Below are 53,439 nucleotides of genomic sequence, written 5' to 3'. Positions count from 1 at the left end.
CGTCGTTCCGGGGCAGATGCGCGCCAGGACGGCGAGGGGCTTTGCGCGATGGCATCACGATCCGAGGGACAGCTGGCCGGGACCGGCAGGCGATGAGCGTGGATCTGCGCGACATCGGCGTGACGCTGGCGGGGCGTCCCGTGCTGCATGGCGTTTCGGCCCATCTGGCCGAGGCGCGGGTGGGCATCGTCGGGCGCAACGGGTCGGGCAAGACGACGCTGGCGCGGGTGATCGCGGGGCTGATCGCGCCCGATTCCGGGACTGCCCGGATCGGCGGCATCGACATGGCGTGCGACCGCCGCGCGGCTCTCGAAAGTGTTGGAATTATTTTCCAGAATCCCGATCACCAGATCATCTTCCCGACTGTCCTGGAAGAAATCGCCTTCGGCCTGACCCAGCAGGGCCGCCGCCCCCGCGATGCCGAGGCCGCGGCCCAGGCCATGCTGGACCGTTTCGGCAAGGCGCATTGGGCGGGCGCGGCGACGCACAGCCTGTCGCAGGGGCAGAAACAGCTTCTGTGCCTGATGGCGGTGCTGGCGATGCGGCCGGGGGTGATGGTGATGGACGAGCCGTTTTCGGGCCTCGACATTCCGACGCGGATGCAGCTGATGCGCTATCTGGACGGGATCGCGGCGCAGGTGCTGATGGTGACGCATGATCCGGGCCAGCTTCGCGGCTTCGACCGGATCCTGTGGCTGGACCAGGGGCGGCTGGTCGCGGACGGCCCGACCGGCGAGGTGCTGCCGCGCTTTGAAGCGCAGATGCTGGATTGGGGGCGTCTCGATGATCTCGCTGACATCGCCCGTTGAGACCTGGGCGCATCGCCTGCCTGCCGGGGCCAAGCTGCTGATCCTGTCGGCGCTGACCGTGGCGCTGTTTCTGGCCGACCGGCCCTGGGTGCTGGCCCTGGCCCTGCTGGCCATCGCGGCGCTGTATCTGTCGGCGGGCGCCGTCTTCCTGGGGCAGGGGCTGCGCCATCTGCGGCTGCTGTGGCCGTTCCTGCTGCTGATCGCGATCTGGCACGGGCTGACCGGGCAGGTGCAGGCGGGCTTGATCATCGCCCTGCGCCTGCTGGCGGCGCTGGCGCTGGCGAATTTCGTGACCATGACCACGCGGCTGACCGACATGATCGCGGTGCTGACCTGGCTGCTGGCGCCGCTGCGCCGGATCGGGCTGCCCGCCCGCGCGGTGACGCTTGCCATCGCCATGGTCCTGCGCTTCACCCCGATGCTGGTGGAGAACGGCCAGAGGCTGTCGATGTCCTGGCGGGCGCGGTCGCACAGGCGGCCGAACTGGCGGATTGTCATGCCGATGGCCGCCTTGGCGCTGGACGACGCCGATCATGTCGCCGAAGCTCTGCGCGCACGGGGCGGGATTCTGCCCGATACCGGATCACGGAGGGACTGAGAGATGGAACGCAACATGACCCGGATCGCGCTGTTCGCCGCGCTGATCGCCGCCCTGGGGCTGATCCCCAGCCTGACGCTGGGCTTCGGCGTGCCGATCAGCGCGCAGAGCATGGGCGTGATGCTGGCGGGCGCGATCCTGGGGGCGCGGCGGGGCGCGCTGGCGGTGCTGCTGCTGATGGCGCTGGTGGCGCTGGGCCTGCCGCTGCTGGCGGGCGGGCGCGGCGGGCTGGGGGCCTTCGTCGCGCCGACCTCGGGCTTTTTCATCGGCTGGCCGGTCGCGGCCTTCGTCACCGGGCTGATCGTCGAACGCTGGCGCGGCGCGCCCCTGGCGGTGACGGCGGCGACGGCCTCGGTCATCGGCGGGATCGTGGTGCTCTACGGCTTCGGCATCGTCGGCATGTCGATGACGCTGCACAAGACCCTGGCTGAATGCGCGGTTCTGGTGACGGCCTTCCTTCCGGGCGACCTGATCAAGGCGGTGCTGACCGGGCTGATCACGCAGGCCCTGGCGCGGTCGCGCCCCGACAGCCTGCTGTCGCGCCACTGAGGGGAAGCCGGATTTTCGGTGGCAGATCAGACACGTCTTTGACCTGTCACAGGGCCGGTCTATGCTTGGCGCCGATTGACCAACGCCCCGGCGGGGCGACCTTATCGGGGGACGATACATGACCACATTTCATCGCCGCGGGCTTTTGAAGGGCGCCGCGGCAACTGCGGGCCTGTCGCTGGCGGCGCCGCTGATCGCGCGGCCGGGCTTTGCCCAGGGCTCGGGCACGCTGAACATCTTTGCCTGGGCGGGCTATCTGAACGACGAGATCCTGGCTGCCTTTGAAAAAGCCACCGGGATCAAGCCGAACTATACGCCCTATGGCACCAATGACGAACTGCTGAACCAGCTGCGCGCCAACAATGGCGCAGGCTTCGACCTGATCTGGCCGACCGTGGACCGGGTGCCGAACTATGTCGAATTCGGCCTGGTCCAGCCGCTGGACGAAGCGAAGATCGAGGTGGCGAAGGTGCTGCCCTCGGCCTGGGAGAACTCGACCAGCCTGGGCGCGGTGGTCGATGGCAAGCGCTATCAGGTGCCGACCGACTGGGGGACCGAGGCCGTGGCCTTCGACCGTGACCAGATGCCGCTGGAATACGGCAAGGCTTCCTATGGCGACCTCTGGGGCGAAGGGGCGGAAGGCAAGGCCACGGTGCGCGCCCATTCCGCGCTGGCGGGCCTGGGCCTGTGGCTGGAATCCGAGGGCAAGCTGCCCCGGCCGCTGCTGGACGCCTTCAAGACGCCCGAGGCGCAGGTCGAGATCTTCGACGTGATCCTGGCCGAGGCGATCGCCCGCAAGGGCAACATCATCCAGTTCTGGAACAATGAAAACGAGGCCCAGGGCGCCTTCCGCGTCAACGGCGCGGCCATCGGCCAGACCTGGGATTCGACCGCCGCCGCCCTGTCCAAGGAGGGCCTGCCGGTGGGCTTCATCGCGCCCAGGGAAGGCGCGCTGGCCTGGATGGAGGGGCTGTCGATCCCCAAGGGCGCGGCGAACCTGGACGCCGCCTATGCCTTCATCAACTGGTTCCTGACGCCGGAAGCCGGGGCGATGTATAGCAACGCGACCTCGATCAACTCGACCGCCGTGGGATCGGCCGACCTGCTGTCGGATCAGGCCAAGGCCTTCTTCGCCGCCGCCTATCCGGGCGACGCGCTGGAGAAGCTGTGGTGGTGGCCGATCCAGGAAAACTGGTATGTGACCAAGCGCAACGAATACCAGGACCGCTTCCTGTCGGCCTGACGACCAACCGGGGCAGGGGGCCGGCCCCTGTCCCTGACCAGCGGGGGACGGATGTCGCATTCGGTAGAGCTTGACGGGATCGGGATGCGCTTCGGCACGACGCAGGCGGTCAGCGGGGTGTCCTTCACGGTCCAGCCGGGCGAGTTCTTTTCCATCCTCGGGCCGTCGGGCTGCGGCAAGACCACCATCCTGCGGATGATCGCCGGGTTCATCGAGCCGACCGAGGGGCGGGTGCTGATCGGCGGCAAGGATATGCGCGGGCTTGGCCCGAACCAGCGGCCGACGGCGATGATCTTCCAGTCGCTGGCGCTGTTCCCGCTGATGCCGGTCTGGGAAAACATCGCCTTCGGGCTTGAAGCGCGGGGCCTGGGCCGCACTGAGCGCCGCAAGCGGGCCGACGATCTGCTGCGCCTGATCGCGCTGGAGGGTTACGGCGATCGGATGCCCGGCGAATTGTCCGGCGGTCAGCGCCAGCGCGTCGCCATCGCGCGCGCGCTTGCGGTCGAGCCGGGCGTGCTGCTGCTGGACGAGCCCTTGTCGGCGCTGGATCTGAAGCTGCGCCAGCACATGCGGGCGGAATTGCGCAGCTTGCAGAAGCGCACCGGCGTCACCTTCATCTATATCACCCACGACCAGTCCGAGGCGCTGGCCATGTCCGACCGCGTGGCGGTGATGTCGGCGGGCCTGCTGCAACAGGTCGCCACGCCGCGCCAGCTTTACGACCACCCGGCCACGCCCTTCGTGGCCCGCTTCGTGGGCGAGACGAACGCCATCGCGGGCCGGGTCAGCGCCGTGGGCGACGGGGTGGTGCGGGTGGATACCGCGTTGGGTCCGCTGCACGGGCGGGCCGATCCGCCGCTGGCCATCGGCCAGGCCGCCACGCTGTATGTCCGCCCCGAGGCGCTGGTGCCCGGCGTCGGCGCCAATACCCTGCGCGCCCGTGTCGGCCGCATGGATTTCGAAGGGGCCTTCGCCCTGATCCACGGCCAGTTTGCCGACGGCGCGGCGCTGACGGCGGCGGTGCCCTCCACCCGTCTGGCCGACGCGCCCGCGCCGGGGACGGATGCCAGCTTTTCCTTTGCGCCGGAACATGCGGTGGTGCTGGCCGATGCGTGATCTTTACGCGCGCTTTGGCGGTGGCTTGGCGACGATCTTTCTGTCGCTGGTGCTGGTCTGGCTTGCGGCGATGGTGCTGGCGCCGAACCTGATGATGATCGACTATGCGCTGCGCCCGAACCTGCCGCCGGCGCAGATCGGCGGGCCGCAGGACGTGTGGTCGCTGGACAATTTCCTGTATCTGGCGAAGGAGGGCGTGCATCGCGCGATCTTCCTCAAGACCATCTGGGCCAGCGCGCTTGTCGCGGCGCTGACGCTGGCCGTCTGCTATCCGGTGGCCTTCTGGATGGCGCAGCGCGCGACGCCCGGCCAGCTTTCCATCGCGCTGATGCTGGTCATCATCCCCTTCTTCATCAACGAGGTGCTGCGCACGCTGGCCTGGTTCATCCTGCTGGCCTATCGCGGGCCGCTGAACGCGGTCTTGCAGGGGATCGGGTTGATCAACGCGCCGATCCGCTGGCAGGGCGATGGCGGCGTGCTGGCGGGGATGGTCTATGCCTATATCCTGTTCATGCTGCTGCCGATCTATAACGCCATCGAATCCCTGGACAAAGCGCAGCTTGAGGCCGCGCGCGACCTGGGATCGCCCACCTGGCGGACGCATTGGCGGATCGTCATCCCGCACGCCAAGGCGGGCATCGCCACGGGCTGCGTCTTCACCTTCATGCTGGCCGCCGGATCCTATGTCGCGCCCGCGCTGCTGGGCAGCCCCGGCAGCCGCTGGTTCACCGAGATCATCTATAACTGGTTCTTCGAGGGCGGCGACTGGAACCGGGGCGCGGCCTATGCGCTGACGCTGCTGGTTCTGTGCCTGGCGGTGGTGCTGGTCACGCTGCGCGTCTTCCGCGTGAACCTGACGGATGTGGCGAAATGACCGCCGACCGGATCTTTCGCGGGCTGTTCGTGCTGTATCTGCTGGCTTTCCTGGCCTATCTGTTCATGCCGCTGATCATCATGGGGGCCGCCGCGTTCAACACCAGCCGCTTTCCGACGGTGATCCCCTGGCAGGGCACGACGCTGGACTGGTTTGCGGCGATGTGGGCGGATGCGGCGATGTGGCGGGCGCTGTGGACCTCGGGCCTCGTGGCGATCTGCGTGGTGCTGGTGGCGCTGCCGGTCGGCACCGCCGCCGCGCTGGTGCTGACCACGCTGCACGCGCGGGCGCGCAGCTTCGCCTATGCGGTGATGGTCTCGCCGCTGCTGACGCCGGGGGTGGTGATCGGGATTTCCACGCTGATCCTGTGGCGGCAGGTGGGGGTTGGCGGAGGCACCCTGCTGATCGTGGTGGCGCAGACCACCTTCATCATCTGCTATGTGATGCTGATGGTGATGGCCCGGCTGCAACGCTTCGACCGCACGCAGGAGGAAGCGGCCCTGGGCCTGGGCGCGTCGCGGCTGATGGTGTTCCGCCGGGTGCTGCTGCCCTTCCTGCGGCCCGCGCTGCTGGCATCCGGGGGGCTGGCGGTGCTGCAATCGGTGGAAAACTACAACACCACGCTGTTCGTGCGCGGCTTTGAAACGCCGCTGACCGTGTTCATCGCCACCAAGGTCCGCACCGGCCTGACGCCTGCCGTCAACGCCCTGGCCCTGGTGATCATCGCCGTCACGATCATCGGCGCGGTGGCATACGAAATTGCCCGGCGCAGGCAACTCAGCGCGCGTCCGCGTTCCTGATCGGGCTGCCCGACATCTGCGCCACCGCCTCCCGCAACCGCTTTGCCAGCGGCGACAGCGGGCGGCGCTTCAGATCCAGCAGGAAATAGGGCGATACCCGGATCGGCTGCGGCGTCGGGATGATCGTGAACCCGGCCCCGACCGGCGGACGGATCAGCAGTTCGGCGACCTCTTGCGAGACCGGGGTGATCGCGTTCGACTGCGCCAGATAGGCGATGGTCAGCAGAAGCGACGGGCTGTTGACGATGTTGTCGGGTTCCGACAGCCCGACGCCCGCGAAGGCGGCCAGCGTCGCCTCGCGGATCGGCGCGCCGCGCTGCTGCATGATCCATTCCTGGCCCACCAGTTCGGTCAGCGTCACCAGCCGGGCGCGGGCCAGCGGATGGTCGGCCCGCGCCATCAGCGCGACCTTCTCGTCCGACATCGGCAGGATGTTGAAGGCATCGCTGTCGAATTCCGGCAGGATCCGGCCCAGCACGAAATCCATCTCTCCGGCAGCCAGCTGCATCAGCAGATCGCGCGAGGGCATCACGTCCACGGTGATGTCCGCCTGCGGGCTTTCCTGCTTGATCTGCCGCATCGCGCTGACCAGATAGCTGACCGCCGGCCCGGTGACCGCCCCCACCCGCACCGATCCGGCATAGCCGCCGCGCAGCGCGCGCACGTCGGCCTCGATGCTGGCCATCTCGCGCAGGATCACGCGGGCGCGGCGCAGGACGGCGGTGCCGATCTCGGTCGGCTCCATCCCCTTGGGCTGGCGGATGAACAGGGCGGCACCGACATGGCGCTCCGCCTCGGCCAGCATCCGGGACGCGGCGGGCTGGGTCATCGCCAGCGCCTCGGCCGCCATCTGCAACTGACCGTGCAGCGCGATCTCGTGAATCAGCCGCAGTTGCGGGGGCTTCAGGGCACGGATGGACATATCATTTCCGATATGAAGATTGCCGATTTTCTCATTTTACCGGCATGATGAACCTTTGCTACACCTTTCTCATCCATTCGGAGGAGGCGTGGCCCGAGGCGCCGCGCAAGGGGAGGTTACAGATGACGTTCAGAACCGCTGCGGTCGCGCTGGCGATCGGGGTCTCGTGGCTGGCGACCGGCGCCATGGCCGAAACCATCGGCATCGCGATGCCGACGAAATCGTCCGCCCGCTGGATCGACGACGGCAACAACATGGTCAAGCAGTTGCAGGAAGCCGGCTACGACACCGACCTGCAATATGCCGAGGATGACATTCCGAACCAGCTGGCCCAGGTGGAAAACATGATCACCAAGGGCGTGAACGTGCTGGTGATCGCGGCCATCGACGGCACCACGCTGTCGAACGCGCTGGAAAACGCCGCCGCCGCCGACATCAAGGTGATTGCCTATGACCGCCTGATCCGCGGGTCGGAACATGTGGACTATTACGCAACCTTCGACAACTTCAAGGTCGGCGTCCAGCAGGCGACCACGCTGGTCGACGGGCTGAAAGAACGTTTCCCCGACGTGAAGCCCTGGAACGTCGAACTGTTCGGCGGCAGCCCCGACGACAACAACGCCTTCTTCTTCTATGACGGCGCGATGTCGGTCCTGCAGCCGCTGATCGACGACGGGTCCATCGTGATCGGGTCGGGCCAGACCGGCATGGAAAAGGTCGGCACCCTGCGTTGGGATCCGGCCGTGGCGCAGTCGCGGATGGATAACCTTCTGTCCTCGAACTATGGCGACAAGCAGGTGCATGGGGTGCTGTCGCCCTATGACGGACTGTCCATCGGCATCCTGTCGTCGCTGAAAGGCGTGGGCTACGGGTCGGGCGACATGCAGATGCCGATCGTCACCGGCCAGGACGCCGAGGTTCAGTCGGTGAAATCCATCGAGGCGGACGAACAGTATTCGACCATCTTCAAGGACACCCGCGAACTGGCGAAAGTCACCGTCGGCATGGTGGACGCCGTGCTGAAAGGGACCGAGCCGCAGATCAACGACACCGAAACCTATGACAACGGCGTCAAGGTCGTGCCGTCCTATCTGCTGGAGCCGGTGCCGGTGACCAAGTCGAACTGGAAAGAGGTTCTGGTCGATTCCGGTTACTATACCGAAGACCAGTTGAAGTGATGCCTGCGCGGCCCCGGCGCGTGCCGGGGCCGCGTTTCGAAGGGGGGAAAAACGCGATGACGGCCATCCTGGAGATGCGGGGCATCACCAAGACGTTTCCCGGCGTCAAGGCGCTGAACGATGTGAACCTGTCCGTGCGCGAAGGCGAAATCCACGCCATCTGCGGCGAGAACGGCGCCGGCAAGTCGACGCTGATGAAGGTGCTGTCGGGCGTCTATCCCCATGGCAGCTATGACGGCGAGATCCTCTATGACGGCAAGCCCGCGCGGTTCCGCGACATCCGCGACAGCGAACATGCGGGCATCGTCATCATCCACCAGGAACTGGCGCTCGTGCCGCTGCTGTCGGTGGCCGAGAACCTGTTTCTGGGCAACGAGGTCGCGACGGGCGGGATCATCAACTGGCCGCTGGCCTATCAGAAGACCGAGGCGCTGTTGAAGAAGGTCGGCCTGACCGAGGCGCCGACCACCCGCGTCGAAAAGCTGGGCGTCGGCAAGCAGCAGCTGGTGGAAATCGCCAAGGCGCTTGCCAAGAACGTGCGCCTGCTGATCCTGGACGAACCGACCGCCGCGTTGCAGGAAAACGACAGCCAGAAGCTGCTGGACCTGATGCTGGAACTGAAAAGCCAGGGCGTCACGCAGATCATCATCAGCCACAAGCTGAACGAGATCCGCCGCGTCGCCGACCGCGTGACGGTGATCCGCGACGGGTCCACCGTGTCCACCTTGGACCGCAGCGAGATCACCGAGGACCGGATCATCCGCGACATGGTCGGCCGCGACATGGCCCACCGCTACCCCGACCGCATCCCGCAGATCGGCGAGGTGCTGATGGAGGTGAAGAACTGGTCGGTCATGCATCCCGAACAGCCCCGCCAGGTGATCCGCGACGTGTCGATGTCCGTGCGCAAGGGCGAAATCGTCGGCATCGCGGGCCTGATGGGGTCGGGGCGCACCGAATTCGCCATGAGCCTGTTCGGCCGCAGCTATGGCCGAGACATCACCGGAGAGGTGACGCTGGCGGGCGCGAAGCCCGACTTGTCAACCGTCACCAGGGCCATCGACGCGGGGCTGGCCTATGTGACCGAGGACCGCAAGGTTCTGGGCCTGATCCTGGACGAGCCGATCCTGCGCAACATCTCGCTGGCGAACCTGCAAGGCATCGCCAAGGGCACGGTCCTGTCGCGGGGGCGCGAACAGCAGGTAGCGGAACGATACCGCAAGGCCATGAACATCCGCACCCCCACGGTCTTTCAGCGGGCCGTGAACCTGTCGGGCGGCAACCAGCAGAAGGTGGTGCTGTCCAAATGGCTGTTCACCGATCCCAAGGTGCTGATCCTGGACGAACCCACGCGCGGCATCGACGTGGGCGCCAAGTTCGAGATCTACAACATCATGAACGAGCTGGCCGGGCAGGGGCACGGAGTCGTCATGATCAGCTCGGAAATGCCCGAACTGCTGGGCATGTGCGACCGCATCTATGTCATGAACGAGGGCCGGATCGCCGGTGAACTGACCCGCGAACAGGCCAGCCAGGAACGGATCATGGCCCTGATCCTGCAAGACGGAATGAAGGGGGAGGCCGCATGAGCACGGCTGACGCGAACAAGCCCGCCGCCACGGGCATCGGCGCCCATCTGGGCAGCCACCTGCGCGAGAACGGCATGATGCTGGCCCTGGTCGCCATCGTGCTGTTCTTCTTCGTCATCGTGCGCGCCGTCCAGGGCGTCGATTTCCTGTCGGCGCAGAACATCACCAACCTGTTCCTGCAAAACAGCTATGTCATCATCATGGCGCTTGGGATGCTGCTGGTGATCGTCGCCGGGCATATCGACCTGTCGGTGGGATCCGTCGCGGCCTTCACCGGGGCGGTGGCGTCGATGCTGCTGGTCAGGATGGACCTGCCGGTGCTGCTGGTGATCCCGATGGTGCTGGTCGTCGGCGGACTGATCGGCGCCGCGCAGGGATACTGGATCGCCTATTGGAAGATCCCGTCCTTCATCGTGACGCTGGCGGGGATGCTGGTCTTTCGCGGGCTGACGCTGTGGCTGCTGGGCGGCCAGAACATCGGCCCGTTCGAGCGGTCCTTCCAGTCACTGTCCACGGGCTTCATCCCCGACCTATTCGGCCCCGACAAGCCCAACTTCACCGCGCTGATCCTGGTCGCCGTGGCCGCCATCGCCATCGTCTGGGCGGGCGTCCGCGGCCGGGCGAGGGAGGCCGAATTCGGCATCGCCCCGGAACCCGCGGGCTTCTTCTGGGCGCGCAATGCCGTGGTCGTCATCGCGCTGCTGTTCGTGGGCTGGAAGCTGGCCAGCTTCCGGGGGCTGCCGAACGTGCTGCTGATCATGTCGGTGCTGATCGTGCTCTATGCCTTCTTCACCGAATCGACGACCACGGGGCGGCGCATCTATGCGCTTGGCGGCAACGCCAAGGCGGCGAAGCTGTCGGGCATCCGAACCGAACGGCTGGTATTCCTGACCTTCGTGAACATGGGCGTGCTGGCGTCCCTGGCCGGGATGATCGTCACCGCCCGGCTGAACAGCGCCACGCCCAAGGCGGGCGTCGGGTTCGAACTGGACGTGATCGCGGCGGTCTTCATTGGCGGCGCCTCGATGGCCGGGGGATCGGGGCGCATCATCGGCGTCGTGGTCGGCGCGCTGATCATGGGCGTGATGAACAACGGCATGTCGATCATGGGGATCGGCATCGACTATCAGCAGGTGATCAAGGGGCTGGTGCTTCTGGCCGCCGTGATCTTCGACGTTTACAACAAGACCAAGCAAGGCTGACCCATGTTTCTGTCGCAACTGAAAAGCCCCGGCGTGGACCGGGCTGTCGCCGCACGGACCGACGATGGCGCTTGGATCGTGCCCGGCGCGCGGACCACCCGCGATCTGGCGCAGGCCGCCATCGCCGCAGGGCATGGGCTGAAAGCCGAGGTTTCGGCGCGCGGGCAGGGCGAAGCGGTGGATCTCGCCGCCGCCCTGGCGGATGGCCGGGTGCTGTTGCCGCTGGATCACGACGATCCGGCGCATCTGCACCTGACCGGCACCGGGCTGACCCATCTGGGCAGCGCCTCGACGCGCAATTCCATGCACGCCAAGTCCGATGCCGAGACGCTGACCGACAGCATGAAGATGTTCCGCATGGGGCTGGAGGGCGGCAAGCCGCAGGGGGGCGCGGCGGGGGTGCAGCCCGAATGGTTCTACAAGGGCAACGGCGTCAACGCGGTGGCGCCCGGCGCGCCGCTGGTGTCCCCCGGCTTTGCGCTGGATGCGGGCGAGGAACCCGAGATCGCGGGCCTCTATCTGATCGGCCAGGACGGCACGCCCTTCCGGCTGGGCTTTGCCCTGGCGAACGAGTTTTCCGACCATGTGACCGAACGCGGCAATTACCTGTGGCTGGCCCATTCCAAGCTGCGTCCGGCAAGCTATGGCCCCGAGATGCTGGTCGGCGATCTGCCCCAGCATGTCGAGGGCACCAGCCGGATCCTGCGCGGCGGCGCGGTGATCTGGGAAAAGCCCTTCCTGTCGGGCGAGGCGAACATGAGCCACAGCCTTGCGAACTTGGAACATCACCATTTCAAATACGCGCTGTTCCGCCAGCCGGGCGACGTGCATGTGCATTTCTTCGGCACCGCCACGCTGTCCTTCGCCGATGGCGTCAAGGCGCAGGCGGGCGATGTCTTCCAGATCGAATCCCCGGCCCTGGGTTTGCCCTTGTCGAACCCGCTGGACCAGCAGCCGGACGGCGGCATCCCCGTTGCCGTCGCCACACTCTGAGGCTATCATGACCTTCGCACCCGCCCCTTGGCCCCGCCAGCTTCGTTCCCAGCATTGGTACGGGGGCACCTCGCGCGATACGATCTATCATCGCGGCTGGATGAAGAATCAGGGCTATCCGCACGACCTGTTCGACGGACGCCCGGTGATCGGCATCCTGAACACCTGGTCGGACCTGACGCCCTGCAACGGCCATCTGCGCGAACTGGCCGAAAAGGTGAAGGCGGGCGTGTGGGAGGCCGGCGGCTTCCCGGTCGAGGTGCCGGTGTTTTCGGCATCGGAAAACACCTTCCGCCCCACCGCGATGATGTTCCGCAACCTCGCCGCGCTTGCGATCGAGGAAACGATGCGCGGCCAGCCGATCGACGGGGCGGTCCTGCTGGTCGGTTGCGACAAGACCACGCCGTCGCTGCTGATGGCGGCGGCCTCGACCGACATTCCGTCCATCGTGGTGACGGGGGGGCCGATGCTGAACGGCTATTTCCGGGGCGAGCGGGTCGGGTCGGGCACCCATCTGTGGAGGTTCAGCGAGGCCGTGAAGGCCGGCGAGATGACGCAGGAGGAGTTTCTGGAGGCCGAGGCCAGCATGTCCCGGTCCACCGGCACCTGCAACACCATGGGCACGGCCTCGACCATGGCGTCCATGGCCGAGGCGCTTGGCATGGCGCTGTCTGGCAATGCCGCGATCCCGGCGGTGGATTCGCGCCGCCGGGTGATGGCGCAGCTTTCGGGGCGGCGGATCGTGCAGATGGTCAAGGACGACCTCAAGCCCAGCGACATCCTGACCAGGCAGGCGTTCGAGAACGCCATCCGCACCAACGGCGCCGTCGGCGGATCCACCAATGCGGTGATCCACCTGCTGGCCATCGCGGGCCGGGTCGGCGTCGATCTGACGCTGGACGACTGGGACCGCTGCGGGCGCGACGTGCAGACCATCGTCAACCTGATGCCCTCGGGGCAATACCTGATGGAGGAGTTCTTCTATGCGGGCGGGCTGCCGGTGGTCCTGAAGCGGCTGGGCGAGGCCGGGCAGTTGCACAAGGACGCGCTGACCGTCAGCGGCATGACGATCTGGGACGAGGTTCGCGACGTGGTGAACTGGAACGAGGACGTGATCCTGCCCGCTGACCGGCCGCTGACCGAACAGGGCGGCATCGCCGTGCTGCGCGGCAACCTGGCGCCCAGGGGGGCGGTGCTGAAGCCCTCGGCCGCCAGCCCGCATCTGCTGGTCCATCGCGGCCGCGCGGTCGTGTTTCAGGATATCGACGACTACAAGGCCCGGATCGAGGACGAGGATCTCGACATCGACGAAACCTGCGTCATGGTGATGAAGAACTGCGGTCCCAAGGGCTATCCGGGCATGGCCGAGGTGGGCAATATGGGCCTGCCGCCCAAGGTGCTGCGCAAGGGCATCACCGACATGGTGCGGATCTCCGACGCGCGCATGTCGGGCACCGCCTATGGCACGGTGGTGCTGCATACCAGTCCCGAGGCGGCGGCGGGCGGCCCGCTGGCGGTGGTGCGCGACGGCGACATGATCGACCTGGACGTGCCGAACCGGCGGTTGCATCTGGACATTCCAGACGCCGAACTGGCCGCGCGGCTGGCCGAATGGCGGCCGCTGCCCGACCAGCCCGCCAGCGGCTATGCCTGGCTGCATCAGGCCCATGTCGAGGGGGCCGATACCGGCGCGGATCTGGATTTCCTCAAGGGTTGCCGGGGCAATCCGGTCGGAAAGGACAGCCACTGATGAAGATCGCGCTTGCGGGCATCGGCAAGATCGCCCTGGACCAGCATGTGCCCGCGCTGAACGCCAGCCCCGACTGGGATCTGGCCGCGACCGTCAGCCGCCACGGCACGGTGGACGGGGTCGAGGCCTTCACCGAGATCAGCGCCATGCTGGACGCGCGCCCCGACATCGGCACGGTCAGCCTGTGCCTGCCCCCCGTGCCGCGCTTTGCCGTGGCGGAGGCGGTGCTGCGCGCGGGCCGTCACCTGATGCTGGAAAAGCCCCCCGGCACCACCCTGGCCGAGGTTCATGCCCTGTGCGATCTGGCCGAACGGCAGGGGGTCACGATCTATGCCACTTGGCATTCGCGCATGGCGATGGGGGTGGCCGCCGCGCGCGACTGGCTGGCGGGCAGGACGATCCATGAAGGCCGCATCACCTGGCGCGAGGACGTGCGCAAATGGCATCCCGGCCAGGAGTGGATCTTCGAGGCGGGCGGCATGGGGGTCTTCGATCCCGGCATCAACGCCCTGTCGATCCTGACCGAGATCCTGCCCCAGCCCGTGCGCCTGCTGTCGGCCGATCTGGATTTCCCAGCGAACCGGCAGGCCCCCATCGCCGCGCGGCTGCAATTCAGCCAGCGGATCGAGGCGGATTTCGATTTCCGCCAGGAAGGCCCGCAGACCTGGGACATGGAGTTCCAGACCGACGGCGGCGCGCTGGCGCTGCGGATGGGCGGCAACCGGCTGGAGATCGACGGTCGGCATGTGCAGGGCGCCGATGACATCATGGGCGAATATCCCGCGCTTTATGCACGCATGGCAAGGCTGATTGCCGCGGGAATGCGCGAAACGGACCTTGCGCCCATGGTTCTTGTGGCCGATGCCTTCACCCTCGGGCGGCGGAACACCGTCGCGGATTTCCATTTCTGAGGATACGAGCTATGACCTTCACCCCCCAGGGCAAACATCTGATCGCAGGCGAATGGCTGACCGGAGAGGGGACGTTCCGATCCGCCCCCGCCCATGGCGCGCCCCATGACTTCAGCAGCGGAACCGTCGATCTGGTGAACCGCGCGGCCGAAGCCGCCGAGGAAGCCTTCGCCGATTATGCCGCCACCAGCCGCGACGCCCGCGCCCTGTTCCTCGACGCCATCGCCGACCAGATCGAGGCCCGCGCCGAGGCGATCACCGCCATCGGCACCGCCGAGACCGGCCTGCCCGAGGCGCGGCTGAACGGCGAGCGCGGCCGCACCACCGGCCAGTTGCGGCTGTTCGCCGATCATATCCGCAAGGGCGATTACCTGGACCGCCGCCACGATCCGGCGCTGCCCGACCGCCAGCCCGCCCCGCGCCCCGACCTGCGGCTGATGCAGCGGCCCATCGGCCCGGTGGCGGTCTTCGGCGCCTCGAACTTTCCCTTGGCCTTTTCCACGGCGGGCGGCGACACCGCCGCGGCGCTGGCCGCCGGTTGCCCGGTCGTGGTCAAGGGTCATCCCGCCCATCCTGGCACCGGAGAGATCGTCGCCGAGGCGATCCACGCGGCCATCCAGGCCACCGGAATGCCCGCCGGGGTCTTCAGCTTCATCCACGGCGACAGCCATGCGGTCGGCGCGGCCCTGGTCCAGCATCCGCTGATCAAGGCGGTGGGCTTCACCGGCAGCCTGCGCGGCGGCCGGGCGCTGTTCGACCTCTGCGCCGCCCGGCCCGAGCCGATTCCCTTCTTCGGCGAATTGGGCAGCATCAACCCCGGCTTCGTCTTGTCCCAGGCGCTGGCCGCGCGCGGCGCCAAGATCGCCGAAGGCTGGGCGGGCAGCCTGACCATGGGCGCGGGCCAGTTCTGCACCAATCCCGGCCTGATCGTGATGCCCAAGGGCGTGCTGGCCGATGCCTTCGCCACCGCGGCGGGCGATGCGCTGGCCAGGACCGCCCCCCAGGCGATGCTGACCGACGGCATCGCCGAGGCCTATCGCGCGGGCGCCAGCCGTGCCGCCGGGGTGGCGACGCCGGTCTTCGAAGGCGCCAGCGAAGGCCGCAACGCCCTGCCCGCCCTCTACAAGACCACGGCCGAGGAATTCCTGCGCGACCATACCCTGGCCGAGGAGGTGTTCGGCCCGCTGGGCGTGATCGTCACCGTCACGGGCGCGGACCAGATGCTGGAGGTGGCCCAGGCGCTTGAAGGTCAGTTGACCGCCACGCTGCACCTGGACGACGGCGACATGGATGTGGCGCGCCGCCTGATGCCGGTGCTGGAACGCAAGGCGGGCCGGATCCTGGCGAATGGCTGGCCCACCGGGGTCGAGGTCGCGGATGCCATGGTCCATGGCGGGCCTTACCCCGCGTCCACCAATTTCGGCGCGACCAGCGTGGGGACCATGGCGATCCGCCGTTTCCTGCGCCCGGTCAGCTATCAGAATATCCCCGAGGCGCTGTTGCCCGAGGATCTGCGGGGCGTCTGACGTCCCGCACCATCGCCCGGCATGAGGGCCGGGCGATTTCACGCAACGGGAGGATTACCATGACCATCAAGACCCTGCTGGGGACCGCAGCACTTCTGGCGGTCACCGCCACCGGCGCCCTGGCCGAAGGCGAGACCGTGGGCTTTTCGCAGATCGGTTCCGAATCCGGCTGGCGGGCGGCGGAAACCACGCTGACCCGGCAACAGGCCGAGGAACGCGGCATCCAGCTGCAATTCTCGGACGCGCAGCAGAAGCAGGAAAACCAGATCGCCGCGATCCGGTCCTTTGTCGCGCAGGGCGTGGACGCGATCCTGCTGGCCCCGGTCGTCGCCACCGGCTGGGATTCGGTCTTGCAGGAAGCCAAGGAGGCTGAAATCCCGGTCGTCCTGCTGGACCGGCAGGTGGACAGTTCCGACGACCTGTATCTGACCGCCGTGGGGTCAAACCTGGTCCATGAGGGCGAGGTCGCGGGCGAATGGCTGGTGAAAGAGGTCGGCGACCGCGAATGCCGGATCGTCGAGTTGCAGGGCACCACCGGATCCAGCCCCGCCATCGACCGCAAGACCGGCTTTGAAAACGCCATCAAGGACCATCCGAACCTGACCATCGTGCGCAGCCAGACCGGCGATTTCACCCGCGCTCTGGGCAAGGAGGTGATGGAGAGCTTCATCCAGGCCGAGAACGGCGGCAAGGACATCTGCGCGCTTTACGCCCATAACGACGACATGGCCGTGGGCGCGATCCAGGCCATCAAGGAGGCCGGGCTGAAACCGGGCACGGATATCCTGGTCGTCTCCATCGACGGGGTGCCGGATCTGTTCCAGGCGATGGCGGCGGGCGAGGCGAATGCCACGGTCGAACTGACGCCCAACATGGCGGGGCCAGCCTTCGACGCCCTTGCGGCCTATTGGAAGGACGGCACCACGCCGCCGAAATTCATCCAGACCGAATCGAAGCTGTTCACCCAAGCCGACGATCCGGCGGGCGAATACGAACGCCGCAAGGGTCTGGGCTATTGATCGCCTTGCCGGGCCGCCTGTCGCGGCCCGGCATCCACGATGAAGGGGGCAGTCATGCTGCTGACCATCCGGTCGCTGACCAAGACATTTCCGGGCACGCTCGCGCTGGACGGCGTCGATTTCGACCTGCGCGCGGGCGAGGTCCATGCCCTGCTGGGCGAAAACGGCGCGGGCAAGTCGACGCTGATCAAATGCCTGACCGGCGCCTATCGCCGCGACGGCGGCGCCATGACGCTGGAGGGCGCGCCCATCGACCCGCGATCGACGGTCGAGGCTCAGGATCTGGGCATCGGCACGGTCTATCAAGAGGTCAACCTGCTGCCGAACCTGACTGTGGCGCAGAACCTGATGTTCGGGCGCGAACCGCGCCGATGGGGCCTGATCCAGACCCGCGCGATGCGGGCGCAGGCCCGCGCGATGCTGGCCGAATACGGGCTGTCGCTGGACGTGGACCGCGACCTTGGCGCCTATTCGGTGGCCATCCAGCAGATCGTCGCCATCGCCCGCGCGGTCGCCCTGTCGGGCAAGGTGCTGATTCTGGACGAACCGACCGCCAGCCTTGACGCGGCCGAGGTGCGGATGGTCTTCGACGTGGTGCGCGGCCTTCGCGAACGCGGCCTGGGCATCGTGTTCGTGTCGCATTTCCTGGATCAGGTGTTCGACCTGACCGACCGGGTGACCGTCCTGCGCAACGGCCGCAGGATCGTGACCGAGGACACCGCCAGCCTGAACCGGGTGCGCCTGATCGAACACATGCTGGGGCGGGAACTGGAAGCCGCGACCAGCCATCAGGCCCGGTCGCGCGGTCCCCGCCCGCCGATGCTGGAGTTTCGCGGCATCGGCCGCCGCGGCGCGGTCGAACCCTTCGATCTGGCGGTGGGGCAGGGCGAGGTCGTGGGCCTGGCGGGGCTGCTGGGATCGGGCCGGACGGAAAGCGCCGAACTGCTGTTCGGGCTGAAGAACGCCCATTCCGGCGCGGCGCGCGACCAGACGGGGCCGCTGGATCTGCGCAGCCCGCGTTCGGCCATCGCGGCGGGCTTCGGCTTCGTCCCCGAGGAGCGCAAGACCGACGGCATCGTCGCCGACCTGTCGGTGCGCGAGAACATCATCCTGGGCCTGCAAGCCCGGCGCGGCTGGGCGCGGCCCATCCCGCGCGCCGAGCAGAACCGGCTGGCCGACGACTATATCGCGCGGCTGGACATCCGCACCTCGGGCCGGGAAAAGCGCATCGGCGAACTGTCGGGCGGCAACCAGCAGAAGGTGGTGCTGGCCCGCTGGCTGGCGATGAACCCGCGCTTCCTGATCCTGGACGAACCGACGCGCGGCATCGACGTGGGCGCGCACGCCGAAATCGTCCGGCTGATCCATGAGCTTGTGGAACAGGGCATGTCGCTGCTGGTCATCAGCAGCGAAATCGAAGAGCTGATCGCCGTGTCCGACCGGGTGATCGTGCTGCGCGACCGCCGCCATGTCGCGGAACTGACCGGAGACCAGATCGCGCCGAACCGCATCATGGGCGCCATCGCCGCCACCGAGAGGGCCGCGTGATGCAGATGCTGAAACGCCTTGCCCCGCAACTGATCGCGCTGGCCGCCCTGGTCGCGGTGGTGACGGTCTTTTATCCGGCCTTTCTCAATATCCAGATGAACGACGGGCGGCTGGTCGGGCCGGTGATCGATGTGCTGAAACGCTCTGCCCCCGTTGCGCTTCTGGCGGTGGGCATGACGCTGGTGATCGCCACGCGCGGCATCGACCTGTCGGTGGGCACGATCATGGCGATCTGCGGCGCGGTCGCGGCATCCGCCGTGGCGGCGGGCTGGGGCCTGCCCGCCGGGCTGATCCTCGCCCTGGGCGCGGGCGCAATGGCGGGGCTGTGGAACGGCACGCTTGTCGCGATTGTCGGCATCCAGCCCTTCGTCGCCACGCTGATCCTGATGACCATGGGGCGCGGCATCGCGCAACTGATCACCGAGGGGCGGATCCTCACCTTCACCGATCCCGGTTTCGCATGGATCGGGTCGGGCGCGGTTCTGGGCCTGCCGGTGCCCACCTGGATCTGGATCGCCACCGCCATCGCCACGGCGGTCCTGATGCGCCGCACCTCGCTTGGCCTGCTGGTCGAGGCGATCGGCATCAACCGCCGCGCCAGCGCGCTTGCCGGGGTCAACGCCACGGTGCTGCTGATCGCGGTCTATGTGGCGTCCGGGCTGTGCGCGGCCCTGGCCGGGCTGATCGTCACCGCCGACATTCGCGGCGCGGATGCCAACAATGCCGGGCTGTGGCTGGAGCTTGACGCGATCCTGGCGGTGGTGATCGGCGGCAATTCCCTGCTGGGCGGGCGGTTCTCGATCGCCGCCTCGGTGATCGGCGCGCTGATCATCACCACGATCAGCATCGGCATCCGGCTGATCGGCTTTCCCTCGGAATACAACCTCATCATCAAGGCCGGGCTGGTGCTGGTGATCCTGGTGCTGCAATCGCCGCGCATCAGCGCCGAATGGCGGCTGTGGCGCGACAGCCACCGCGCCGGGCGCGAGGCCGCGCTTCGGAGGCAGGCATGAACACCCGCGCGCTTCCCCTGTATGTGACCATCGGCATCTTCCTGCTGGCCTATGCGGTATTCTGGCTGCAATTCCCGAACATCCTGTCCACCCGAGTCATTGGCAACCTGCTGACCGACAACGCCTATCTGGGCATCGTCGCGGTCGGCATGACGCTGGTGATCCTGTCGGGCGGCATCGACCTGTCGGTGGGATCGGTGATCGCCTTTTCCGGGGTCTTCATCGCCGTGCTGCTGCGCGACACCTCGCTGCACCCGCTGGCGGTCTTCGCGCTGCTGCTGGCGCTGACCACGGCCTTCGGGGCGGGCATGGGCTTTCTGATCGACCGGCTGGCCATGCCCGCCTTCATCGTCACGCTGGCGGGGATGTTCCTGGCGCGCGGCGCGGCCTATATCCTGTCGATCGATTCCGTGCCGATCCAGCATCCGTTCTATGACTGGCTGCAATCGCTCTATTGGCTGATGCCGGGCAAGGGGCGGCTGCGGCTGATCGGCATGGTGATGGTCGCCACCTTCGTCCTGGGCATGATCGTCGCGCACAAGACCCGCTTCGGCGCATCCGTCTATGCCCTGGGCGGGGGCGAGGCCGCGGCGCGGCTGATGGGCGTGCGGCAGGGGCGCACCACGGTGCTGGTCTATGCCTTTTCCGGCGCGATGGCCGGGCTGTCGGGGATCGTCTTCTCGATCTATACCGGGTCGGGCTATTCGCTGGCGACGGTGGGGACGGAACTGACGGCCATCGCCGCCGTGGTGATCGGCGGCACGCTGCTGACCGGGGGGGCGGGCTATATGGTCGGCACCTTCGTCGGCGTCCTGACCATGGGGCTGATCCAGACCTATATCGTCTTCGACGGCAGCCTGTCCTCCTGGTGGACCAAGATCGTCATCGGGATCCTTCTGCTGGCCTTCATCCTGCTGCAAAAGGGCCTGCTGAAACTGTCGCAGATGCGGCTTGCGAAAGGGGTATCATGATCCACGACCACCGCCATTGCGAACTGGGCGAGGGGGCGCTGTGGCATCCCGAGCGCCGGCAGTTCTTCTGGTTCGACATCCTCGGCCACCGGCTGCTGTCGCAGGACGACAGCGGCCCGCTGGAATGGCGGTTCGACCGCATGGCCTCGGCCGCGGGCTGGATCGACCGGGACCGGCTGCTGGTCGCCACCGAGACCGGGCTGGCGGTCCTGTCGCTGGCCGATGGCGCGCTGACGGATGTGGCTGCGGTCGAGGCCGACAACGCCGTCACCCGGTCCAACGATGGCCGTGCCGACCGGCGGGGCGGGTTCTGGTTCGGCACCATGGGCAAGAAGGCGCAGCCGGGCGCGGGCGCGATCTATCGCTATTACCGGGGCGAGGTCCGCAAGCTGGTGGACGGCATCACCATCCCCAACGCGATCTGCTTTTCGCCCGATGGCGCGGGGGCGCATTATGCGGACACGCATCGCGGCATCATCTGGCGGCAGTCGCTGGACGGCGATGGCTGGCCGGTGGGCGAGCCTCGGGTCTATCTGGACCTGACGGTGCAGGGCTGGTCGCCCGATGGCGCGGTGATCGACGCGGATGGCGGGTTCTGCTGCGCGATCTGGGGGCAGGGGGCGGTGATGCGCTTCGATGCGGAGGGCAACCGCACCCATCACCTGCCGGTCGGCGGGCGGCATTCCTCCTGCCCGGCCTTCGGGGGGCCGGATCTGACGCATCTGCTGGTCACGACCGCGCGCCAGGGAATCACCGATCCCGACCCGGCCCAAGGCAAGACCTATCGCCTGGAACCGGGCCTGACCGGCCTGGCCGAACCGGGTGTGATCCTGTGACCTGGACCCTGCCCGACGGACGCCGCGTGGATCGGCTGACGCTGACCGGCGGCGGGCTGACCGCGCAACTGCTGACCCTGGGCGCGACCGTGCAGGACTTGCGGATGGAGGGCGTTGACCATCCGCTGGTGCTGGGCTGTCCCGTCCCGGCGGATTACCTGGGCGACGGCCTCTATCTGGGCGCCATCGTCGGGCGCTTTGCGAATCGTATCGGCGGGGCGTGCTTCACGCTGGACGGGCGGGAATACCGCACCGATCCGAATTTCCGCGGCCGCCACACGCTGCATGGCGGATCGCGCGGGACGAATTGGCACATCTGGACGGTCGCGGACGCGCGAGAGGACCGCGCCACCCTGACGCTGACCCTGCCGGACGGGGAGATGGGCTTTCCCGGCGCCATGGCCATTCGCGCGGACATCGCCTTGGGCGATGGCGCGCTGATCGTCGATCTGTCGGCCACCACGGATGCGCCGACGCCCTGCAACCTGGCGCATCACGGCTATTTCACCCTGGACGACAGCGGCGATGTGCGAAGCCACCGGCTGCGCATTGCGGCGGATCGCTTTCTGCCGGTGGACGGCGATCTGATCCCGCTGCCGGGCACGGCGCCGGTTCAGGGCACGCGTTTCGATTTCCGGCAAGGCCGCGCCATCGCGCCGGGGGAATACGACCATAATTTCTGCCTGTCGGACGGGCCTGTCCCCCCTCGGATCGTCGGGGAACTGACGGGACAGACGGGGCTGCGGATGCGGATCGAGACGGACCAGCCGGGGTTGCAGGTCTATGACGGCGCGCATTTCGACGGGTTGCCGGGACTTGACGGGCGGCGCTATGGCCGCTTTGCCGGGGTGGCGCTGGAGACGCAGGGCTGGCCCGATGCGCCGAACCGCCCCGATTTCCCAGACGCGATCCTGCGGCCCGGCCAGACCTATCGCCACCACACGGCCTACAGGTTCAGCCGATGACCGCGCTGATCGGCATCGACTGGGGCACGACCTCGTTCCGCGCCTGGCGCATGGGCGCGGCGGGCGAGGTGCTGGAAACCGCCAGCGACGGCCCCGGCATCCTGGCCGCAAGCGCCGTGCCCGGAGGGTTCCGCCAGGCCCTGCAAGACCGGATCGGCGGCTGGCTGGACGGCGCGCCGGTGATCGCCTCGGGCATGATCACCAGCCGCAACGGCTGGGTCGAGACGCCTTACCTGCCGCTGCCGCTGGACGCCGCCGCGCTGGCGGACAGCCTGACGCTGCATGACGGCATCCATTTCGTGACCGGCGCGGTCAGCGATCCCGACGGCCCCGCGCCCGACGTGATGCGCGGCGAAGAGACCGAGATCATCGGCCATCTGGCGGGCGGGGGCGCGGACGGGCTGTTCGTCCTGCCCGGCACCCACAGCAAATGGGCGCGGGCCGAGGGCGGGCGGATCGCCGCCTTCCGCACGGTCATGACCGGCGAAGTCTTTGCCGCCCTGCGGGACCATTCGATCCTGGGCCGGTTGATCCAGCCGGGGCCGGGCCGCGAGGACGCCTTCCGCCGTGGGGTCGAGGCCGGGCGGCGGGACGGGGCGCTGCTGGGGCGCATCTTCAGCGCCCGGACACTGGCGCTGATGGACCGGCTGGCGCCGGACCATATCGCGGACTATCTGTCCGGCCTGCTGATCGGGGACGAGGTCGCCCAGGGCGCGCGGGACGCAAGCGGCCCCGTCACGATCATCGGGCGCGGCGATCTGGCGGCGCGCTATCGCATGGCCCTCGACATGATGGGCATCGCCGCCGTTATCGCGCCGCCGGGCATGGCGCGGCGGGGGCTTTGGGAAATCGCCCGGATCAAGGGGCTTTCATGACCGATTTCGACACCGCCTTCGCCGCCAATCCGCTGATCGCGATCCTGCGCGGGCTGCGCCCGGACGAGGCCGCCGCGACCGCCGCCGCGCTGACCGGCGCGGGCTTCACGATCCTGGAGGTGCCGCTGAATTCGCCCGACCCGCTGGACAGCATCGCCCGGATGGCCGCCGCCGCCCCCGGTACGATCGTCGGCGCGGGCACGGTGCTGCGGCCCGAACAGGTCGTCGCGGTGTCCGATGCCGGGGGCCGGATCATCATCGCCCCGAACTTCGACCCCCGCGTCGCCTCCGAGGCCGGGCGGCTGGGCCTCGCCTATTGCCCCGGCGTCGGCACCGTCAGCGAGGCCTTCGCCGCGCTGGAGGCCGGGGCCGCCGCCCTGAAGCTGTTCCCGGCCGAGATGATCCCCCCCGCCGCCGTCAAGGCGATGCGCGCCGTTTTGCCGCGCGATGCCCGGCTGCTGCCCGTGGGCGGCATCGACCCGACGGCGATGGCGGGCTATCGCAAGGCGGGCGCGGACGGCTTCGGGCTGGGATCGGCGCTGTATCGGCCCGGCCAGGACGCGTCCGTCACCGGCGACCGGGCCCGCGACTTCATGGCGGCCTGGCAGGCCCTGCCCATGACATAAGTTAAGCCGTCCGGCCCTGGGGGAACATTGCCGAAAGGGGCGCGTTTTGGCCGATGCGCCGGTGGGAGGCGTATCACATTCCGGGAGGATCAGATGAAAGCCACATTCACTTGGGTGGCCAGCGGCGCATTCCTGGCGTTGACGGCGGTTTCCGCGCAGGCCGACTGTGCCGCCGAACTGGCGCGCCTGACCGAGGGCGGCACGGCGACCGAAGGGATCTCGAAGGACGGATCGCTTGCGCCGCTGGAAGGGGCGTCGGAGGCGGCGGACGCGGATGCCGCCGCCACCGAGGCCGTCGATACGGCGGAGGCCGCGGGCATGAACAGCGCGGCGCCGACGGACGGCGCTTCGGCTGAGGGGGCCTCGACTGACGGGGTGTCGGCTGAGGGGACGGCATCCCCCGATACCGCTGCGGCCGAGGGCGGAGAGGGGATCGCCAAGGACGGGACGCATGTGCCCTTGGAGGGCGCGTCGGGTCAGCAGGCGGGGGTCGCCATGTCGGGCGCCGATGCCCAGGCCCAGCAGGAGGGCCAGCCCACCGCCGCCGAACAGGCCGACGGCGGCGCCATGGACCATTCCGGTCGCGACGCCCATCTCCAGGCCGCGCGCGACGCGCTGGCCGCCGGGAACGAGGATGCCTGCATGGAAGCCGTGAAGGCCGCCCAGTCGTCCTGAAGCCTGCTTGGCCGGGGGGCCTGCGTCCCCGGCCGCCTGCCGCGTCGCCGCCGGGTCATGCGAAAAGACTGGAATGCCGCGCCGCTTTCTGATGAGAGAGGCGCCATCACAGCCTGGCCCCGGATGGACGACGCGATGAGCATACATCTTTACCCCAACGACCTGCCCGACGACCTGATCCTTGGCCCGGTCGTCGCCATCGACACGGAAACGATGGGGCTGGATCCCCGGCGCGACCGGCTGTGCCTGGTGCAGCTGTCGTCGGGCGATGGCGATGCGCATCTGGTCCAGATCGAACGCGGCCAGACCGAGGCGCCGAACCTGTGCCGGATGCTGACCGATCCCAAGGTAATGAAGCTGTTCCATTTCGGCCGCTTTGACATCGCCGCGCTGGAAAACGCCTTCGGCGTGGTGACGGCGCCGGTCTGGTGCACCAAGATCGCCTCCAAGCTGGTGCGCACCTATACCGACCGGCACGGGCTGAAATACCTGCTGAACGAACTGGTCGGCGTGGACGTGTCCAAGCAGCAGCAGACCAGCGACTGGGGCGCCCCCGACCTGACCGACGCGCAGCTGGAATATGCGGCATCGGACGTTCTGCACCTGCACAAGCTGAAAGAGTCGCTGGAGGACCGGCTGCGGCGCGAGAACCGCATGGGGCTGGCCCAGGCCTGCTTCGATTTCCTGCCCGCCCGCGCCCATCTGGACTTGCTGGGCTGGGGGGATGAAAACGACATCTTCCGGCATTAGGTGAGGCAAGCCGGGGGCGCCAAGCCGGGGGCGCTTCGCCCCCCGGACCCCCCGAGGATATTCAGGTGAAGAAGAAGGCTGCGGTTTGAGCGATTATCTGGAAACGGCGCGGCGCGTCATCCTGACCGAGGCGCGGGGGCTGGCCCTTCTGGCCGAGGGGCTGAACGGCGATTTCGCCCGCGCGGTGGATCTGATCCTGGGGGCGCGGGGGCGGGTGATCGTGTCGGGCATGGGCAAGTCGGGCCATGTCGGGCGCAAGATCGCGGCCACCTTCGCCTCGACCGGGACGCCCGCGCAGTTTGTCCACCCGGCCGAGGCCAGCCATGGCGACCTGGGCATGGTCACAGAGGCCGACGTGGCCCTGGTCCTGTCCAACAGCGGCGAGACGCCGGAACTGGCCGACCTGATCGCGCATACAAGGCGGTTCGGGATTCCGCTGATCGGCGTCGCCTCGCGGCCCGAATCGACGCTGCTGCGCCAGGCGGACGTGGCGCTTGTCCTGCCCGCCGCGCCGGAAGCCTGCGGCAGCGGCATCGTGCCCACCACCTCGACCACCATGACGCTGGCGCTTGGCGATGCCCTGGCCGTCGCGCTGATGGAACACCGGCAGTTCACGCCCGAGCATTTCCGCACCTTCCATCCCGGCGGCAAGCTGGGGGCAAAGCTGGCCAAGGTGGGCGACCTGATGCACCGCGACATGCCGCTGGTGCCCGAGGATGCGCCGATGACGGATGCGCTGCTGGTCATCAGCCAGAAGGGTTTTGGCGTGACGGGCGTGACCGACCGGGCCGGGCATCTGGTGGGCATCATCACCGACGGCGACCTGCGGCGGCACATGCAGGGCCTGCTGGATCGCCGCGCGGCCGAGGTGATGACCCCCGGACCCCGCGTGATCGCGCCCGACGCCCTGGCCGAAGCCGCGCTGGCGCAGATGCAGGAGCGCAAGATCACCTGCCTGTTCGCCGTGGCCGAGGGGATGCCGCAGGGCATCCTGCATATCCACGACTGCCTGCGGGCCGGGATCGTCTAGGGCGATGAACCGCACCCGGATCGTCCGCTGGCTGCGTGTCCTGCTGCCCCTGGCGGCGCTGGCGATGCTGTCGGTGCTGTTCCTGTTCTCTCGCACCGGCGACGGGGAATCGCAGATCCCCTATGCCGATGTCGACGCCCAGTCGATGGCCCGCGACCCGCGCCTGGTGGCCCCCGAATATGCGGGCGTGACGGCGGACGGGGCGCAACTGGTCCTGCGCGCGACCGAGGCCGCGCCTGCCGGGGGCGGCGGCAAGGCCCGCGACCTGCACCTGGACTGGCAGCGCCCCGACGGGCTGCGGGCTGACCTGACCGCGCCCCAGGCGGGTCTGGACGGCGGCGCGATCCGCCTGGGCGGGGGGGTCAGGATGACCACATCCTCGGGCTGGACGGTCGATGCGCTCAGCGTCGAGGCCGCGACCGACCGGTCCCGGATCGCCGCCCAGGACGGCGTGCAGGCCCAGGCGCCCTTCGGCAGCCTGTCGGCCCGGCGGATGGAGCTTGCGCCGGACGCCGCGGGGCGCGCTTCGATCTTGAATTTCTCGGGCGATGTCCGTCTGATATACCAGCCCTGACCCAAAGGACCGAACCGATGCTTCGCCCCCTGCTGACAGCCCTGATCCTTGCCGCAACCCCGGCTGTCGCGCAGAACGTCGCCTTCGGGGGGATGCGCGCCGACGTCAAGGCCCCGGTCGAGGTGGCGGCGGACACCCTGTCCGTGAACCAGGCCGACGGCAGCGCGGTCTTTACCGGCAACGTGGTGATCGGCCAGGGCGAGATGCGGCTGTCCGCCGACAGCGTGACGGTGATCTATGCCGAGGGCGGGCAAGACCGCATCCGGTCGCTGGACGCCAAAGGCAACGTGACGCTGGTGTCGGGCCAGGACGCGGCCGAAGCGCAGGCCGCGACCTATGATGTGGAATCGGGCAATGTCACGCTGACCGGCGACGTGGTGCTGACGCAGGGGCAGAACGTGCTGACCGGCGAGACGATGCAGGTGAACCTGGAATCGGGCACCGCACAGGTCCAGGGCCGGGTGCGGTCGGTCCTGCAACCGGGCGGCAACTGATGCGGGGCGCGGCGGCGCGTTCGGGCGACGGGCTGCGGGTCCGGGGGCTGCGCAAGTCCTATCGCAACCGCCCGGTGATCCGCGACGTGTCGGTCGATCTGGCGCGCGGCGAGGTCGTGGCCCTGCTGGGTCCGAACGGGTCGGGCAAGACCACCTGCTTTTACTGCATCGCCGGGCTTGTGCCGCCCGATGCCGGGCAGGTGCTGATCGACGGGCAGGACGCCACGCGCCTGCCGATGTTCCGGCGCGCGCGGATCGGCATCGGCTATCTGCCGCAGGAAATGTCGATCTTTCGCGGCTTGACGGTCGAGCAGAACATCATGGCCGTGCTGGAGGTCGTCCACGAGGATCCCCGCCACCGCCGCGACCGGCTTGAGGAGTTGCTGGGCGATTTCTCGATCGAGCATCTGCGCGCCGCCCCCGCCCTGGCCCTGTCGGGGGGCGAACGCCGCCGGGCCGAGATCGCGCGCTGCCTGGCCTCGGATCCCAGCTTCCTGCTGCTGGACGAACCCTTCGCGGGCGTCGATCCCATTGCCGTGGGCGAGATTCGCGGGTTGGTCCACGACCTGAAATCGCGCGGCATCGGCGTGCTGATCACCGACCACAACGTGCGCGAGACGCTGGGCATCGTCGACCGGGCCTATATCCTGCATGACGGCATCGTGCTGATGTCGGGCAGCACCGACCAGATCGTCGCCGATCCCAAGGTGCGCGAGGTCTATCTGGGCGAAGGCTTCCGCATGGCCTGATGGTCGTGGGTTGGCGGCGCGCGAAATCGCCTGACACGGATCTGCGCCCCGTTGACAGAACCGGTTTGCTGTCACCAAATTGATTCACGGGGGCGCGGACCAAGACCGCACCTCGCCAACCCCGTTTCCGCCGCGCGCCGGCTGCTTTGAACGGGCCGGCGCATGGAAGACGGGCAACCGAGAGGAAAGACGATGCGCTATACCATCAGCGGAAAACAGATCGATATCGGCGATGCGCTTTCGACGCATGTGAAGACGCAAGTGGGCGAAACGGTCGGCAAATATTCGCAGCGCCCCACGGATGCGACGGTCACCTTTTCCAAGGATGCCCATCAGTTCCTGTGCGACGCCGTGGTGCATCTGTCCACCGGACTGAACGTGACCGCCCGCGGCGCCGCGACCGAGATCTATGCCGCCTTCGAGGCCTGCCGCGAAAAGATGGACAAGCAGCTTCGCCGTTACAAGCGCCGCCTGAAGGATCACCACAAGGACAGGTCCGAACCGGTTGAATTCGGCCAGGCAGGCATGTATGTGCTGGCCGCCGACGAGGATGAATGGGAAGCGCAGGACAGCGGCCTGCAACCGATCATCATCGCCGAGATGGAAACCCGCGTGCCCACATTGTCGGTGGGCGATGCGGTGATGCAGATGGAACTGTCGGGCACCCCGCTTCTGGTGTTCCGCAATGAAAAGCACGGGGGCGTCAATGTGGTCCACCGCCGCGACGACGGCAATGTGGGCTGGATCGACCCGCGCGGCAATGGCTGAGGCCGCCGCGCGGAACGCCTGACAAACGAGAGTTGACGCGCCCCCGGCATTCTGCGCGGGGGCGCTTGAGCCTTTGGGAAAGACGCCAGCCATGCAGTTGACCGAAATCCTCAAGCCCGGAGCCGTGCGGTCCCTGGGGCAGGTAACGTCCAAAAAGCGCCTGTTTCAGGAGCTTGCGGATCTGGCCCATGCCGAATACGGCCTGAACGCGACCGAGGTTCTGGACGCGTTGCAGGAACGCGAAAGCCTGGGGCCGACCGGCGTCGGCCAAGGCGTGGCCTTGCCCCATGCGCGGCTGCATGGGCTGCACACGGTGGTGGGCCTGTTCGTGCGGCTGGAAAAGCCCCTCGATTTCGACGCGGTGGACCGCCAGCCCGTCGATCTGGTCTTCGGCCTGCTGGCGCCGGAATCCAGCGGCGTCGATCACCTCAAGGCCCTGGCGCTTGTGTCCCGCACCCTGCGCGACACCGACCTGCGCGCCAAGCTGCGCGCCAATGACGACCCGGTGGCGCTGCACGCGGTTCTGGCCGCCCAGGGCGTCAAGGCCGCCTGAGGGTTTGATCCGGGGCGATTCGGTCCTATAGTGACGCTCTCTCTGCCCCAGAGGAGGCCGGATATGAGCAAGCATATTATCGACCAACCCCGAGAGAACAGCGGCGCGCGCCTGCGCGAATTCGCCCGATACGAACGCGAATCGGGCACCCATCCCGCCATCGAAATCCTGCATACCCGTCCGCAGATGCGGGCCGAGGACAACCGCCAGGCGGCCGAATTCCTGCGCATCGAACGCGAACAGATGCGATGACCGCGATGGGCCGCCCTTCGGGGCGGCCTTTTCCTAATGCGCGGCGGGGATGGTGCGCCGGGCAGCATGAAGGTCAGGATCGGCACCGGGCTGCGGGCCGCGCCGATGATGATGCTGAAGATGCGCAGCGTCATCCCCGCCGCGATTCCCGCGGGGCAGAAAGGCTCGCTGCAACAGATCCTCTCGATGCGGCTGGGCCACGACCCAGATCGGCATCGCCGCCCAGAACGGATTTTGCAGCCCAAGCGCCACGGCCAGCGTCAGGGCGGCGGCTGCCGCAGCGAAAAGCTGCAAGAGATCCAGGATGCCTGGGGGTTCATCTGATCGCCCGGTTGTCGTCCGCCGCTTCATGCACCCTTGCCGCGGACGAGGCAAGAAAGCGAAGGGCCGCCCCTGCGGACGGCCCGGATCCGAGGGATGCGCTTGCACGCACCCTGCGCGCGGGCTGTTACGCCCTGACCAGCTTTTCGTAATCCTCGCTGATCTTCCGCGTGGTCTGCCCGACCTGGAAATGCCAGTCGCCGATCTGGCCGACCGGGGTCACCTCGGCGGCGGTCCCGGTCAGGAAGCATTCCTGGAAATCCTCCAGCTCCTCGGGGCGGATGCGGCGTTCGTGGACCACGGTGCCGTTGTCCTTCAGCATCTGGATGATGGTCTGGCGGGTGATGCCGTTCAGGAAGCGGTCGGCCTGGGGGGTATGGACCTCACCGTCCTTGATGAAAAAGATATTGGCGCCGGTCGCCTCGGCGACATAGCCTTCCCAGTCCATGAACAGCGCGTCGGAACAGCCCTTGGCCTCGGCCGCGTGCTTCGACATCGTGCAGATCATGTAAAGACCGGCGGCCTTGGCGGCGGTCGGGATGGTTTCCGGCGACGGGCGCTTCCATTTCGCCACGTCCAGCTTCGCGCCCTGCCATTTCGCGTCGCCGTAATAGCTGCCCCATTCCCAGCAGGCCACGGCCATGCGGACCTTGTTGCGCGCCGCCGACACGCCCATGTCGGGGCCCGAACCGCGCCACATCACCGCGCGGACATAGGCGTTGGTGAAGCCGTTGGCCTTCAGCACGGATTCCTTCGCGGCGTCGATCTCCTCGGCGGAGTAGGGCGACTGCATGTCCAGCAGGCGGGCCGATTCGATCAGCCGCAGCGAATGGTCGTGGCCCTTGAAGATCGTGCCGTCATAGCACCGCTCGCCCTCGAAGACCGAGCTTGCGTAATGCAGCGCGTGGGTCAGGATATGCACCTTCGCGTCGCGCCAGTCGACCAGTTCGCCATCCATCCAGATCTTGCCGTCGCGATCGTCATAGGCCGCCGTCATCATTCTCTCCAATCCCGCCGGGCTTTTCAATTCTTGCGCGGGTCCGCCCGGAACCGGCCCTTTTGTTGCGCGAAGCCCTTGACGCCTAGCAATCGAATCGTGGAAAGTCAACAACACTGCCCTATCACCGGGGCAACCGGGAAAAGGAGTGGCGATGGCCGAGACGATGCGCGTTCATACCCTGATGGGCGAGGATCTGCTGTTCCTGACCGACGACAAGCTGCGTCGCGGGATCGAGGCGATGTTCTTCGCCTATCGCGCCTTCACCGCCGACCCGGACCTGATACTGGCAGGGCTGGATTACGGCCGCGCCCATCACCGGGCGCTGCATTTCATCCATCGCGATCCGGGGCTGACGGTGACATCGCTGCTGGACGTGCTGGGCGTGACCAAGCAGTCGCTGAACCGCGTGCTGCGCGCGCTGATCGACGACGGGCTGGTGGAAAGCCGCATCGGCCGCCGTGACCGGCGCGAACGGCTGCTGTTCCTGACCGACAAGGGCGCGGCCCTGGAACGCCGCCTGTCCGAGGCGCAGCGGGCGCGGATGCGCCAGGCCTATCGCGCGGCCGGGCCGCAGGCGGTGGCGGGCTTTCGTCAGGTGCTGGAGGCGATGATGGACCCCGAGACGCGGGCGCAGTATCAGTCGATGAAGGATCTGCCCGAATAAGGCCCGCGACATGAGCCAGTCTGACGCCCATCTGCTGATCGTCGACGACGACGAACGCATCCGTGCGCTGCTGGGCCGGTTCCTGCGCAAAAGCGGCTTTCTGGTCACGCTGGCCCGCGACGCCGCCCAGGCCCGCCGGTTGCTGGCCGGGCTGGACTTCGACCTGATCGTGATGGACGTGATGATGCCGGGCGAAGACGGCTTTGCCCTGACCCGGTCCTTGCGCGAAAGGCTGACCACGCCGATCCTGCTGCTGACCGCCCGCGGCGAGACCGAGGACCGCATCACCGGGCTTGAGGTCGGCGCGGACGATTACCTGCCCAAGCCCTTCGAGCCGCGCGAACTGCTGCTGCGTATCAACGCGATCCTGCGCCGCATTCCCGCCCCCGAGGTTCACCAGCCCAAGTTCCTGACCCTGGGGGCGCTGCGCTATGACATCGACAAGGGCGAATTGTGGCAGGGCGAAAGCCATCTGCGCCTGACCGGCACCGAACAGGCGCTGCTGCGCCGCCTGGCCGCCAGCCGGGGCGAACCGGTCAGCCGCGCCGACCTGATCGACGATCTGGGCCGGGGCGGCGGGGACGAGGGCGACAATTCCGAACGCGCCATCGACGTGCAGATCACCCGGCTGCGGCGCAAGATCGAACCCGATCCCAGGGAACCGCGATTCCTGCAAACCGTGCGCGGCACGGGTTACATGCTGGTGGTGGACTGACGGTGGACCGGCCGACCTATCACGGGATCGAACTTGATGCCGCCACGGCGCTGGCGCTGCTGGAATGGCAGGCCGAGATGGGCGTGGACGAACCCATGCTGGACGCCCCGGTGGACCGCTTCGACCTGGCGGCCCCCCCCGCGCCGCCGCAGATCCCGCTGGCCCCCCCGGCGGCCCCCGCCCTGTCGCTGACCCCCGTCGATGACGGCCTGCCCGCCCGCCTGGCCCAGGCCGAGGCCCTGGCGGCGTCGGCGGCCACGCTGGACGCCCTGGCCGCCGCGCAGGAAGGTTTCGACGGGATCGAGTTGAAGAAAGGCGCGCGGAACTTCTGTTTCGCCGACGGCAATCCCAAGGCCCGCGTCCTGATCCTGGGCGAGGCGCCGGGCGACGAGGAGGACCGCCAGGGCCGCCCCTTCGTCGGCCGCGCGGGGCAGTTGCTGGACCGGATGTTCGACGCCATCGGCCTGTCGCGCCGGGCGGTGGATGCGGAAAAGGCGCTCTACATCACCAATGTCCTGACCTGGCGTCCCCCCGGCAACCGCGACCCCCGCCCCGACGAGATCGCCGTCAGCCTGCCCTTCGTCCGCCGCCATATCGACCTGGTGGCCCCCGACCTGATCGTGCTGATGGGCAATATCGCCTGCGACGCGGCCATCGGGCGGCGCGGCATCCTGCGGCTGCGCGGGAACTGGGTGCAGGCCTATGGCCGCCCGGCGCTGCCGATGACCCATCCCGCCTATCTGCTGCGCAACCCCCCGGCCAAGCGGGAAGCCTGGGCCGATCTGCTGTCGCTGGCCGCGCGGCTGGAGGGGGCGGACAGACCCTGACGGCCGCCGGGGGCTATCCGGCGCAGCCCCGCATCTCGACCGCGCCCTGGTCGTCGACCAGGGTAAAGACCAGCCGGTCGCGGGGCAGGTCGAAGGGGGCGGCCTGGGGCGGGACGAAATCGGCCGTCAGCGTCGTGACGCCACCATCCGTCCGCAACTCGGCGCCCGAGGTCCAGACTTCGGCATCGGCCAGTTCCATCGCCGCCAGGGCGACGGGGCGGGGCAGGGTGGCGGTGACGCGCATCCCGTCGGCGATCGGCTGCACCGCGCAATCGGGGCTGCCGGGGGTCGTGCGGGGCACCCGGTCCATCGCGGCAAGGATCGCGGGATCCGGCCCGGCCCCCGGCGCGCCCGCCGTCAGGGTGACATGGGCCGGGACGCAGATGTTCTTGCACAGCCCGAAATCGACCGTCACCGCCAGTTCGACCCCGCCGCCGGGGGCTGCCGGGGTCGCGGTAAAGGGCAGCACCAGCCGGTCGTGATAGCCAAGCGCCGTCCCGTCGTCGGACGGAATCGCCTGCGGGGCGGGCCAGTGCAGCGTCACGCGGTCCAGGTTGCCCGATTCGGACCAGTCGAAGACCGGGGGCAGGCCGCTGTCGCCGGGATTGCGCCAATAGGTCTTCCAGCCGGGTTCCAGCCGGAACTCTATGGCGGCGATGCGGCTTCCATCCGACCGGGTCCAGCCCGGCAGGATGCGAATGCCGGCCAGGCCGGGGGTGGGGGCTTCGGCGGCCAGGGGCAGCGCCGTGAGACACAGGCAGGGTAGAAGGGTCAGGGCGGAACGGATCATGGCCCAAGCGATAGCGGCAGGCGGGGCGCGGATGAAGTCACAATTGCGCGCAGGGCTTGCAACACCGGACGCCAACGCCGATCTAGGACGGAAAGGAGAACAGATGAGCAGTCCCCACAGTCACGACAGCAGCTCTGCCGGCCTTCCGTCCGGCGCGGCGGACCCGTCCAACCTGACCGGCAAGATCCTGATCGCGATGCCCGGCATGGCCGATCCGCGTTTCGAACGCTCGGTCGTGCTGGTCTGCGCCCATACCGACCAGGGCGCGATGGGCCTGGTCCTGAACCGGCCGCTGCCGGAAATCGACTTTGGCGACCTGCTGGAACAGCTTGGCATCGAGACCGACGCCGCCGCCCGGCGGATCGAGGTCCGTTTCGGCGGTCCGGTCGAACCGGGGCGCGGCTTCGTGCTGCACAACGTCCCCGAACATGGCGACGACCCGGAAGGGCGGCTGCGCATCGGCCGGACGCTGGCCATGACCACCACGCGCGACATCCTGGAGGATCTGGCCAGCGGCCATGGCCCGGCCTCGGCGGTGCTGGCGCTTGGCTATGCCGGATGGGGTCCGGGACAGCTGGAAGACGAGATGCTGCAAAACGGCTGGCTGACCGGCGACGGGGCCGAGGATCTGATCTTCAGCACCGCCCATTCCGACAAATGGCAGACCGCACTGCGCGCCCAGGGCATCGACCCGTCGCTGCTGTCGGCGGCGGCGGGCCGGGCCTGAGCCGCCAGCCGCTATCCCGCGGCGGTCTGTCGCGGCAGCACCCAGTTCGGGCGCGGGAAGTGGCAGGTATAGCCGTTCGGGAAGCGTTCCAGGTAATCCTGATGTTCGGGTTCGGCTTCCCAGAAATCGCCGACCGGCTCGACCTCGGTCACGACCTTGCCGGGCCACAGACCCGAGGCATCCACGTCGGCGATGGTTTCCAGGGCGACCCGCTTCTGATCCTCATCCGCGTAATAGATCGCTGACCGATAGCTGGGGCCGATGTCGTTGCCCTGCCGGTTGGGGGTGGTCGGATCGTGGATCTGGAAGAACACCTCCAGCAGCTTGCGATAGGTGACGATGCCGGGATCGAAGACGATCTCGATCCCCTCGGCATGGGTGCCGTGATTGCGATAGGTGGCGTTCGGGATGTCGCCGCCGGTATAGCCGACGCGCGTCGCGATGACGCCGGGCAGGCGCCGGATCAGATCCTGCATCCCCCAGAAGCAGCCGCCCGCAAGAACCGCGCGTTCGCTCATCGGCCCGCCTCCTCGACCTGGGGCAGCCAGGCGCCGTAGCCCTCGGCCTCCATCCGGTCCTTCGGCACGAAGCGCAGCGACGCCGAGTTGATGCAGTAACGCAGGCCCCCCGCATCGGGCGGACCGTCGGGGAAGACATGGCCCAGATGGCTGTCGCCATGCTTCGACCGGACCTCGACCCGGACCATGCCATGCGAGCTGTCGCGGTGTTCGGTCACGTTTCCGTCGATCGGCTTGGTGAAGGCGGGCCAGCCGCAGCCGGAATTGTATTTGGCCGACGACGCGAACAGCGGCTCGCCCGAGACCACATCCACATAGATGCCGGGTTCGAAATGGTGGTCGTATTCGCCGGTAAAGGGCCTCTCGGTGCCGTTTTCCTGGGTGACGCGACGCTGTTCGGGCGTCAGCCGGGCAATGGCTTCGGCGGTTTTCTGATAGGCCATGCTTGTCCTCCGCTGGTCCTGTTCCGCCCCAATATGGGGCGCCGGGCGCGGATCGCAAAGGTCAGCCGCAGATCGCGGCCCTTGCGGCGGCATATTCGGCGGCCAGCCGGTCGATCCGCGCGGCGGCGGGCACGATGTCGCGCACCGCGCCGATGCCCTGGCCGGATCCCCAGATCTGGCTCCAGGCCTTGGCCCTGGACGCATTGCCGCCGAAATTCATCGCGGACGCGTCCGCTGTTTCCAGCTTGTCCGGGTCCAGCCCCGCCGCCCGGATCGACGGCGCAAGGTAATTCCCCGACACCCCCGTGAACAGCGACGATGTGACGATATCCATCGCCCCGCTTTCGGTGATCATCCGCTTGTAGTCGGCGGGCGCGTTCGCCTCGGTCGTGGCGATGAAGGGACTGCCGATATAGGCCAGATCGGCCCCCATCGCCTGCGCCGCCAGCACCGCCCGGCCCGTGGCGATGGCCCCCGACAGCAGCAGCGGGCCATCGAACCAGTCGCGGATCTCCTGGATCAGGGCAAAGGGCGACAGCGGCCCGGCATGGCCGCCCGCGCCCGCCGCAACGGCGATCAGCCCGTCCGCGCCCTTTTCAATGGCCTTCTTCGCGAAGACGTTGTTGATCACGTCATGCAGCGCGATGCCGCCGCAGTCATGGGCGGCCTGGTTCACCTCGACCCGCGCGCCCAGGGACGTGATCCAGATCGGCACCTTGTGGCGGTGGCAGATCTCGATGTCGCGCTCCAGCCGGGCATTGCTGCGGTGGACGATCTGGTTCACGGCAAAGGGTGCGGCGGGCCGGTCGGGGTTGGCCTGGTTGTGGCGGTCCAGCTCTTCGGCGATGCGGGTCAGCCAGACGTCCAGCAGGGGCGGCTCGCCGTCCTTTTCGCGCGCGTTCAGGGCGGGGAAGCTGCCGACGATGCCGGCCTTGCATTGCGCGATGACCAGATCCGGCCCCGAGACGATGAACATCGGCGAGGCGACGACGGGAATGCGCAGGTCTTGCAGGATGGGTGGCAGCATGTGATCCTCCGGGTCTGGCACGACGATGGCGCGGCAGGCGGCGCGGGGCAATGGTAACGCGGCGGAAAATCTCGCGCTTTCGTGAAACCGATGCCGTCCCAAGGGGTTAGAGTTCCGGATCCCCGTTGCAAAGGAGAATGCGCGCCAATGCAGCCGCCAGCCCTGTCCCTTCCCGCCCTGACCGCAGACACCGCCCTGTTCCTGGATTTCGACGGCTGCCTGGTCGAGATCGCGCCCCGCCCCGATGCCGTGACGGTCCCGCCTGGGCTGGCCCGACGGCTGGAACGGCTGCACGAGGCACTGGGCGGGGCGGTGGCGCTGATCTCGGGGCGGGACGTGGCGAATCTGCGGCGTTACCTGCCCGGCTTTCCCGGCGCGATGGCGGGCAGCCATGGGGCCGAACTGGCCCTGGGCGGCAAGGACATCGCGGCGACCCATGATGCCGATCTGGACATTCCCGCCCTGCACGCCGCCGCCGCCGGGGCGGTGGCGGCGCATCCCGCGATCCTGGTCGAACGCAAGCCGCATGGCGTCGCGCTGCATTACCGCGCCGACCCGTCGCTGCGCCTGGTGGTCGAGGAGGTGATGCAGCAACTGGCCGACGCCCATCCCAACATGGTCCTGCAACCCGCCAAGATGGCGGTGGAACTGCGCCCGGCGGGCACCGGCAAGGACGGCGCCCTGGACCGGCTGATGGCCATGCCGCCCTTTTCGGGCCGCGTCCCGGTCTATGCGGGCGACGACCTGACGGACGAGGCGGCGATGGCCCGCGCCCAGGCGCTTGGCGGGGACGGTATCAAGATCGGCGCCGGGGACAGCGTCGCGCGATACCGGCTGGACGACCCCGCCGCCCTGGCCCGCTGGCTGGACGAAGCCCTTGGGGGCCTGCGCTGATGTCGCGTCTTGTCGCCGTGTCGAACCGCATTCCGCTGGGCGACAACCCCTCGGGCGGGCTGGTCGTCGCCTTGCAGGACGCGCTGCGCACCTCGGGCGGGCTGTGGGTCGGCTTTTCGGGCGAGACGGTCGAGGATCCGGCCGACGCCCTGGCCTTCCATGAAGGGGCGGCGTTCCAGCGCGCCTCCTTCGACCTGACGCCGCAGGATCACGACGAATATTACCTGGGCTATTCCAATTCCGTGCTGTGGCCCGTCTGCCATGGCCGCGCGGATCTGATGCGGATCCTGCCGGAATACCTGGACGGCTATCGCCGGGTCAACGAACGCATCGCCCGGCTGCTGGCCCCGCATCTGCGCCCCGATGACCAGATCTGGGTGCAGGATTACCAGTTGTTCCCCTTGGCGCAGGAATTGCGCAAGCTGGGGGTTCGGGGACCGATCGGGCATTTCCTGCACATCCCCTTTCCCGGTCCCGCCGATTGCGCCACGCTGCCGAACCCGCCAGAGCTGTTCGACTGGCTGTCCCATTACGACCTGCTGGGCTTCCAGGCGCAGCGCGACCTGGACAACTTCGCCGCAAGCGCCCGCAGCCTGACCGATGCCGAACAGATGTCGGACCATGATTTCCGCATCTCGGACCGCCACATCCGCGCGGGCGTCTTTCCCATCGGCATCGACGCGGCAGCCTTCATCGCCGAGGCCGAGGGCGCGCGCGAGGAAGACCGGATGCGCAGCCTGACCGGATCGCAGATGATGATCGGCGTGGACCGGCTGGACTATTCCAAGGGCATCCCGCAGCGGTTCCGGGCCTTCCAATATCTGCTGGAAAATGACCCCTCGCTGACCGAACAGGTGATGCTGCTGCAAATCGCCCCGCCGACGCGGGAATCCGTGGACGCCTATCAGCAGATCCGAGAGGAGACCGAACATCTCGCGGGCCGCATCAACGGCCAGTTCGCCACCGTCAACTGGACGCCGATCCGCTTCATCCACCGCCCGATCCCCCGCAACGAGCTTGCGGGCCTCTATCGCCAGTCCCGCGTGGGCCTGGTCACGCCCCTGGCCGACGGCATGAACCTGGTGGCCAAGGAATATGTCGCGGCCCAGAACCCCGCCGATCCCGGCGTCCTGATCCTGTCGCGCTTCGCCGGCGCGGCCGAGGCGATGACCGATGCGCTGATCATCAACCCCCATGATCCCTGGGAACTGGCCCAGGCCATGCAGCAGGCCATCGCCATGCCGCTTGACGAACGCCGCGACCGCCACGCAGCCCTGCTGCGCGGCGTGGTCGAACAGGATGTCGGCTGGTGGTCTGCGACCTATCTTCGGGCCCTGGCACAGGCCAGCGGCTGATCTTCATCTTGGCGCAAATATCCCGCAGGGGGTGCGGGGGACGCGAAGTCCCCCGCCTGCGCAACTCAGCGCGCGGCCAGCAGCTCCGGGACCGACAGCAGGATGAACTCGTTATCCGCCGCCTTGCCGATCTCGCGCCCGCCCGAGAAGGGCAGGTTGTTGTCGTTCGCCACCAGGATATGCGTGTCGTCGACGCGGGCCACGTCCTCGATGGTGAAGAAGGGAAAGCCGAACCGGCTGTCCGCCGTCAGGCCCTCGGGGGCCTTGTTGTCGGGATCGGCGATGTCCAGCAGGTCGATATGGCCGATGCGGCGGATGAAGCCCTCGGCATCGACGCTGGCGGTATCGACCAGCACCACGTTCTTGACTCGCGCGGGCTGGGGATAGCAGGCGGATTGGTCCGCCGCCCCCTCGGCGCAGGCGCGGGCCGCGTCGCCCTCGCCGTTGTCGCGCTCGATCACCAGGGCGCGGGTGTCGTCGATGAAGTTGAAATCGCCGATCGCTGTCGCGCCCTCGGCCAGGCGGAAGCGATAGCTGTCGCCGGTCCAGTCGCCCTTCGCGGTGTCGAAGGTGATGACGCGCAGGAAGTCACCCTCGGGCTGGCCGTCCTCGGCCAGCAGCGGCTTTTCCAGCATCCCCCACAGCAGGCCGGTGCCGGGTTGCAGGGCCATGCCCTCGTATCCGCCGGACCGCTGCACGCGGAAATCGGTGCCGGGCTGCGCGGGGACCGTGGTGCCGGGCGTGTCGGGGCCGGTCAGCGCCGCGCCGTCCAGCATGGTCTGGTGGACCGACAGAACCCGCCCGTCACGCGCCACACGCAGGACGAAGGGCCCGAATTCGTCGCCGATCCAGATTTCGTCGTTCAGGAACTGGATGCTTTCCGGGTCGAAATCGGCGCCGGTCAGATAGCGTCCCTCGGTCGCCTCGTTGGCGATGCGGAAGGGCACCTTGCGGTCGGGATCGCGCAGGAAGATCGTGTCCAGGCGAGAGACCTTGCCGGTCTCGAAATCGGGCTGCATCCGGTGGAAGAACAGCATCGCGTCCGGGCTGTTCACCTTGGAGCCGAAGCCGTTATCGGTCAGCGTGAACCAGCTTCCATCCGTGTCGCGATTCATCGCCAGGCCCGACATGCCCTGCACCGGCTGGCCGATGAAGGGCAGCCAGATGCCGGTCTTGTGGCCGCCATAGGCCTTGCCCACGTCGCCTTCGACCGACATCGGCGTTTCGTTGCGGGTCGTGCCGGTGAACTTGCCCGACACCCACAGGTCGCGCGGCGCATCGGCGGGCGGCGTCACCATGGTGAAGGCGGGCAGGGTCGCGTGACCGGCCAGGGTGGCGGGAAAGCTGTCCTCGGCCAGGGCGGCGGTGGTCAGAAGCGGGGCGGCAGAGCAGGCCAGCAGGGCCAGGATCGGGCGCATGGGCGGTTTCCTTCGTCGGTTTCGAAGGCACCTGCTAGGCCGGGATCGTGACAGCGATGCGGCATTGATGTGGCAGGGCGATGAAACCCGGCCTCAGCCCGCCGCGCCCCCCGGCCCCTTGCCGTCCGAGGCTTCGCGGACACGCGCGATCCGCGCCTCCATCTTGCGCCCCTTGCGCCGGTGATAACGCCGAACCAGCGGGATGGTGATGTAATAGGACAGGGCGGCGGCGATCGTGCCCATGACGGCGCCGCCGACCGCATAGGGCAGGAAGATGCCGTGCCAGAACTCGGCCAGCCCGCTCCAACTGGTGGGGCCGGGGCCGAAGGCCGACATGACGTTGTGCCAGGTTTCCGCCGTGGCATGGGCGAATTCGCGGAAGATCACCTGGGGCGACATGTCGCCCGGCAGGCCCAGGATCGTCCGCCCCAGCCCCACCGCGCCAAGCGCGATGAAGGGCGTGGTCAGCGGATTGCCCGCGAAGGTGCCTACGAAGGCCGCCAGAACATTGCCCCGGATCGCCAGGCACACCAGGGCCGCGACGATGAAGTGAAACCCGTGCAGCGGGGAAAACGACAGGAACACCCCCGCCGCCACGCCGCGCGCGATGCGGTGCGGCTGGTCGGGCAGGCGGCGCAGGCGATACCACAGATAGGTGGTGGACCGCCGGAACCCGCCCGGCGGATAGACGAATTCGCTGGCCAGTTGCCCATATGTGCGCGGCTTGCTGCGCTTGAACACGGCTGTCGTTCCCTTCTGCCCCAGGCTATGCCCGCCTCAGGGTTTCTTCGCGATATCGCGGATGCGTGCAACCTGTGCGACATCGCTTTCCGCTTCAAGCGCGGTCAGAAGGTTGTGCAGGTGTTCCTGGTCCCGCAGCTCGACCTCGACCTCGATGCGATAGAAGTCGGGCTTGCGGTCCATGAATTCAAGGTTCGAGATATTCGCCCCCTGCGCCCCGATCAGGCTGCAAATCCGGCCCAGCACGCCGGCATCGTGGCGGATCGTCAGGCTCAGCATCGTGGAATAGACCGCCGGGTGGCGGCCCGCGCGCCATTGCACGTCGACCCAGCGGTCGGGGCTGTCCTCGTATTCCGCCAGCACCGGGCAGTCGATGGCGTGGATCACCACGCCCTTGCCGCGATAGGTGATGCCGACGATCCGTTCGCCGGGCAGCGGGCGGCAGCAGGGCGCGCGCTTGAAATCCGCGTCCGCCTCGACCCCCGCGAAGGGGCGGGTGCCGTCGATCTCGTCCTGGTGGGCGGCCAGGTCGGGATAGAGAACCTGCAACACCTCCTTGGCGGAATTTTCCGCGCTGCCGATCCGGGCCAGCAATTCGTCGCCGTCGGCGATGCCCATCTGCTTGGCGGCGGTGCGCAGCGCCTTGTCGGTGACCTTGCGGCCGACATGTTCGAAGCTGACCCGGACCAGTTCGCGGCCCAGGCGGATGAAGCGGTCGCGGTCCTCCTCGCGCAGAGAGCGGCGGATCGCGGCCTTGGCGCGGCCGGTGACGACGATGTCCAGCCAGGTCGATTGCGGGCGCTGCCCGGAGGCCGCGATGATCTCGACCGACTGGCCGTTCTTGAGCCGCGTCCACAGCGGCACGCGGATCCCGTCGACCTTGGCGCCGACGCAGGAATTGCCCAGCCGGGTGTGGATCGCATAGGCGAAGTCGATGGGCGTCGCGCCCTTGGGCAGTTGCAGCACGTCGCCCTTGGGCGTGAAGCAGAACACCTGGTCCTGATACATTTCCAGCTTGACGGCTTCCAGGAACTCGTTGTGGTCCTCGTCCTCGAAACGGTCGGTCAGGCTGTCGATCCATTCGGCGGGATTGACCGCGAAGGGGTTCCTGGTGCGCGCGCCGTCGCGATAGGCCCAATGGGCCGCGACCCCGGATTCGGCGACCTCGTGCATCTGGCGGGTGCGGATCTGCACCTCGACCCGCTTGCCGTCGCGCCCCGAGACGGTGGTGTGGATGGATCGGTAGCCGTTCGATTTCGGCTGGCTGATGTAATCCTTGAACCGCCCCGGCACCATCCGCCAGCGGTGATGGATCACCCCAAGCGCGCGATAGCAGTCCATGTCGGTGCGGGTGATGATCCGAAAGCCATAGATGTCGGACAGCCGCGAGAAGGCCAGTTGCTTTTCCTGCATCTTGCGCCAGACCGAGAACGGTTTCTTGGCGCGGCCGAACACATCGGCCTCGATCCCCTCGCGTTCCAGCTCGACCCGGATATCGGCGGTGATCTGGCCGATGATGTCGCCGCTGTCTCGTTGCAGGCTGACGAAGCGGCGGATGATGGAATTGCGCGCCTCGGGGTTGATGACCTTGAAGGCCAGATCCTCCAGCTCCTCGCGCATCCACTGCATCCCCATGCGCCCGGCCAGCGGCGCATAGATGTCCATCGTCTCGCGCGCCTTCTTGACCTGCTTTTCGGGGCGCATCGACCGGATCGTGCGCATGTTGTGCAGCCGGTCCGCCAGCTTGACCAGGATCACCCGCAGGTCGCGGGACATGGCCATGAACAGCTTGCGGAAATTCTCGGCCTGCTTGGACTGCGCGCTGGACAGTTCCAGGTTGGTCAGCTTGGTGACGCCATCGACCAGATCGGCGATCTCGGCCCCGAAGGTGGCGGTCAGGTCTTCCTTGGTGGACCGCGTGTCCTCGACCGTGTCGTGCAGCAGGGCGGTGATGATGGTCGCGTCGTCCAGCCGCATTTCCGTCAGGATCGCGGCGACAGCGATGGGATGGGTGAAATAGGGCTCGCCCGACTGGCGAAACTGCCCCTCGTGCATCCGCATCCCGTATTCATAGGCGTCGCGGATCAGGGTCGCGTTGCTGCGCGGGTTATAGTTGCGGACAAGCGCGATAAGGTCTTCGACATCAATCATTCTTTGCCGAAGACCCCTGTTTTCGTGACCTTAACGCTGGTTCGCTTCCAGCATCATGCGCAGCATCCGTTCCTCGGATTCCTCGTCGGCAGGGCGGGGGCGATCCACCTCGGCACCCAGCAGCAGGGCCATGGCATCTTCTTCCGGCTCATCGACCTCGATCTGGGTCTGGGTCGATTCGATCATCCGTTCGCGCAGGTCGTCCACCGGCTGGGTTTCCTCGGCGATTTCGCGCAGGGCGACGACCGGGTTCTTGTCGTTGTCGCGATCCACCGTCGGCGGGCTGCCTGCGGCGATCTCTCGCGCGCGATGCGAGGCCAGCATCACCAGATCAAAGCGGTTCGGGACTTTGTCGACGCAGTCTTCGACCGTTACGCGGGCCATGTCTCACCTGTGCAGTTGCGAATCGGGTATCGGGGGCGAAACCGAGGTTTTGAACGCCCCATGCGCCATTGTCAAGCCTCGGCAAGCCCGCTGCCGGGCGCAAGCGGTGTCATGCCCGACAGGGCATCGGGTCCAAGTCGCGCCAGCATCTCCGACACCGGCCGCCCGGTCAAGGGGTGGCGCCAGCCGGGCGCGATCTCGGCCAGGGGGGCCAGGACGAAGCCGCGATCGGCCATCCGGGGATGGGGCAGGATCAGCCGGTCGGGCGCCGTGACCCGCTGGCGATCCGGGGGCAGGTCCATCCAGTGCCGCAGCGTCGCGGCATCGGGCAGGATCAGGTCGTCCAGGGCGATCAGGTCCAGATCCAGCACCCGCGCCGACCAGCGGCCGGTGCCGCGGTCGCGCCCGAAATCGGCCTCGATCCCGTGCAGGCGGTCCAGCAGATCCTGTGGTGCCAGGCCGGTGCGAATCGCCGCCACCGCATTGGCGTAATCGGGGCCCGACCCCTGCGGAAAGGCGGGCGTGCGCCAGATGCGGCTGATCCTTTCCATTGAAATATCCGGGCTTGCGTGCAGAATCGCCAGGGCATCGCGCAGGGTCCGGGCCGCGTCGCCCCGTGCCGAGGGCAGGTTCGCGCCCAGGGAAACGATACCGAAAGACAAGTTTTCCATAGGCCCCTGTTCGTTCTATGAAGTCCGCGAAGGCCGTCATGGCGCGCTTCGCCCGCGTGTTGAACGAGCAGTTTCATTGAAGGCAACAAAAATGTTTTACAAGGATGATCGCCTGGCGATCTTCATCGACGGAGCCAATCTCTATGCTTCGGCCAAGGCCCTGGGCTTCGATATCGACTACAAGCTGCTGAGGCAGGAATTCGACCGGCGCGGCAAGCTGATGCGCGCCTATTACTATACCGCGCTGATGGAGGGCGAGGATTATTCCCCGATCCGCCCGCTGGTCGACTGGCTGCACTATAACGGCTATTGCGTGGTGACGAAGCCCGCCAAGGAATATACCGACACGATGGGCCGCCGGAAGATCAAGGGCAACATGGACATCGAGCTGACCATCGACGCCATGCAGCTTGCCCCCCGGCTGGACCATGCGGTGATCTTTTCCGGCGACGGCGATTTCCGCCCGCTGATCGAGGCCTTGCAGCGCCAGGGCGTGCGCGTGTCCGTGGTGTCCACGATCCGCAGCCAGCCGCCGATGATCGCGGATGATCTGCGCAGGCAGGCGGACAACTTCATCGAGCTGGACGCGCTGCGCGATATCGTCGGCAGGCCGCCGCGGGAACAGCAGTCGGGCGAGGGCTGAATTGCGAAGACCCGCGCATCCACTGCGGGCCGCCGAAAGGGGCGGCGCGCGTTAGACCAGCCGCCCTTCCTGCATCGCCGCCCGGATGAATCCCGCGAACAGCGGCGCGGGGGCGAAGGGTTTGGACTTCAGTTCGGGATGGGATTGCACGCCGATGAACCAGGGGTGGTCGGCGTATTCCACCGCCTCGGGCAGCTTGCCGTCGGGCGACATGCCCGAGAAGCACAGCCCCGCCTGTTCCAGGGCTTCGCGATAGGTGGCGTCGACCTCGTAGCGGTGGCGGTGGCGGTCCTCGATCTCGGTCGCGCCGCCATAGACTTCGCTGATCCGCGAATCGGGGGTCAGCATCGCGGTATAGGCGCCCAGCCGCATCGTGCCGCCCTTGTCGTCGCCGACCTTGCGCTGCACCGTATAGTTGCCCTGCACCCATTCCTTGAGGTGATAGACGACCGGGGTAAAGCGCGTCTTGCCCGCCTCGTGGTCGAACTCCTCGGATCCGGCGTCGGGCATTCCGGCCAGGTTGCGCGCGGCCTCGATCACCGCCATCTGCATCCCCAGGCAGATGCCCAGATAGGGCACCTTCTTTTCCCGCGCGTATTTCGCGGCGGCCAGCATCCCTTCGGTGCCGCGTTCGCCGAAGCCGCCGGGCACGATGATGCCGTGATAGCCGTCCAGCAGATGCGCGCCTTCGCCCTCCAGCTTCTCGCTGTCCACCCAGTCGGCCTTGACGCGCACGCGGTTGGCCATGCCGCCATGGGTCAGCGCCTCGGCGATGGATTTGTAGGCATCCTCAAGCTGGGTGTATTTGCCGACCACGGCGATGCGGACCACGCCTTCGGCGTTTTCCAGCCGGTCGATCACATCCTCCCATTTCGACAGGTCGGGGCGCGGGGCGGGGCTGATCTGGAAGGCGTCCAGCACGGCGCGGTCAAGCCCCGCGCGATGATAGGCCAGCGGCGCCTGGTAGATCGACTTCAGGTCATAGGCGGGGATCACCGCGTCGGGGCGGACATTGCAGAACAGCGCGATCTTGGCGCGTTCCTTTTCCGGGATCGGATGTTCGGACCGGCAGACCAGCACGTCGGGGGCCAGGCCGATGGATTGCAGTTCCTTGACGCTGTGCTGGGTGGGCTTGGTCTTCAATTCGCCCGAGGCCGAAAGATAGGGCAGCAACGTCAGATGCATCAGAATGCACTGGCCGCGCGTTCGTTCGTGGGTGAACTGGCGGATCGCCTCGAAGAAGGGCAGGCCCTCGATATCGCCCACCGTACCGCCGATCTCGCACAGCATGAAATCGGCCTCATCCTCGCCAAGGGCCAGGAAGTCCTTGATTTCATTGGTGACATGGGGAATGACCTGGATGGTCTTGCCCAGATATTCACCGCGCCGTTCCTTTTCCAGCACGTTGGAATAGATCCGCCCCGCCGAAACGCTGTCGCTGCGCCGCGCGGCGACGCCGGTGAAGCGTTCGTAATGGCCCAGATCCAGGTCGGTTTCCGCACCGTCATCGGTCACGAAGACCTCGCCATGTTCGAAGGGCGACATGGTGCCGGGATCGACGTTCAGATAGGGGTCCAGCTTGCGCAGCCTGACGGTGAAGCCCCGTGCCTGCAACAGCGCGCCCAGTGCCGCCGAGGCCAGGCCCTTGCCAAGCGAGGACACGACGCCGCCGGTGATGAAGATGTAACGCGCCATGAAGGCCCCCGTGAATTCTGAAAGCGTGAGATGCAAATTCTGATTGGCTGCGGGCCGTCGGACAGCCAGCATCACGGGACTTGAGATATAGCCGATTCGCCCCGTGGCCGCAAGGAACCGCAAGTTGATGTGGGGCGGAAAGGCGCCGCCCCTATTTCTGGTGTGACTTAGTTGGCGGGCGCCGGGCTGGCCGGGGTCGCGGGCGCAGCGGGCGCGGGCGGCGCCACGGGTTCGGCGGCCGGTGTTGCGGCTTCGGTTGCCGGGGCTTCGGGCGCAGCGGTATCGGCTGCCGGGGCGGCCCCTTGCGGCGCGGGCGGGGTCAGCGGATCGCCCGCCGCGCCGCTGGAGGGCGGCGGCACATAGGCCGGAACCTGCGGCAGCGTCGAGTCCTGGCGGCCTGCGGGCACGCCCAGCTGGTCCATGATCGAGCTGTTGGACACCTGCCGCGCGGCGATGATGGTCAGCGCGATCGAGGTCACGAACAGCGCGATGCCGAAGATCCAGGTCAGCCGCGTCAGCGCGTTGGCCGCCTGGCGGCCGGTCATGACGCCGCCCCCGCCGCCGCCCATGCCAAGCCCGCCACCCTCGGATCGTTGCAGCAGCACCACCCCGGTGAGCAGCACCGCGAGGATCAGATGGATGGTCAGGACGACGTTTTCCACGGCTTTCGGCCTTTCGCTTTCGGACGCGCCTATCTAGTCATCCGGGCAGATGATGGCAAGCGAGTGTGAACCATGCCTGCGCTGATGATCCAGGGCACCGGATCGAATGTCGGAAAGTCGCTGCTGGTGGCGGGCTTGTGCCGCGCGGCGCAGCGCCGGGGCCTGTCGGTCGCGCCCTTCAAGCCGCAGAACATGTCGAACAACGCCGCCGTGACGGCGGATGGCGGGGAAATCGGCCGCGCGCAGGCCTTGCAGGCGCGGGCCTGCGGGCTGGAACCCGTGACCGACATGAACCCGGTCCTGCTGAAGCCCGAGACCGACACCGGCGCGCAGGTGATCCTGCACGGCCGCGCGGTGGCGCGGGCCGAGGCGCGCGATTATGCCGCGCTGCGTCCGCGCCTGCTGGCGGGGGTGATGGACAGCTTCGCCCGCCTGACCGCCGCCCATGATCTGGTGATCGTCGAAGGCGCGGGCAGCCCGGCCGAGGTGAACCTGCGCCCCCGCGACATCGCCAATATGGGCTTCGCGCGGGCGGCGGGCGTGCCGGTGGTGCTGGCGGGCGATATCGACCGGGGCGGGGTGATCGCGCAGATCGTCGGCACCCAGGCGGTGATCGACCCTGACGACGCGGCGATGATCCGGGGCTTTCTGGTCAACAAGTTCCGGGGCGATCCGCGCCTGTTCGACGACGGCTATCGGCTGATCGGGGCGCGCACGGGCTGGCGCTGCTTCGGCCTGGTGCCGTGGTTCGCGGATGCGCACAGGCTGCCCGCCGAGGATGCGGTGGACCTGCGCGCCTCGCAAGGGCAGGGGCCGCATGTCGTCTGCCTCTGCCTGTCGCGGATCGCGAATTTCGACGACCTCGACCCGCTGGCGGCCGAGCCCGGCCTGCGGCTGACCATGCTGGGGCCTGGCCGCGCGATCCCCGGCGATGCCGGTCTGGTGATCCTGCCCGGCACGAAATCGACCTTGGGCGATCTGGCCTTCCTGCGCGCGCAGGGCTGGGACATCGACCTGATCGCCCATCACCGGCGCGGCGGGCATGTGCTGGGCATCTGCGGCGGCTATCAGATGCTGGGCCGGGTGATCCGCGACCCTTCGGGCAGCGACGGCAGGGCGGGCGAGGTCGCGGGCCTGGGCCTGCTGGACGTGGAGACCGCGATGGCCCCCGACAAGCGGCTGGAGCGGATCACCGGCACCGCGCTCGGCCAGCCGGTGACGGGATACGAGATCCATATGGGCCGCAGCGCCGGTCCCGACTGCGCGCGGCCCTTTGCCCATATCCCCGGTCCCGACGGCGCGGTCAGCGCCGATGGCCGGGTGGCGGGCACCTATCTGCACGGGCTGTTTTCGGGCGACGCCTTCCGCGCCGCCTGGCTGGCGCGGCTGGGCGCGCCCTCGCAGCCGGGATACGAGGCCGGGGTGGACCGGGTGCTGGACGATCTGGCCGACCATCTGGAAGCGCATCTGGATGTGGACGGGCTGCTGGCCGTCGCCTCAGGCGGCTGACAGGCGCAGCACTTCCTTCACATCGGCATCCTCGTTCATCCACTCGAACAGGCGCGCGACGTTCGGATAATCCTTCCAGGTCTTCGCCACCTTGGCCGACCATCGCGCCATGACGAAGGCATAGGCATCGGCCACCGTGCGGCGGTCGCGATAGAGATGGCCGCCCGCGCCGATCAGGTCGTCCAGATAGGCCATCACCCGATCCACCCGCGCCTCGGCCGCCTTTTTCACATGGTCCAGCGACGGCTGCGAATGATCGGCGGTGAAGCGCTGCGGGGCGAACAGCGGCCAGAAGGCCGGATGGAAGTCGCCGGTCAGGAAGGACATGGCTTCGGCGAATTCGAACCGGCCCATCGTGTCGCCGTCGGGGCCAAGCCGGGCGGCGGGATGGGTTTCGGCGATATATCCAAGGATCGCATCCGCCTGGGTCATCGCGCGCGGCCCGCCCAGATCGAGCGCGGGCACCTGCGCCAGCGGGTTGACGCGCTTGAACTCGGCGGACGCGTAATCGACCTTTACCGCCTCAAAAGCCGCGCCCGCCCAGCGAAGCGCGATCCAGGGGGCCAGGGCGCAGGTTCCCGGTGCGTAGAACAGTCTCATGGTGATCCCCTTCCGTTGGGTTGCGATGGTGGCGCGGCGGGGATGGTATTGCAAGCTTGTGACGGGCTTGCGGCTGGACGAAACGGCCCCGCCGCGCTACCTCAGGCATCATGGAACACGCGAAACCGCCCCTGATGCTGTATCTTGCCGCGCCGCGCGGGTTCTGCGCGGGCGTGGACCGCGCCATCAAGATCGTCGAACTGGCGTTGCAGAAATGGGGCGCCCCCGTCTATGTCCGCCACGAGATCGTCCACAACAAGTTCGTCGTCGACAGCCTGCGCGACCAGGGCGCGGTCTTCGTCGAGGAACTGGACGAGGTGCCCGACGACCGCCCGGTGATCTTTTCGGCCCATGGCGTGCCCAAGGCCGTCCCCGCCGAGGCGCGGCGGCGCAACATGATCCATGTGGACGCGACCTGCCCGCTTGTGACCAAGGTCCATACCGAAGCCGCCCGCCATCATGCCGAGGGGTTGCAGATGGTGATGATCGGCCATGCGGGCCACCCCGAGGTGCTGGGCACCATGGGCCAACTGCCCGAGGGCGAGGTGATCCTGGTCGAGACGGCCGAGGATGTGGCTCGCCTCGCCCCGCGCGATCCGGGGCGGCTGGCCTTCATCACCCAGACCACGCTGTCGGTGGACGACACCGCCGAAATCGTCGCGGCGCTGAAGGCGCGTTTTCCCGCCATCCACGGCCCCGCGCGCGAAGACATCTGCTATGCCACCACCAACCGGCAGGCCGCCGTCAAGGCGATCGCGCACAAGATCGACGCGCTGCTGGTGATCGGGGCGCCCAATTCCTCGAACTCGAAACGGCTGGTCGAGGTCGGGCGGGCGGCGGGCTGCGCCTATTCGCAGCTGGTGATGCGCGCCGACCAGATCGACTGGCGCGCCATCGACGGCGCGACGGCGGTGGGCGTCACGGCGGGCGCAAGCGCCCCCGAGGTGCTGGTGAACGAGGTGATCGACGCCTTCCGCGCCCGCTATGACGTGACGGTCGAGATCGTCGAGACGGCGCAGGAAAACGTCGAATTCAAGGTGCCGAAGGTGCTGCGAGAAAGCGCCTGACGGCGCAGGCCAACCGGCGGCCCCCCCGAGGATATTTGGACCAAGGCAAAGAACGGATGCGGCTTTATTCGATGCCCTCTTCGGGCAACAGCGACAAGGTCAGGGCGGGCACCAAGGGCGGTTTCGACATGGCGCGGTTTGCGGCGGTGAACCGCTGGCTGGATCGCGTCGCCGCGCTGCCGGGATATGCGGGGCTGGATGGCTGATCTGTTCGCCTGGACCGACGGCGCGTGCAGCGGCAATCCCGGCCCCGGCGGCTGGGGCGTGCTGATGCGCGCCATGGACGGGGATACCGTCGTCAAGGAGCGCGAACTGGCCGGGGGCGAGGCGCTGACCACCAACAACCGGATGGAGCTGATGGCCGCGATCAGCGCGCTGGAGGTTCTGGCCCGGCCCACCGCGATCACCATCACCACCGACAGCGCCTATGTGAAGAACGGCGTGACCCAGTGGATCCACGGCTGGAAGAAGAACGGCTGGCGCACCGCCGACCGCAAGCCCGTCAAGAATGCCGAATTGTGGCAGCGCCTGGACGAGGCGCGGCGGCGCCATGACGTGACCTGGGCCTGGATCAAGGGCCATGCGGGCCACCCCGAAAACGAACGCGCCGACGAACTGGCCCGCGCGGGCATGGCGCCCTTCAAGCCCGTAAGGGCCACGGGGTGACGCTGGCGGATCTGGTCCCGTGGCTGGACTATGCCAGCGTGCTGGTCTTTGCGTTGACGGGCGCCCTGGTGGCCAGCCGGGCGCAGCTTGATGTCGTGGGCTTCGTCTTCTTCGCCACGCTGACCGGCATCGGCGGCGGCACGGTGCGCGATCTTGTGCTGGGGCGCGATCCGGTCTTCTGGGTGCAGCGGCCGGAACTGATCCTGCTGACGGCGGGCGCGGCGGTCGTGGTGTTCTTCACCGCGCATCTGTTCGAAAGCCGTTATCGGCTGATCGTCTGGCTGGACGCCTTCGCGCTGGCCGTGGCGGTTCCGGCGGGTGTGGGCCTTGCGCTGGAGACCGGCGCCGGGCCGGTCGTCGCGGTGGCGATGGGCGTCGTCACCGGCACCTTCGGCGGGCTGATCCGCGACGTGGTGGGCAACGAACTGCCGCTGGTCCTGAAGCAGAAAGAGCTTTACGTCACCGCGACCTTCGGCGGCGCGGTGGTCGGCGTCGCGCTGATCGGCGTGGGCATGCCGCGGCCGATGGCGCTGATCTTCTGCGGGCTGGTGGTGATCGCGCTGCGGGCGGGCAGCCTGGCTCTGGGCTGGAGCCTGCCGACCTACAAGGCGCGCCCGCCGCGCCGCTAGCGCAGGATCGGCGGGCCTTCGCGGGTGGGGCGGACATCCTCGACCCCCATGCGCAGGCCCTGGCCGATGCGGTGGGCCAGGGCCGACCAGGCGCGGGCGGTTTCCGGCGGCAGGGTGCGGCGCAGGGTCTCGTCGAACAGCGCCAGCCAGACCGGGAAATGTTCCGCGCGCACGTCGCCCGCCCGCATATGGGCGCGCATCGGGCTGCCGTCATAGCTGCGTTCATAGAGGATCGCGTTGCGCCAGAAGGCGGCGATCCTCGCCTCGTGCGCGGGCCAGTCGGCGACGTGGTTGGCGAAGACCGGGCCCAGCACCTCGTGCCGCCGGACGGCGCCGTAGAAGACGGCCACCACGCGGTCGATCTGGTCGGCGGTCACGTCGAAGCGGGGCGGGATCATGGCGGCTTGTCTGTTCATGGTCGGGTCTTATGTGGCGCGCGGCCCGCCCCGGCGCAAGGCGCGGTTTGACGCATGGGGCGGCGGCTGCTATGGCCGCGCGCCGCTCGAAAGGAAGCCCGATGGCCCATTACACCGACGCCCTGACCCAGCTTGGCGTCCCGACCGACCTGCCCGCCAGCCCCGAGGAGGCCGTGCTGGAGAGGGTGCCGAACCCCCAGGCGGGCGAGGTCTATGCCGTCCGCTTCACCCAGCCCGAATTCACCAGCCTGTGCCCGATCACCGGCCAGCCGGATTTCGCGCATCTGGTGATCGACTATGTGCCCGGCGACTGGCTGGTGGAATCGAAGTCGCTGAAGCTTTACCTGGGCAGTTTCCGCAACCACGGCGCCTTTCACGAGGATTGCACGGTGGGCATCGGCAAGCGGCTGGTCCAAGCCATCGCGCCGCAGTGGCTGCGGATCGGCGGATATTGGTATCCGCGCGGCGGGATGCCCATCGACGTGTTCTGGCAGACCGGCCCGGCGCCCGCCGGGCTGTGGCTGCCGGATCAGGGCGTCGCGGGCTATCGCGGCCGGGGCTGACCGAGGGTCAGCGCAGGTTCCGCCACAAAAGCAGCGCCGCATCCGACAGGTCGCCCGCGCGGGCCAGGATATGCTCGGCCCCGATGCCGCCGCCGGGCCGGGCGGCATCCAGCCGCGCCAGCAGGCGCAGGATGCGGCGGCGATGGATGCCCGTCCAGGCCTGCACCGGGTCGGCGACCAGCCCCGCGAAGGTCGTGACCAGAGACCCGATCACCGCCAGGGCGATGCTGGTCAGGACCACCGCCCAGGGCGACAGCTCGACCGGAAAGGCCCAGTACCAGGCGCGGCCCAGCCTGTCGCCCAGCAGGAAATCGTTCACCGCCGTGGCATGGGCGCGCAGTTCCGCCAGCGGCCCGGCCAGCGAGATCACCCCCGGCGTCGCGCGGTTGAACAGCAGCCAGCCGCCCGCCAGCACGATCAGCGACGTGGTGATCTCGGACACGGCGTTGCGGGTCTCGGCCAAGGTCGCGGCTTCGTGGCGCACGGCGGCGGGCGGCGCGCCGGGGCCGATGCCCTGGGCGTCCAGGTCGGCGACCAGGCGGATCAGGTCGGCCTCGATCACCCGGCCCATGTCCGAGGGCAGGA

At 68.0% G+C, this 53,439-nt stretch carries 61 protein-coding genes (1 of these 61 running past the window's edge); 44 read left to right on the top strand and 17 right to left on the bottom strand.

Going from position 1 to position 53,439, the window contains the following annotated elements:
* Window positions 1-92 precede the first annotated feature (92 nt).
* The 7 genes from PXD02_RS15640 (at window position 93) to PXD02_RS15610 (ending at window position 5,989) form a co-directional block, all read left to right on the top strand.
* On the top strand, window positions 93-809 hold the full coding sequence (locus tag PXD02_RS15640) for an energy-coupling factor ABC transporter ATP-binding protein (protein WP_275104747.1): 717 nt from the start codon (window positions 93-95) through the stop codon (window positions 807-809).
* Window positions 784-1,407, top strand: a complete 624-nt coding sequence (locus PXD02_RS15635; protein WP_275104746.1) for a CbiQ family ECF transporter T component — start codon at window positions 784-786, stop codon at window positions 1,405-1,407. Before PXD02_RS15640 ends, PXD02_RS15635 begins: the two co-directional genes overlap by 26 nt.
* A 3-nt stretch (window positions 1,408-1,410) precedes the next feature.
* The gene (locus PXD02_RS15630; protein WP_275104745.1) at window positions 1,411-1,956 is read left to right on the top strand and encodes a biotin transporter BioY; all 546 of its coding nucleotides are present in this window, start codon (window positions 1,411-1,413) and stop codon (window positions 1,954-1,956) included.
* A 118-nt stretch (window positions 1,957-2,074) separates the two neighbouring features.
* Window positions 2,075-3,199, top strand: coding sequence for an extracellular solute-binding protein (locus tag PXD02_RS15625; protein WP_275104744.1), 1,125 nt, complete (start codon window positions 2,075-2,077; stop codon window positions 3,197-3,199).
* 51 nt (window positions 3,200-3,250) lie between these two features.
* On the top strand, window positions 3,251-4,315 hold the full coding sequence (locus PXD02_RS15620; protein WP_275104743.1) for an ABC transporter ATP-binding protein: 1,065 nt from the start codon (window positions 3,251-3,253) through the stop codon (window positions 4,313-4,315).
* The gene (locus tag PXD02_RS15615) at window positions 4,308-5,189 is read left to right on the top strand and encodes an ABC transporter permease (RefSeq protein ID WP_275104742.1); all 882 of its coding nucleotides are present in this window, start codon (window positions 4,308-4,310) and stop codon (window positions 5,187-5,189) included. The genes PXD02_RS15620 and PXD02_RS15615 overlap by 8 nt, the downstream gene beginning before the upstream one ends.
* Window positions 5,186-5,989 carry an ABC transporter permease gene (locus PXD02_RS15610; RefSeq protein ID WP_275104741.1) on the top strand — a complete coding sequence of 268 codons (804 nt, stop codon included), beginning with the start codon at window positions 5,186-5,188 and terminating at the stop codon, window positions 5,987-5,989. The genes PXD02_RS15615 and PXD02_RS15610 overlap by 4 nt, the downstream gene beginning before the upstream one ends.
* On the opposite strand, the gene PXD02_RS15605 is transcribed toward PXD02_RS15610, so the two are convergent.
* On the bottom strand, window positions 5,967-6,911 hold the full coding sequence (locus PXD02_RS15605; RefSeq protein WP_275104740.1) for a LysR family transcriptional regulator: 945 nt from the start codon (window positions 6,909-6,911) through the stop codon (window positions 5,967-5,969). The genes PXD02_RS15610 and PXD02_RS15605 overlap by 23 nt on opposite strands.
* A 122-nt stretch (window positions 6,912-7,033) precedes the next feature.
* Between PXD02_RS15605 and chvE the strand changes: the two genes are divergently transcribed.
* The 24 genes from chvE (at window position 7,034) to PXD02_RS15485 (ending at window position 29,758) form a co-directional block, all read left to right on the top strand.
* The gene (gene chvE, locus PXD02_RS15600; protein WP_275104739.1) at window positions 7,034-8,089 is read left to right on the top strand and encodes a multiple monosaccharide ABC transporter substrate-binding protein; all 1,056 of its coding nucleotides are present in this window, start codon (window positions 7,034-7,036) and stop codon (window positions 8,087-8,089) included.
* A gap of 56 nt (window positions 8,090-8,145) precedes the next feature.
* Window positions 8,146-9,678 (top strand): multiple monosaccharide ABC transporter ATP-binding protein, encoded by a 1,533-nt coding sequence (mmsA, locus tag PXD02_RS15595; protein ID WP_275104738.1) that lies wholly within the window; start codon window positions 8,146-8,148, stop codon window positions 9,676-9,678.
* Window positions 9,675-10,880 (top strand): multiple monosaccharide ABC transporter permease, encoded by a 1,206-nt coding sequence (mmsB, locus tag PXD02_RS15590; RefSeq protein ID WP_275104737.1) that lies wholly within the window; start codon window positions 9,675-9,677, stop codon window positions 10,878-10,880. The genes mmsA and mmsB overlap by 4 nt, the downstream gene beginning before the upstream one ends.
* A 3-nt stretch (window positions 10,881-10,883) precedes the next feature.
* Window positions 10,884-11,873, top strand: coding sequence for an AraD1 family protein (gene araD1, locus PXD02_RS15585; RefSeq protein WP_275104736.1), 990 nt, complete (start codon window positions 10,884-10,886; stop codon window positions 11,871-11,873).
* Between the two features lie 7 nt (window positions 11,874-11,880).
* The gene (gene araD / locus PXD02_RS15580; RefSeq protein ID WP_275104735.1) at window positions 11,881-13,623 is read left to right on the top strand and encodes an L-arabinonate dehydratase; all 1,743 of its coding nucleotides are present in this window, start codon (window positions 11,881-11,883) and stop codon (window positions 13,621-13,623) included.
* Entirely contained in the window at window positions 13,623-14,534 is a 912-nt protein-coding gene (locus PXD02_RS15575) for a Gfo/Idh/MocA family protein (RefSeq protein WP_275104734.1), read from the top strand. The genes araD and PXD02_RS15575 overlap by 1 nt, the downstream gene beginning before the upstream one ends.
* An 11-nt stretch (window positions 14,535-14,545) precedes the next feature.
* Window positions 14,546-16,060, top strand: a complete 1,515-nt coding sequence (locus tag PXD02_RS15570; RefSeq protein WP_275104733.1) for an aldehyde dehydrogenase (NADP(+)) — start codon at window positions 14,546-14,548, stop codon at window positions 16,058-16,060.
* Between the two features lie 59 nt (window positions 16,061-16,119).
* Entirely contained in the window at window positions 16,120-17,079 is a 960-nt protein-coding gene (ytfQ, locus tag PXD02_RS15565) for a galactofuranose ABC transporter, galactofuranose-binding protein YtfQ (RefSeq protein ID WP_275104732.1), read from the top strand.
* Between the two features lie 54 nt (window positions 17,080-17,133).
* Window positions 17,134-18,627, top strand: a complete 1,494-nt coding sequence (locus PXD02_RS15560; protein WP_275104731.1) for a sugar ABC transporter ATP-binding protein — start codon at window positions 17,134-17,136, stop codon at window positions 18,625-18,627.
* Window positions 18,627-19,640 carry an ABC transporter permease gene (locus PXD02_RS15555; RefSeq protein ID WP_275104730.1) on the top strand — a complete coding sequence of 338 codons (1,014 nt, stop codon included), beginning with the start codon at window positions 18,627-18,629 and terminating at the stop codon, window positions 19,638-19,640. The genes PXD02_RS15560 and PXD02_RS15555 overlap by 1 nt, the downstream gene beginning before the upstream one ends.
* Entirely contained in the window at window positions 19,637-20,611 is a 975-nt protein-coding gene (gene yjfF / locus PXD02_RS15550) for a galactofuranose ABC transporter, permease protein YjfF (RefSeq protein ID WP_275104729.1), read from the top strand. Before PXD02_RS15555 ends, yjfF begins: the two co-directional genes overlap by 4 nt.
* Complete coding sequence (locus PXD02_RS15545; RefSeq protein ID WP_275104728.1) at window positions 20,608-21,447, top strand: SMP-30/gluconolactonase/LRE family protein; 840 nt, start codon at window positions 20,608-20,610, stop codon at window positions 21,445-21,447. Before yjfF ends, PXD02_RS15545 begins: the two co-directional genes overlap by 4 nt.
* The gene (locus tag PXD02_RS15540; RefSeq protein WP_275104727.1) at window positions 21,444-22,412 is read left to right on the top strand and encodes an aldose epimerase family protein; all 969 of its coding nucleotides are present in this window, start codon (window positions 21,444-21,446) and stop codon (window positions 22,410-22,412) included. The genes PXD02_RS15545 and PXD02_RS15540 overlap by 4 nt, the downstream gene beginning before the upstream one ends.
* Window positions 22,409-23,287 carry a 2-dehydro-3-deoxygalactonokinase gene (locus PXD02_RS15535; protein ID WP_275104725.1) on the top strand — a complete coding sequence of 293 codons (879 nt, stop codon included), beginning with the start codon at window positions 22,409-22,411 and terminating at the stop codon, window positions 23,285-23,287. Before PXD02_RS15540 ends, PXD02_RS15535 begins: the two co-directional genes overlap by 4 nt.
* Window positions 23,284-23,913 carry a 2-dehydro-3-deoxy-6-phosphogalactonate aldolase gene (locus PXD02_RS15530; RefSeq protein ID WP_275104724.1) on the top strand — a complete coding sequence of 210 codons (630 nt, stop codon included), beginning with the start codon at window positions 23,284-23,286 and terminating at the stop codon, window positions 23,911-23,913. Before PXD02_RS15535 ends, PXD02_RS15530 begins: the two co-directional genes overlap by 4 nt.
* 93 nt (window positions 23,914-24,006) lie before the next feature.
* Window positions 24,007-24,588, top strand: a complete 582-nt coding sequence (locus PXD02_RS15525) for a hypothetical protein (RefSeq protein WP_275104723.1) — start codon at window positions 24,007-24,009, stop codon at window positions 24,586-24,588.
* A gap of 135 nt (window positions 24,589-24,723) precedes the next feature.
* The gene (locus PXD02_RS15520; RefSeq protein WP_275104722.1) at window positions 24,724-25,338 is read left to right on the top strand and encodes a ribonuclease D; all 615 of its coding nucleotides are present in this window, start codon (window positions 24,724-24,726) and stop codon (window positions 25,336-25,338) included.
* Between the two features lie 85 nt (window positions 25,339-25,423).
* Window positions 25,424-26,368 (top strand): KpsF/GutQ family sugar-phosphate isomerase, encoded by a 945-nt coding sequence (locus tag PXD02_RS15515; protein ID WP_275104721.1) that lies wholly within the window; start codon window positions 25,424-25,426, stop codon window positions 26,366-26,368.
* 4 nt (window positions 26,369-26,372) lie between these two features.
* Complete coding sequence (locus tag PXD02_RS15510) at window positions 26,373-26,942, top strand: hypothetical protein (RefSeq protein ID WP_275104720.1); 570 nt, start codon at window positions 26,373-26,375, stop codon at window positions 26,940-26,942.
* A gap of 17 nt (window positions 26,943-26,959) precedes the next feature.
* Window positions 26,960-27,436, top strand: coding sequence for a lipopolysaccharide transport periplasmic protein LptA (lptA, locus tag PXD02_RS15505; RefSeq protein ID WP_275104719.1), 477 nt, complete (start codon window positions 26,960-26,962; stop codon window positions 27,434-27,436).
* Window positions 27,436-28,185 carry an LPS export ABC transporter ATP-binding protein gene (lptB, locus tag PXD02_RS15500; protein ID WP_275104718.1) on the top strand — a complete coding sequence of 250 codons (750 nt, stop codon included), beginning with the start codon at window positions 27,436-27,438 and terminating at the stop codon, window positions 28,183-28,185. The genes lptA and lptB overlap by 1 nt, the downstream gene beginning before the upstream one ends.
* A gap of 192 nt (window positions 28,186-28,377) precedes the next feature.
* Entirely contained in the window at window positions 28,378-28,953 is a 576-nt protein-coding gene (gene hpf / locus PXD02_RS15495; protein WP_275104717.1) for a ribosome hibernation-promoting factor, HPF/YfiA family, read from the top strand.
* A 91-nt stretch (window positions 28,954-29,044) separates the two neighbouring features.
* The gene (locus PXD02_RS15490; protein WP_275104716.1) at window positions 29,045-29,506 is read left to right on the top strand and encodes a PTS sugar transporter subunit IIA; all 462 of its coding nucleotides are present in this window, start codon (window positions 29,045-29,047) and stop codon (window positions 29,504-29,506) included.
* A 63-nt stretch (window positions 29,507-29,569) separates the two neighbouring features.
* On the top strand, window positions 29,570-29,758 hold the full coding sequence (locus PXD02_RS15485; RefSeq protein ID WP_275104715.1) for a hypothetical protein: 189 nt from the start codon (window positions 29,570-29,572) through the stop codon (window positions 29,756-29,758).
* A gap of 33 nt (window positions 29,759-29,791) precedes the next feature.
* Here PXD02_RS15485 and PXD02_RS16925 read toward each other — a convergent pair whose 3' ends face one another.
* A complete protein-coding gene (locus PXD02_RS16925; protein WP_473092034.1) occupies window positions 29,792-30,109 on the bottom strand; it encodes an FUSC family protein in 318 nt (105 codons plus the stop codon).
* A 97-nt stretch (window positions 30,110-30,206) separates the two neighbouring features.
* Entirely contained in the window at window positions 30,207-31,076 is an 870-nt protein-coding gene (locus tag PXD02_RS15475) for a branched-chain amino acid aminotransferase (protein WP_275106452.1), read from the bottom strand.
* Between the two features lie 154 nt (window positions 31,077-31,230).
* Here PXD02_RS15475 and PXD02_RS15470 point away from each other — a divergent pair, with 154 nt between their 5' ends.
* Genes PXD02_RS15470 through PXD02_RS15460 form a run of 3 tightly spaced genes read left to right on the top strand, consistent with a single transcriptional unit; the run spans window position 31,231 to window position 33,285 of the window.
* Window positions 31,231-31,743, top strand: a complete 513-nt coding sequence (locus PXD02_RS15470; protein WP_275104713.1) for a MarR family winged helix-turn-helix transcriptional regulator — start codon at window positions 31,231-31,233, stop codon at window positions 31,741-31,743.
* Window positions 31,744-31,753: 10 nt separating this feature from the next.
* The gene (locus PXD02_RS15465; protein WP_275104712.1) at window positions 31,754-32,458 is read left to right on the top strand and encodes a response regulator; all 705 of its coding nucleotides are present in this window, start codon (window positions 31,754-31,756) and stop codon (window positions 32,456-32,458) included.
* Window positions 32,455-33,285: a uracil-DNA glycosylase gene (locus PXD02_RS15460; RefSeq protein WP_275106451.1), complete on the top strand. Its 831-nt coding sequence runs from the start codon at window positions 32,455-32,457 to the stop codon at window positions 33,283-33,285. Before PXD02_RS15465 ends, PXD02_RS15460 begins: the two co-directional genes overlap by 4 nt.
* Before the next feature lie 13 nt (window positions 33,286-33,298).
* Here the strand turns inward: PXD02_RS15460 and PXD02_RS15455 are convergent, their stop codons facing one another.
* Entirely contained in the window at window positions 33,299-34,075 is a 777-nt protein-coding gene (locus PXD02_RS15455) for a protein-disulfide reductase DsbD domain-containing protein (RefSeq protein WP_275104711.1), read from the bottom strand.
* A 196-nt stretch (window positions 34,076-34,271) separates the two neighbouring features.
* On the opposite strand from PXD02_RS15455, the gene PXD02_RS15450 reads away from it, so the two are divergent.
* On the top strand, window positions 34,272-34,802 hold the full coding sequence (locus tag PXD02_RS15450) for a YqgE/AlgH family protein (protein ID WP_275106450.1): 531 nt from the start codon (window positions 34,272-34,274) through the stop codon (window positions 34,800-34,802).
* 11 nt (window positions 34,803-34,813) lie between these two features.
* Here the strand turns inward: PXD02_RS15450 and msrA are convergent, their stop codons facing one another.
* The 3 genes from msrA to PXD02_RS15435 form a co-directional block, all read right to left on the bottom strand.
* Complete coding sequence (gene msrA / locus PXD02_RS15445; RefSeq protein ID WP_275104710.1) at window positions 34,814-35,320, bottom strand: peptide-methionine (S)-S-oxide reductase MsrA; 507 nt, start codon at window positions 35,318-35,320, stop codon at window positions 34,814-34,816.
* Window positions 35,317-35,763 (bottom strand): peptide-methionine (R)-S-oxide reductase MsrB, encoded by a 447-nt coding sequence (gene msrB, locus PXD02_RS15440; RefSeq protein ID WP_275104709.1) that lies wholly within the window; start codon window positions 35,761-35,763, stop codon window positions 35,317-35,319. The genes msrA and msrB overlap by 4 nt, the downstream gene beginning before the upstream one ends.
* A gap of 61 nt (window positions 35,764-35,824) precedes the next feature.
* On the bottom strand, window positions 35,825-36,790 hold the full coding sequence (locus PXD02_RS15435; protein WP_275104708.1) for an NAD(P)H-dependent flavin oxidoreductase: 966 nt from the start codon (window positions 36,788-36,790) through the stop codon (window positions 35,825-35,827).
* A gap of 147 nt (window positions 36,791-36,937) precedes the next feature.
* Here PXD02_RS15435 and otsB point away from each other — a divergent pair, with 147 nt between their 5' ends.
* Together otsB and PXD02_RS15425 are read left to right on the top strand one after the other, a co-directional pair.
* Entirely contained in the window at window positions 36,938-37,684 is a 747-nt protein-coding gene (gene otsB, locus PXD02_RS15430; protein ID WP_275104707.1) for a trehalose-phosphatase, read from the top strand.
* Window positions 37,684-39,039 (top strand): alpha,alpha-trehalose-phosphate synthase (UDP-forming), encoded by a 1,356-nt coding sequence (locus tag PXD02_RS15425; protein WP_275104706.1) that lies wholly within the window; start codon window positions 37,684-37,686, stop codon window positions 39,037-39,039. The genes otsB and PXD02_RS15425 overlap by 1 nt, the downstream gene beginning before the upstream one ends.
* Before the next feature lie 65 nt (window positions 39,040-39,104).
* Here PXD02_RS15425 and PXD02_RS15420 read toward each other — a convergent pair whose 3' ends face one another.
* From PXD02_RS15420 to folK, 5 genes are all read right to left on the bottom strand, one after another.
* Entirely contained in the window at window positions 39,105-40,457 is a 1,353-nt protein-coding gene (locus tag PXD02_RS15420) for an esterase-like activity of phytase family protein (RefSeq protein WP_275104705.1), read from the bottom strand.
* 93 nt (window positions 40,458-40,550) lie between these two features.
* Window positions 40,551-41,198 (bottom strand): DUF2062 domain-containing protein, encoded by a 648-nt coding sequence (locus PXD02_RS15415; RefSeq protein WP_275104704.1) that lies wholly within the window; start codon window positions 41,196-41,198, stop codon window positions 40,551-40,553.
* A gap of 36 nt (window positions 41,199-41,234) precedes the next feature.
* Window positions 41,235-43,349: a RelA/SpoT family protein gene (locus PXD02_RS15410; protein ID WP_275104703.1), complete on the bottom strand. Its 2,115-nt coding sequence runs from the start codon at window positions 43,347-43,349 to the stop codon at window positions 41,235-41,237.
* A gap of 30 nt (window positions 43,350-43,379) precedes the next feature.
* Complete coding sequence (gene rpoZ / locus PXD02_RS15405) at window positions 43,380-43,733, bottom strand: DNA-directed RNA polymerase subunit omega (RefSeq protein WP_126152809.1); 354 nt, start codon at window positions 43,731-43,733, stop codon at window positions 43,380-43,382.
* 71 nt (window positions 43,734-43,804) lie between these two features.
* Window positions 43,805-44,404 (bottom strand): 2-amino-4-hydroxy-6-hydroxymethyldihydropteridine diphosphokinase, encoded by a 600-nt coding sequence (gene folK / locus PXD02_RS15400; RefSeq protein ID WP_275104702.1) that lies wholly within the window; start codon window positions 44,402-44,404, stop codon window positions 43,805-43,807.
* A 91-nt stretch (window positions 44,405-44,495) separates the two neighbouring features.
* Between folK and PXD02_RS15395 the strand changes: the two genes are divergently transcribed.
* On the top strand, window positions 44,496-45,047 hold the full coding sequence (locus tag PXD02_RS15395) for a LabA-like NYN domain-containing protein (RefSeq protein ID WP_275104701.1): 552 nt from the start codon (window positions 44,496-44,498) through the stop codon (window positions 45,045-45,047).
* Window positions 45,048-45,098: 51 nt separating this feature from the next.
* Here the strand turns inward: PXD02_RS15395 and PXD02_RS15390 are convergent, their stop codons facing one another.
* Together PXD02_RS15390 and secG are read right to left on the bottom strand one after the other, a co-directional pair.
* Entirely contained in the window at window positions 45,099-46,742 is a 1,644-nt protein-coding gene (locus PXD02_RS15390) for a CTP synthase (protein ID WP_275104700.1), read from the bottom strand.
* Window positions 46,743-46,909: 167 nt separating this feature from the next.
* The gene (gene secG, locus PXD02_RS15385; RefSeq protein ID WP_275104699.1) at window positions 46,910-47,404 is read right to left on the bottom strand and encodes a preprotein translocase subunit SecG; all 495 of its coding nucleotides are present in this window, start codon (window positions 47,402-47,404) and stop codon (window positions 46,910-46,912) included.
* A 72-nt stretch (window positions 47,405-47,476) separates the two neighbouring features.
* Between secG and PXD02_RS15380 the strand changes: the two genes are divergently transcribed.
* Window positions 47,477-48,913: a cobyric acid synthase gene (locus PXD02_RS15380; protein WP_275104698.1), complete on the top strand. Its 1,437-nt coding sequence runs from the start codon at window positions 47,477-47,479 to the stop codon at window positions 48,911-48,913.
* Here the strand turns inward: PXD02_RS15380 and PXD02_RS15375 are convergent.
* Window positions 48,902-49,513: a glutathione S-transferase family protein gene (locus PXD02_RS15375; RefSeq protein ID WP_275104697.1), complete on the bottom strand. Its 612-nt coding sequence runs from the start codon at window positions 49,511-49,513 to the stop codon at window positions 48,902-48,904. The two genes, PXD02_RS15380 and PXD02_RS15375, sit on opposite strands and share 12 nt — an antisense overlap.
* A 110-nt stretch (window positions 49,514-49,623) precedes the next feature.
* Here PXD02_RS15375 and ispH point away from each other — a divergent pair, with 110 nt between their 5' ends.
* From ispH to PXD02_RS15355, 4 genes are read left to right on the top strand one after another with little or no spacing between them, the layout of a single operon-like run.
* The gene (gene ispH / locus PXD02_RS15370; protein ID WP_275104696.1) at window positions 49,624-50,580 is read left to right on the top strand and encodes a 4-hydroxy-3-methylbut-2-enyl diphosphate reductase; all 957 of its coding nucleotides are present in this window, start codon (window positions 49,624-49,626) and stop codon (window positions 50,578-50,580) included.
* Window positions 50,581-50,636: 56 nt separating this feature from the next.
* Complete coding sequence (locus tag PXD02_RS15365; protein WP_275104695.1) at window positions 50,637-50,786, top strand: glutathione S-transferase family protein; 150 nt, start codon at window positions 50,637-50,639, stop codon at window positions 50,784-50,786.
* Window positions 50,779-51,246, top strand: a complete 468-nt coding sequence (gene rnhA, locus PXD02_RS15360; protein ID WP_275104694.1) for a ribonuclease HI — start codon at window positions 50,779-50,781, stop codon at window positions 51,244-51,246. Before PXD02_RS15365 ends, rnhA begins: the two co-directional genes overlap by 8 nt.
* On the top strand, window positions 51,243-51,875 hold the full coding sequence (locus PXD02_RS15355) for a trimeric intracellular cation channel family protein (RefSeq protein WP_275104693.1): 633 nt from the start codon (window positions 51,243-51,245) through the stop codon (window positions 51,873-51,875). The genes rnhA and PXD02_RS15355 overlap by 4 nt, the downstream gene beginning before the upstream one ends.
* Here the strand turns inward: PXD02_RS15355 and PXD02_RS15350 are convergent.
* On the bottom strand, window positions 51,872-52,291 hold the full coding sequence (locus PXD02_RS15350; protein WP_275104692.1) for a group III truncated hemoglobin: 420 nt from the start codon (window positions 52,289-52,291) through the stop codon (window positions 51,872-51,874). The genes PXD02_RS15355 and PXD02_RS15350 overlap by 4 nt on opposite strands.
* A 101-nt stretch (window positions 52,292-52,392) precedes the next feature.
* On the opposite strand from PXD02_RS15350, the gene queF reads away from it, so the two are divergent.
* Window positions 52,393-52,854: a preQ(1) synthase gene (gene queF, locus PXD02_RS15345; protein ID WP_275104691.1), complete on the top strand. Its 462-nt coding sequence runs from the start codon at window positions 52,393-52,395 to the stop codon at window positions 52,852-52,854.
* 7 nt (window positions 52,855-52,861) lie between these two features.
* Here the strand turns inward: queF and PXD02_RS15340 are convergent, their stop codons facing one another.
* A protein-coding gene (locus tag PXD02_RS15340; RefSeq protein WP_275104690.1) for a DUF6635 family protein crosses the window boundary here: on the bottom strand, window positions 52,862-53,439 show its 3' portion. It continues 247 nt past the right edge of the window; only the last 578 of its 825 coding nucleotides appear in the window; its start codon lies beyond the right edge, outside the window — the gene reads right to left on this strand; its stop codon occupies window positions 52,862-52,864.

Origin of the sequence: Paracoccus sp. S3-43 (assembly GCF_029027965.1) — a bacterium.
Taxonomy (GTDB): Bacteria; Pseudomonadota; Alphaproteobacteria; order Rhodobacterales; family Rhodobacteraceae; genus Paracoccus.
This window is presented reverse-complemented; position numbering and strand designations above follow the sequence as displayed.

Excerpts from the sequence above, each read along its gene's own strand:
- hpf (WP_275104717.1), top strand. The coding sequence starts at position 28,378 with ATGCGCTATACCATCAGCGGAAAACAGATCGATATCGGCGATGCGCTT.
- PXD02_RS15425 (WP_275104706.1), top strand. The coding sequence starts at position 37,684 with ATGTCGCGTCTTGTCGCCGTGTCGAACCGCATTCCGCTGGGCGACAAC.
- rnhA (WP_275104694.1), top strand. The coding sequence starts at position 50,779 with ATGGCTGATCTGTTCGCCTGGACCGACGGCGCGTGCAGCGGCAATCCC.
- msrA (WP_275104710.1), bottom strand. The coding sequence starts at position 35,320 with ATGAGCGAACGCGCGGTTCTTGCGGGCGGCTGCTTCTGGGGGATGCAG.
- PXD02_RS15350 (WP_275104692.1), bottom strand. The coding sequence starts at position 52,291 with ATGAACAGACAAGCCGCCATGATCCCGCCCCGCTTCGACGTGACCGCC.
- PXD02_RS15435 (WP_275104708.1), bottom strand. The coding sequence starts at position 36,790 with ATGCTGCCACCCATCCTGCAAGACCTGCGCATTCCCGTCGTCGCCTCG.
- ytfQ (WP_275104732.1), top strand. The coding sequence starts at position 16,120 with ATGACCATCAAGACCCTGCTGGGGACCGCAGCACTTCTGGCGGTCACC.
- PXD02_RS15535 (WP_275104725.1), top strand. The coding sequence starts at position 22,409 with ATGACCGCGCTGATCGGCATCGACTGGGGCACGACCTCGTTCCGCGCC.
- msrB (WP_275104709.1), bottom strand. The coding sequence starts at position 35,763 with ATGGCCTATCAGAAAACCGCCGAAGCCATTGCCCGGCTGACGCCCGAA.
- queF (WP_275104691.1), top strand. The coding sequence starts at position 52,393 with ATGGCCCATTACACCGACGCCCTGACCCAGCTTGGCGTCCCGACCGAC.
- PXD02_RS15395 (WP_275104701.1), top strand. The coding sequence starts at position 44,496 with ATGTTTTACAAGGATGATCGCCTGGCGATCTTCATCGACGGAGCCAAT.
- PXD02_RS15510 (WP_275104720.1), top strand. The coding sequence starts at position 26,373 with ATGAACCGCACCCGGATCGTCCGCTGGCTGCGTGTCCTGCTGCCCCTG.
- mmsB (WP_275104737.1), top strand. The coding sequence starts at position 9,675 with ATGAGCACGGCTGACGCGAACAAGCCCGCCGCCACGGGCATCGGCGCC.
- araD1 (WP_275104736.1), top strand. The coding sequence starts at position 10,884 with ATGTTTCTGTCGCAACTGAAAAGCCCCGGCGTGGACCGGGCTGTCGCC.
- PXD02_RS15525 (WP_275104723.1), top strand. The coding sequence starts at position 24,007 with ATGAAAGCCACATTCACTTGGGTGGCCAGCGGCGCATTCCTGGCGTTG.
- lptA (WP_275104719.1), top strand. The coding sequence starts at position 26,960 with ATGCTTCGCCCCCTGCTGACAGCCCTGATCCTTGCCGCAACCCCGGCT.
- PXD02_RS15605 (WP_275104740.1), bottom strand. The coding sequence starts at position 6,911 with ATGTCCATCCGTGCCCTGAAGCCCCCGCAACTGCGGCTGATTCACGAG.
- rpoZ (WP_126152809.1), bottom strand. The coding sequence starts at position 43,733 with ATGGCCCGCGTAACGGTCGAAGACTGCGTCGACAAAGTCCCGAACCGC.
- PXD02_RS16925 (WP_473092034.1), bottom strand. The coding sequence starts at position 30,109 with ATGAAGCGGCGGACGACAACCGGGCGATCAGATGAACCCCCAGGCATC.
- ispH (WP_275104696.1), top strand. The coding sequence starts at position 49,624 with ATGGAACACGCGAAACCGCCCCTGATGCTGTATCTTGCCGCGCCGCGC.
- PXD02_RS15560 (WP_275104731.1), top strand. The coding sequence starts at position 17,134 with ATGCTGCTGACCATCCGGTCGCTGACCAAGACATTTCCGGGCACGCTC.
- PXD02_RS15545 (WP_275104728.1), top strand. The coding sequence starts at position 20,608 with ATGATCCACGACCACCGCCATTGCGAACTGGGCGAGGGGGCGCTGTGG.
- PXD02_RS15390 (WP_275104700.1), bottom strand. The coding sequence starts at position 46,742 with ATGGCGCGTTACATCTTCATCACCGGCGGCGTCGTGTCCTCGCTTGGC.
- PXD02_RS15380 (WP_275104698.1), top strand. The coding sequence starts at position 47,477 with ATGCCTGCGCTGATGATCCAGGGCACCGGATCGAATGTCGGAAAGTCG.
- PXD02_RS15630 (WP_275104745.1), top strand. The coding sequence starts at position 1,411 with ATGGAACGCAACATGACCCGGATCGCGCTGTTCGCCGCGCTGATCGCC.
- PXD02_RS15555 (WP_275104730.1), top strand. The coding sequence starts at position 18,627 with ATGCAGATGCTGAAACGCCTTGCCCCGCAACTGATCGCGCTGGCCGCC.
- PXD02_RS15375 (WP_275104697.1), bottom strand. The coding sequence starts at position 49,513 with ATGAGACTGTTCTACGCACCGGGAACCTGCGCCCTGGCCCCCTGGATC.
- PXD02_RS15485 (WP_275104715.1), top strand. The coding sequence starts at position 29,570 with ATGAGCAAGCATATTATCGACCAACCCCGAGAGAACAGCGGCGCGCGC.
- mmsA (WP_275104738.1), top strand. The coding sequence starts at position 8,146 with ATGACGGCCATCCTGGAGATGCGGGGCATCACCAAGACGTTTCCCGGC.
- PXD02_RS15570 (WP_275104733.1), top strand. The coding sequence starts at position 14,546 with ATGACCTTCACCCCCCAGGGCAAACATCTGATCGCAGGCGAATGGCTG.
- PXD02_RS15575 (WP_275104734.1), top strand. The coding sequence starts at position 13,623 with ATGAAGATCGCGCTTGCGGGCATCGGCAAGATCGCCCTGGACCAGCAT.
- PXD02_RS15455 (WP_275104711.1), bottom strand. The coding sequence starts at position 34,075 with ATGATCCGTTCCGCCCTGACCCTTCTACCCTGCCTGTGTCTCACGGCG.
- lptB (WP_275104718.1), top strand. The coding sequence starts at position 27,436 with ATGCGGGGCGCGGCGGCGCGTTCGGGCGACGGGCTGCGGGTCCGGGGG.
- PXD02_RS15470 (WP_275104713.1), top strand. The coding sequence starts at position 31,231 with ATGGCCGAGACGATGCGCGTTCATACCCTGATGGGCGAGGATCTGCTG.
- PXD02_RS15615 (WP_275104742.1), top strand. The coding sequence starts at position 4,308 with ATGCGTGATCTTTACGCGCGCTTTGGCGGTGGCTTGGCGACGATCTTT.
- araD (WP_275104735.1), top strand. The coding sequence starts at position 11,881 with ATGACCTTCGCACCCGCCCCTTGGCCCCGCCAGCTTCGTTCCCAGCAT.
- yjfF (WP_275104729.1), top strand. The coding sequence starts at position 19,637 with ATGAACACCCGCGCGCTTCCCCTGTATGTGACCATCGGCATCTTCCTG.
- otsB (WP_275104707.1), top strand. The coding sequence starts at position 36,938 with ATGCAGCCGCCAGCCCTGTCCCTTCCCGCCCTGACCGCAGACACCGCC.
- PXD02_RS15635 (WP_275104746.1), top strand. The coding sequence starts at position 784 with ATGATCTCGCTGACATCGCCCGTTGAGACCTGGGCGCATCGCCTGCCT.
- PXD02_RS15520 (WP_275104722.1), top strand. The coding sequence starts at position 24,724 with ATGAGCATACATCTTTACCCCAACGACCTGCCCGACGACCTGATCCTT.
- PXD02_RS15465 (WP_275104712.1), top strand. The coding sequence starts at position 31,754 with ATGAGCCAGTCTGACGCCCATCTGCTGATCGTCGACGACGACGAACGC.
- PXD02_RS15410 (WP_275104703.1), bottom strand. The coding sequence starts at position 43,349 with ATGATTGATGTCGAAGACCTTATCGCGCTTGTCCGCAACTATAACCCG.
- PXD02_RS15450 (WP_275106450.1), top strand. The coding sequence starts at position 34,272 with ATGCCCGGCATGGCCGATCCGCGTTTCGAACGCTCGGTCGTGCTGGTC.
- PXD02_RS15475 (WP_275106452.1), bottom strand. The coding sequence starts at position 31,076 with ATGACGGCGGCCTATGACGATCGCGACGGCAAGATCTGGATGGATGGC.
- folK (WP_275104702.1), bottom strand. The coding sequence starts at position 44,404 with ATGGAAAACTTGTCTTTCGGTATCGTTTCCCTGGGCGCGAACCTGCCC.
- PXD02_RS15620 (WP_275104743.1), top strand. The coding sequence starts at position 3,251 with ATGTCGCATTCGGTAGAGCTTGACGGGATCGGGATGCGCTTCGGCACG.
- PXD02_RS15530 (WP_275104724.1), top strand. The coding sequence starts at position 23,284 with ATGACCGATTTCGACACCGCCTTCGCCGCCAATCCGCTGATCGCGATC.
- chvE (WP_275104739.1), top strand. The coding sequence starts at position 7,034 with ATGACGTTCAGAACCGCTGCGGTCGCGCTGGCGATCGGGGTCTCGTGG.
- PXD02_RS15365 (WP_275104695.1), top strand. The coding sequence starts at position 50,637 with ATGCGGCTTTATTCGATGCCCTCTTCGGGCAACAGCGACAAGGTCAGG.
- PXD02_RS15625 (WP_275104744.1), top strand. The coding sequence starts at position 2,075 with ATGACCACATTTCATCGCCGCGGGCTTTTGAAGGGCGCCGCGGCAACT.
- PXD02_RS15490 (WP_275104716.1), top strand. The coding sequence starts at position 29,045 with ATGCAGTTGACCGAAATCCTCAAGCCCGGAGCCGTGCGGTCCCTGGGG.
- PXD02_RS15420 (WP_275104705.1), bottom strand. The coding sequence starts at position 40,457 with ATGCGCCCGATCCTGGCCCTGCTGGCCTGCTCTGCCGCCCCGCTTCTG.
- PXD02_RS15640 (WP_275104747.1), top strand. The coding sequence starts at position 93 with ATGAGCGTGGATCTGCGCGACATCGGCGTGACGCTGGCGGGGCGTCCC.
- PXD02_RS15610 (WP_275104741.1), top strand. The coding sequence starts at position 5,186 with ATGACCGCCGACCGGATCTTTCGCGGGCTGTTCGTGCTGTATCTGCTG.